General features: G+C 37.2%; 43 protein-coding genes (1 of these 43 running past the window's edge). 22 read left to right on the top strand and 21 right to left on the bottom strand.

Annotated features, from left to right (window positions below; translation table 11 throughout):
* Window positions 1-78: 78 nt before the first annotated feature.
* From NEOC84_RS04170 to NEOC84_RS04180, 3 genes are all read right to left on the bottom strand, one after another.
* Window positions 79-870 carry an ISAs1 family transposase gene (locus NEOC84_RS04170; protein WP_166155819.1) on the bottom strand — a complete coding sequence of 264 codons (792 nt, stop codon included), beginning with the start codon at window positions 868-870 and terminating at the stop codon, window positions 79-81.
* A 21-nt stretch (window positions 871-891) separates the two neighbouring features.
* Complete coding sequence (locus tag NEOC84_RS04175; RefSeq protein WP_166155606.1) at window positions 892-1,050, bottom strand: transposase family protein; 159 nt, start codon at window positions 1,048-1,050, stop codon at window positions 892-894.
* Window positions 1,051-1,272: 222 nt separating this feature from the next.
* Entirely contained in the window at window positions 1,273-1,497 is a 225-nt protein-coding gene (locus NEOC84_RS04180) for a hypothetical protein (RefSeq protein ID WP_166155609.1), read from the bottom strand.
* 613 nt (window positions 1,498-2,110) lie between these two features.
* On the opposite strand from NEOC84_RS04180, the gene NEOC84_RS04185 reads away from it, so the two are divergent.
* The gene (locus NEOC84_RS04185) at window positions 2,111-2,965 is read left to right on the top strand and encodes a bifunctional methionine sulfoxide reductase B/A protein (protein ID WP_166155612.1); all 855 of its coding nucleotides are present in this window, start codon (window positions 2,111-2,113) and stop codon (window positions 2,963-2,965) included.
* 86 nt (window positions 2,966-3,051) lie between these two features.
* Here the strand turns inward: NEOC84_RS04185 and NEOC84_RS04190 are convergent, their stop codons facing one another.
* Window positions 3,052-4,494 carry an anion permease gene (locus tag NEOC84_RS04190; protein WP_166155615.1) on the bottom strand — a complete coding sequence of 481 codons (1,443 nt, stop codon included), beginning with the start codon at window positions 4,492-4,494 and terminating at the stop codon, window positions 3,052-3,054.
* 141 nt (window positions 4,495-4,635) lie between these two features.
* Between NEOC84_RS04190 and NEOC84_RS04195 the strand changes: the two genes are divergently transcribed.
* From NEOC84_RS04195 to NEOC84_RS04205, 3 genes are all read left to right on the top strand, one after another.
* Window positions 4,636-4,947 carry a hypothetical protein gene (locus NEOC84_RS04195; protein ID WP_166155618.1) on the top strand — a complete coding sequence of 104 codons (312 nt, stop codon included), beginning with the start codon at window positions 4,636-4,638 and terminating at the stop codon, window positions 4,945-4,947.
* A gap of 455 nt (window positions 4,948-5,402) precedes the next feature.
* Window positions 5,403-6,377 (top strand): tRNA-dihydrouridine synthase family protein, encoded by a 975-nt coding sequence (locus NEOC84_RS04200; RefSeq protein WP_166155621.1) that lies wholly within the window; start codon window positions 5,403-5,405, stop codon window positions 6,375-6,377.
* A gap of 252 nt (window positions 6,378-6,629) precedes the next feature.
* Complete coding sequence (locus tag NEOC84_RS04205; RefSeq protein ID WP_166155624.1) at window positions 6,630-10,145, top strand: tetratricopeptide repeat protein; 3,516 nt, start codon at window positions 6,630-6,632, stop codon at window positions 10,143-10,145.
* Window positions 10,146-10,766: 621 nt separating this feature from the next.
* Here NEOC84_RS04205 and NEOC84_RS04210 read toward each other — a convergent pair.
* From NEOC84_RS04210 to NEOC84_RS04220, 3 genes are all read right to left on the bottom strand, one after another.
* Window positions 10,767-12,035 carry an NAD(P)/FAD-dependent oxidoreductase gene (locus NEOC84_RS04210; RefSeq protein ID WP_166155627.1) on the bottom strand — a complete coding sequence of 423 codons (1,269 nt, stop codon included), beginning with the start codon at window positions 12,033-12,035 and terminating at the stop codon, window positions 10,767-10,769.
* Between the two features lie 112 nt (window positions 12,036-12,147).
* Complete coding sequence (locus NEOC84_RS04215; RefSeq protein WP_166155630.1) at window positions 12,148-13,209, bottom strand: cytochrome c peroxidase; 1,062 nt, start codon at window positions 13,207-13,209, stop codon at window positions 12,148-12,150.
* Between the two features lie 792 nt (window positions 13,210-14,001).
* Window positions 14,002-15,081, bottom strand: a complete 1,080-nt coding sequence (locus NEOC84_RS04220) for a class I fructose-bisphosphate aldolase (RefSeq protein ID WP_166155633.1) — start codon at window positions 15,079-15,081, stop codon at window positions 14,002-14,004.
* 231 nt (window positions 15,082-15,312) lie between these two features.
* Here NEOC84_RS04220 and NEOC84_RS04225 point away from each other — a divergent pair, with 231 nt between their 5' ends.
* Window positions 15,313-17,028 carry a protein phosphatase 2C domain-containing protein gene (locus tag NEOC84_RS04225; RefSeq protein WP_166155636.1) on the top strand — a complete coding sequence of 572 codons (1,716 nt, stop codon included), beginning with the start codon at window positions 15,313-15,315 and terminating at the stop codon, window positions 17,026-17,028.
* 720 nt (window positions 17,029-17,748) lie between these two features.
* Here NEOC84_RS04225 and NEOC84_RS04230 read toward each other — a convergent pair.
* The 6 genes from NEOC84_RS04230 to NEOC84_RS04255 all read right to left on the bottom strand — a co-directional run bounded on the left by NEOC84_RS04230 (window position 17,749) and on the right by NEOC84_RS04255 (window position 26,724).
* Complete coding sequence (locus tag NEOC84_RS04230) at window positions 17,749-20,853, bottom strand: efflux RND transporter permease subunit (protein WP_166155639.1); 3,105 nt, start codon at window positions 20,851-20,853, stop codon at window positions 17,749-17,751.
* 17 nt (window positions 20,854-20,870) lie between these two features.
* Window positions 20,871-21,683 carry an efflux RND transporter periplasmic adaptor subunit gene (locus NEOC84_RS04235; RefSeq protein WP_166155642.1) on the bottom strand — a complete coding sequence of 271 codons (813 nt, stop codon included), beginning with the start codon at window positions 21,681-21,683 and terminating at the stop codon, window positions 20,871-20,873.
* 14 nt (window positions 21,684-21,697) lie between these two features.
* On the bottom strand, window positions 21,698-22,951 hold the full coding sequence (locus NEOC84_RS04240; RefSeq protein WP_166155645.1) for a TolC family protein: 1,254 nt from the start codon (window positions 22,949-22,951) through the stop codon (window positions 21,698-21,700).
* Between the two features lie 378 nt (window positions 22,952-23,329).
* Complete coding sequence (locus NEOC84_RS04245; RefSeq protein WP_166155648.1) at window positions 23,330-23,947, bottom strand: C39 family peptidase; 618 nt, start codon at window positions 23,945-23,947, stop codon at window positions 23,330-23,332.
* Window positions 23,920-24,315, bottom strand: coding sequence for a hypothetical protein (locus NEOC84_RS04250; RefSeq protein WP_166155651.1), 396 nt, complete (start codon window positions 24,313-24,315; stop codon window positions 23,920-23,922). The genes NEOC84_RS04245 and NEOC84_RS04250 overlap by 28 nt, the downstream gene beginning before the upstream one ends.
* 1,191 nt (window positions 24,316-25,506) lie before the next feature.
* On the bottom strand, window positions 25,507-26,724 hold the full coding sequence (locus NEOC84_RS04255) for a DEAD/DEAH box helicase (protein WP_166155654.1): 1,218 nt from the start codon (window positions 26,722-26,724) through the stop codon (window positions 25,507-25,509).
* A gap of 1,295 nt (window positions 26,725-28,019) precedes the next feature.
* Here NEOC84_RS04255 and NEOC84_RS04260 point away from each other — a divergent pair.
* On the top strand, window positions 28,020-28,607 hold the full coding sequence (locus NEOC84_RS04260) for a hypothetical protein (protein ID WP_166155657.1): 588 nt from the start codon (window positions 28,020-28,022) through the stop codon (window positions 28,605-28,607).
* 123 nt (window positions 28,608-28,730) lie between these two features.
* Window positions 28,731-29,318 carry an NAD(P)H-dependent oxidoreductase gene (locus tag NEOC84_RS04265; protein WP_166155660.1) on the top strand — a complete coding sequence of 196 codons (588 nt, stop codon included), beginning with the start codon at window positions 28,731-28,733 and terminating at the stop codon, window positions 29,316-29,318.
* 563 nt (window positions 29,319-29,881) lie between these two features.
* Here the strand turns inward: NEOC84_RS04265 and NEOC84_RS04270 are convergent.
* Complete coding sequence (locus tag NEOC84_RS04270) at window positions 29,882-30,088, bottom strand: DUF2892 domain-containing protein (protein WP_166155663.1); 207 nt, start codon at window positions 30,086-30,088, stop codon at window positions 29,882-29,884.
* Between the two features lie 395 nt (window positions 30,089-30,483).
* On the opposite strand from NEOC84_RS04270, the gene NEOC84_RS04275 reads away from it, so the two are divergent.
* The 4 genes from NEOC84_RS04275 (at window position 30,484) to NEOC84_RS04290 (ending at window position 33,527) form a co-directional block, all read left to right on the top strand.
* Complete coding sequence (locus NEOC84_RS04275) at window positions 30,484-31,101, top strand: outer membrane beta-barrel protein (protein ID WP_166155666.1); 618 nt, start codon at window positions 30,484-30,486, stop codon at window positions 31,099-31,101.
* A gap of 646 nt (window positions 31,102-31,747) precedes the next feature.
* Window positions 31,748-31,894, top strand: coding sequence for a hypothetical protein (locus tag NEOC84_RS04280; RefSeq protein ID WP_166155669.1), 147 nt, complete (start codon window positions 31,748-31,750; stop codon window positions 31,892-31,894).
* Window positions 31,895-32,405: 511 nt separating this feature from the next.
* The gene (locus NEOC84_RS04285; protein ID WP_166155672.1) at window positions 32,406-32,585 is read left to right on the top strand and encodes an F-box-like domain-containing protein; all 180 of its coding nucleotides are present in this window, start codon (window positions 32,406-32,408) and stop codon (window positions 32,583-32,585) included.
* A 24-nt stretch (window positions 32,586-32,609) separates the two neighbouring features.
* Window positions 32,610-33,527, top strand: a complete 918-nt coding sequence (locus NEOC84_RS04290; RefSeq protein WP_166155675.1) for a leucine-rich repeat domain-containing protein — start codon at window positions 32,610-32,612, stop codon at window positions 33,525-33,527.
* 495 nt (window positions 33,528-34,022) lie between these two features.
* On the opposite strand, the gene NEOC84_RS04295 is transcribed toward NEOC84_RS04290, so the two are convergent.
* The gene (locus NEOC84_RS04295; RefSeq protein WP_166155678.1) at window positions 34,023-34,568 is read right to left on the bottom strand and encodes a biotin transporter BioY; all 546 of its coding nucleotides are present in this window, start codon (window positions 34,566-34,568) and stop codon (window positions 34,023-34,025) included.
* A gap of 495 nt (window positions 34,569-35,063) precedes the next feature.
* On the opposite strand from NEOC84_RS04295, the gene NEOC84_RS04300 reads away from it, so the two are divergent.
* From NEOC84_RS04300 to NEOC84_RS04320, 4 genes are all read left to right on the top strand, one after another.
* Window positions 35,064-37,796, top strand: coding sequence for an AMP-binding protein (locus NEOC84_RS04300; RefSeq protein ID WP_242678190.1), 2,733 nt, complete (start codon window positions 35,064-35,066; stop codon window positions 37,794-37,796).
* 93 nt (window positions 37,797-37,889) lie between these two features.
* The gene (gene cysS, locus NEOC84_RS04305) at window positions 37,890-39,335 is read left to right on the top strand and encodes a cysteine--tRNA ligase (RefSeq protein WP_347566644.1); all 1,446 of its coding nucleotides are present in this window, start codon (window positions 37,890-37,892) and stop codon (window positions 39,333-39,335) included.
* A gap of 7 nt (window positions 39,336-39,342) precedes the next feature.
* The gene (locus NEOC84_RS04310; protein WP_166155684.1) at window positions 39,343-39,594 is read left to right on the top strand and encodes a hypothetical protein; all 252 of its coding nucleotides are present in this window, start codon (window positions 39,343-39,345) and stop codon (window positions 39,592-39,594) included.
* A gap of 927 nt (window positions 39,595-40,521) precedes the next feature.
* Window positions 40,522-41,348 (top strand): IS5 family transposase gene (locus tag NEOC84_RS04320; protein WP_242678191.1). Its coding sequence is split into 2 segments (ribosomal slippage): window positions 40,522-40,909 and window positions 40,909-41,348, totalling 828 coding nucleotides; the frame shifts between segments, so codons are not numbered across the junction.
* Window positions 41,349-41,662: 314 nt separating this feature from the next.
* Here the strand turns inward: NEOC84_RS04320 and lysS are convergent.
* On the bottom strand, window positions 41,663-43,282 hold the full coding sequence (gene lysS, locus NEOC84_RS04325) for a lysine--tRNA ligase (RefSeq protein WP_166155687.1): 1,620 nt from the start codon (window positions 43,280-43,282) through the stop codon (window positions 41,663-41,665).
* Between the two features lie 583 nt (window positions 43,283-43,865).
* On the bottom strand, window positions 43,866-45,356 hold the full coding sequence (gene rimO, locus NEOC84_RS04330; protein ID WP_242678192.1) for a 30S ribosomal protein S12 methylthiotransferase RimO: 1,491 nt from the start codon (window positions 45,354-45,356) through the stop codon (window positions 43,866-43,868).
* Window positions 45,357-45,730: 374 nt separating this feature from the next.
* Here rimO and NEOC84_RS04335 point away from each other — a divergent pair, with 374 nt between their 5' ends.
* Entirely contained in the window at window positions 45,731-47,272 is a 1,542-nt protein-coding gene (locus NEOC84_RS04335; protein WP_166155690.1) for a hypothetical protein, read from the top strand.
* A gap of 89 nt (window positions 47,273-47,361) precedes the next feature.
* Here the strand turns inward: NEOC84_RS04335 and priA are convergent, their stop codons facing one another.
* Genes priA through NEOC84_RS04350 form a run of 3 tightly spaced genes read right to left on the bottom strand, consistent with a single transcriptional unit; the run spans window position 47,362 to window position 51,064 of the window.
* Window positions 47,362-49,590 (bottom strand): primosomal protein N', encoded by a 2,229-nt coding sequence (gene priA, locus NEOC84_RS04340; RefSeq protein WP_166155693.1) that lies wholly within the window; start codon window positions 49,588-49,590, stop codon window positions 47,362-47,364.
* 6 nt (window positions 49,591-49,596) lie between these two features.
* The gene (locus tag NEOC84_RS04345; RefSeq protein ID WP_166155696.1) at window positions 49,597-50,382 is read right to left on the bottom strand and encodes a hypothetical protein; all 786 of its coding nucleotides are present in this window, start codon (window positions 50,380-50,382) and stop codon (window positions 49,597-49,599) included.
* 1 nt (window position 50,383) lies between these two features.
* Entirely contained in the window at window positions 50,384-51,064 is a 681-nt protein-coding gene (locus NEOC84_RS04350; protein ID WP_166155699.1) for a hypothetical protein, read from the bottom strand.
* Between the two features lie 122 nt (window positions 51,065-51,186).
* Here NEOC84_RS04350 and NEOC84_RS04355 point away from each other — a divergent pair, with 122 nt between their 5' ends.
* From NEOC84_RS04355 to NEOC84_RS04370, 4 genes are all read left to right on the top strand, one after another.
* Window positions 51,187-51,726, top strand: a complete 540-nt coding sequence (locus NEOC84_RS04355; RefSeq protein ID WP_166155702.1) for a flagellar biosynthetic protein FliO — start codon at window positions 51,187-51,189, stop codon at window positions 51,724-51,726.
* A 461-nt stretch (window positions 51,727-52,187) separates the two neighbouring features.
* Window positions 52,188-52,658: a YbjN domain-containing protein gene (locus tag NEOC84_RS04360; protein ID WP_166155705.1), complete on the top strand. Its 471-nt coding sequence runs from the start codon at window positions 52,188-52,190 to the stop codon at window positions 52,656-52,658.
* A gap of 281 nt (window positions 52,659-52,939) precedes the next feature.
* Window positions 52,940-53,632, top strand: coding sequence for a DUF3820 family protein (locus tag NEOC84_RS04365; protein ID WP_166155708.1), 693 nt, complete (start codon window positions 52,940-52,942; stop codon window positions 53,630-53,632).
* Window positions 53,633-53,646: 14 nt separating this feature from the next.
* Window positions 53,647-54,468: an SDR family oxidoreductase gene (locus NEOC84_RS04370; protein WP_166155711.1), complete on the top strand. Its 822-nt coding sequence runs from the start codon at window positions 53,647-53,649 to the stop codon at window positions 54,466-54,468.
* 106 nt (window positions 54,469-54,574) lie between these two features.
* Here the strand turns inward: NEOC84_RS04370 and NEOC84_RS04375 are convergent, their stop codons facing one another.
* The gene (locus NEOC84_RS04375; RefSeq protein WP_166155714.1) at window positions 54,575-56,503 is read right to left on the bottom strand and encodes a hypothetical protein; all 1,929 of its coding nucleotides are present in this window, start codon (window positions 56,501-56,503) and stop codon (window positions 54,575-54,577) included.
* Between the two features lie 749 nt (window positions 56,504-57,252).
* On the opposite strand from NEOC84_RS04375, the gene NEOC84_RS04380 reads away from it, so the two are divergent.
* Together NEOC84_RS04380 and NEOC84_RS04385 are read left to right on the top strand one after the other, a co-directional pair.
* Window positions 57,253-57,474, top strand: coding sequence for a hypothetical protein (locus NEOC84_RS04380; RefSeq protein WP_166155718.1), 222 nt, complete (start codon window positions 57,253-57,255; stop codon window positions 57,472-57,474).
* Window positions 57,471-57,671, top strand: partial view of a hypothetical protein gene (locus NEOC84_RS04385; protein ID WP_166155721.1) — the 5' portion only. 354 nt of this gene lie beyond the right edge of the window; 201 of the gene's 555 nt are visible here — the first part of the coding sequence; the start codon lies at window positions 57,471-57,473; the stop codon falls past the right edge of the window. The genes NEOC84_RS04380 and NEOC84_RS04385 overlap by 4 nt, the downstream gene beginning before the upstream one ends.

Raw genomic sequence — 57,671 nt, forward strand, 5'->3', positions numbered from 1 at the left:
AATAACAGCAGCTTAAGGTGGTTTGAAGCCCGTTCCTGAAAACCGACTTCGGAGGGCCTTCTCCATCATTTGTACAGCTTAAGCACAAAGTTTTAGTTCTTCCTGAACTTCTTTGTGCGCCTGCGGCGCACTTTCGATACCCCAATGCAAGCGTATGCCTAGTCCATGCTTTTCAGCGCTAGCTTTTTCACTAGCAATATAGTATCTAGCCTCTATAGATGTCTTATCTTTAATGCGCCTAGTGCTTCTCATGCAGACTAGCGCATTCAGATCTACCCATTCTTCTTTCTGGGGCAGCCAATCTAATTCATGCGTACACCAAACTTCTCGCTTCTCAAAACGATCTCTGCTCTTTTCTTCAATCGAGTAATAATCGCAACTCGCTTCTTTAGGTGTTACCTGTATAGCTTGATCAAAAAAGTTTTTGGTTTCTGCATGTAGATTCCCTTGATTACCTTTCAGTGCGAGTAAGTAATGGCCTCCTTGATGGCGAATCTGTTTAGCTATCTCTTTTTGACATCCAGCTGCATCTATGGTAACTGTAGCTCCTTTGATATCAAGCATATTTAATAACAAGGGAATGGCAGTTATTTCGTTTGATTTTGTGTCCGTAGCAAGCTGGCCAAGTATTAGCTTATTCTCTGCTGCAAAGGCACTAACCATGTGAATTGCTTTTCCTTCAAGAGCTGCATCACACGACCCTCTTAAGGTTTTGCCATCTATAGCGATCACTCCTTTAATGGCTCCAGCAATATTCTGGGTCCATTGCACAAAACATCTTTCAAAATTCGATGCAGATACATAGCGGAAAAATCTTCCTAAAGTATCATGTGATGGCACGCCTGCTAAGCAAATTCCACGCTCTTGCAGCCAAGGTAAATTGCAAGATGCCTATAAATGGATTGTTGCCCAATCATCTGCACCGCATAAAACCGCCAAAATGCTAATTGTAACAATATCAAACAAACTATAGATTTGGTTTCTTTGCTTCCTTGGATCTTCCCGACCCTTAAATACAGCAAAAACACTATGGGGCTTATGAGTATTCATTCATTCCTCCTTTTTAAGGAAAAGAATGATAATTATCCCCCTTGCTTTGTCAACTTAAATCTTCATGCAGTTTCCCTGCAAAATGAATGGATAGAGCCTCTTACATTAAAAATTGTAAAGCTCCTTAAATAGGTAAACAGCCTTGAGAGGACCAAAAAATAAACAGCATTATAAAGAATTAGGAGTTCTCAATGAATGATGCCTAGCATCTTAAAGGGTACCTTAAAGACCCATAGGACGTGGTAAAGGCTTATCTTCCTCACTATCCTTTTCATTTTTATCTTTTTTGCCTTCTCGATTTTTTTTTAAATCTTTTTTTGCTTTTTCTGCTCGCTCGGTAGCATTTATATCAAAAGGTTTGGGAGTAGAGGCAAAAGGATTATTACTAACGATGAGATTGCCATCTTCATAAAGATCTCGGAAACTATTATTGATAGGAGCACCCATAATTTTCCCTCCTGATTAATTTTACTATATAATATTAAAATAATTAATATCAATATAGGTGCAAAAAAATTAAGGGACATAAGGCCACCTAGCAGGAAATTATGGCTAGCCTTGGTAAAACATTTGGGTGGTTTATGTCTTGCCAGTGGATCGAAAACTTTCATGTATGCTGCTTTTTGCTTTAAATGCCTTTCGTTAATCCAGCTTTTCTAATTGCAAGGCCCCCTTTGTCTATCAAAGTGCTTAAGGAAAAAGGTAGATGAGTGAAAAATGTAGTAAGCATCTTAAATAAAAGCATAAGGATGAAGCGGGGTCTAACAGTTTAATGATAGAATGATTGTAAACTTAAATGGATGATGACTTGAGGCTTTTTGCTCTTAAATATTATAATGATCTCTTGCATAGATAGGAGAAAGGGAAGAATAACAAGAGAGGTTTTTTTTGAGGAGAACTTAAATAGATAAGCAAATAGTAGTAAGAATTTTCCCCATATTTTTTGATTAATGCTGCATAAGGAAAGAAAGCTGTATAGATCTAACCTCACTCAGAAAAACACCTGAAATACTATTTAATTCTGTCTCTGAGCTATTAACATTCTTACATTAGGGTTTATATGGAAAGATATCATGCCTTAGATCCTTACGAGGAATCTATCATTTTAAAAAAAGGGACTGAAAAGCCTGGCACGGGTAAATACTACCACTTTGCTGAAGGAGGCATTTATCTATGCCGTTATTGTGATGCTCCTTTATATATGTCCTCCGATAAATTTCCTTCTCAATGCGGATGGCCTAGTTTTGATGATGAAATTAAGGGTGCTGTGGAGCGCAAGCTCGACGCAGATGGGGAGCGTATAGAAATTCTTTGTCGACGCTGCGGTGGGCATCTAGGACATCTTTTTATTGGAGAAAGGCTGACCAGAAAGAATCAGCGCCATTGTGTAAATTCAACATCGCTAACATTTAACCCTGCATTTACTCAAGAGGGCCATGCCAGAGCTGTTTTTGCTGCCGGTTGTTTCTGGGGTGTTGAGCATCTATTTAAAAAAGTTGAAGGGGTAATTAGTACAACCGTAGGTTACATAGGAGGCTCAACAGTGCATCCAACCTATCAAGAGGTCTGTACGGGAATGAGTGGCCACGCAGAAAGCGTGGAAATCATATTTGATCCTGAAATTGTGGCTTATGAAACATTGGCTAAATTATTTTTCGAAATTCATGATCCCTCACAGCACAATCGTCAGGGACCTGATAAGGGTGAACAATATCGCTCGGCAATCTTTTATCTCTCGGAGGCTCAAAAGAAGATAGCCGAAAATTTGGTGATAAAATTGGAACAGAAGGGGATTAAAGTAGCTACCCGCCTTTTGCCAGCAAGCTTTTTTTATCCTGCAGAAGAATATCATCAAGATTACTATGATAAAGCGGGTAAAGAGCCTTATTGCCATGTGCGTGTCGAACGTTTTTAAGTAGGCCTTTTCTTGCAATTACCAATCACTATGCTTCCCGCCTTAACAAATAAGGAGGAAGCAAAGTAAGGTGAATGTAAGTGTGCCTACCATAGATGAAGAATTTTCCACCACAAAGATCCTATTCCTATCCAAATGAACAAAAAGATAAAGCTCGTTACAAATCCCATTTTCCACCAAGTTTTAAGATTTACATATTCAGATCCAAATAAAATAGGTGCTGAGCCCGTTCCATAATGGGTAAGGCAGGCGAACAAGCTGCTTGAGAAGGCAAGTGAAAGAGCTATAAGATAAGGGGGAATATGTAGATGAAGGCCGACAGTCAGAAAAGCCGCATACATAGAGCTAACGTGAGCGGTATTGCTAGCAAAAAGATAATGACTATAAAAATAGGAGAGCACCAAAATGGGCCAGGCTAAATACCAGGAAGTATTTGTCATCATAGCACGAAGGTGGCTACTCATCCAACCAATTAATCCGAAGTTATTTAAATAGGTGGCTATCATCACTAGTGTAGAAAACCAAATCAGTGTATCCCAAGCCTCGTGTTCCCTCTTAATGTCATCCCAAGTAAGTACACCTGTTAAAAGTAAAATGCATATTCCTAAGAAGGCCACCGTTGTACTATCTATGCTAAGATAGGCTTCTCCGCAAATCCATAAAACAATTAACAAGAAAAACACCACTAAAGTAATCCATTCATATTTTGACATAGGACCCATTTGCTGAAGATTCCTGATAGCTAAATCTTTAGCTTCAGGGGTTTCTTTAATTTCTGGAGGATATAATTTATGCACAAGATAGGGAATGGCAATTAAACTTAATACTCCTGGGAGGCTGGCGGCTAAGGCCCATTGGCCCCAGGTAATGGGGATATGATGGTTAAGCAGTACTGCTACGATGAGAGGATTTGCTGCCATGGCTGTGATAAACATGGTGCTAGTAATTAAATTGCAATAGTAGGCGGTAAGGATAAGATAGCTTCCTATGAGGCGTTGAGAATGACGCTCAGGTGAGCTTCCAAAGCTAACAGCTAACGCTCTGACGATAGGAAAAATAATGCCTCCAGCCCGTGCTGTATTACTAGGAATAGCAGGAGCCAAGATAAGTTCGGTAAAAGCTACCCCATATCCTAACCCTAAAGTTTTTTTTCCTAAAAAAGCCACCAATAGATAGGCTAAACGCATGCCCAGTTTTGTTTTAATAAAACTTTTGGAGATAAGGAAGGCAGCAACAACCAGCCAAATGATAGGATGGGAAAAACCGCTTAAAGCTTCCTTCAAGGTTAGAGTTTGAGTGACGATAAGAGTAGTCAGAGCTAATAAAGAAATGGCTCCCATGGGCAGTGCTTTTCCTATTAATCCTACAATCAGAGCGGAAAAAATGGCTAACAGCTGCCAAGCCTTAGGCTCAACTCCTACAGGCGAGGGAGCAAATCCTATGCATGCACCCACTGTGCAAGCAATAAGAAGAGGTAGGAAATTGGCACCTTTAAAAACTACTTTGCTAGAGTGCTGAGGATGTGACATAAGATGTCTCCAAAAATATTTATAAGGAACCTATATTACTAGGAGAAGGAATTTCTTTTAAGATGAAAATCTTGCTTGCGTAGATGAAGCCGATACTGTCATAATGTTATTCTACCCCTTAACCCAAAAGGATTAAAAATTATGATTACAGATATAGAATCTTTAAATTTGTTGGATTTAGACCAATTTTCAGCTGATTTAGAAGAACTCAAGCAGGAGATAATTACTGAAGAAGCTGGAGAAGATGAGGATGATGTTATCCTAGAGGTCATTAAAGTGATCCAGGAAGAAATCGTTAAACGTAAGAGTAATCCAGAGAAAAAAGATCTTGCTAGCAATGTAAAATTTTTGGCTTATATCAATTTATTTAATTCTTTATTCGGAGAAGCAGACTTTGAGGAATTAGATGAGGATGAATTAGAAGATATTGAAGAGGATGAAGAAGAAAAATAATTGATGAATAGAAGAGCGGCATCATGCCGTTCTTCAGCAAGCAAGATCTCTTTTTTACTCTTAAATTTTTTTCATTAGAGCACTAAACTTTGGGTTTAATTAAGGAGAAATATTCATAAAGTTTACGTGTTGGTAGGAATAAATCTTACCTGCTTTTCATAGCTAGGCATCTTTCTTGTAAATTCTCTAGAAATTTTACTACCAAATGTGCATTTTTAATCCCTACTTTTAATTCTAGGTAGCAGGTTTATTTGCCTGTGATTACGAGAATCTTTTTTATTGCTTTTGGCCTTGTTCCTTGAAAATTAGGTTGCAGTCACTCGTTTAATGCTTAGAAAAATTATTAAATATAAGAAAAAATCTTACTAACTATAGATAAATAAGCCTAACGCTTAAGCTTTGATATCTAAAAAATATAGACTCTGCAATTAAGCAAGCTAAAGGCATCAACCATCATGCATTTACTCTCCAAAGACGCCTTTGGGTGTCCTTATCTTTTTCTTGCTCCCATGGAAGGAGTAGGAGACCGCTGCTTTCGTAAAGCAATGGCGACCATAGGGGGATTCGATGAGGGTGTTACCGAATTTATTCGGGTGCCGAGCAATGCTCATACGCCAAGCTTAGCTAAAGTTTATGACTCTCATGAAATCTCTCCTATTCCTTTAGCAGCTCAATTGATGGGATCAGAGCCTAACTTAATGGCAGAAATGGCGCTAGAGATAGCTCGCAGGGGAGCACCTCGCATAGATTTAAACTGTGGGTGCCCTTCTAATAAAGTGACAGGCAGAGGTGCAGGTTCAAGTCTACTAAAAGAACCTCGGCATCTTTATGAAGTTGCAAGGGCTTTAGTAAAAGCTGTAAAGGTTCCCGTGACGGTTAAAATGCGTTCAGGATATGAAGACACTTCTCTTTTTAAAGAAAATTTACTTGCCGCACAAGAAAGTGGGGCGTGTTTTATTACTTTACATCCTCGCACTAAAGTAGAGGGATATGGACCTCCTGCGCGGTGGGATTTGATCGCAGAAGCCAAATCTATTTTGAAAATTCCTGTGGTGGGTAATGGAGATATTTTGTGTGTAGAAGATGCTGTGCGTATGTTGAAAGCAACCCACTGTGATGCCCTCATGGTGGGGCGGGGAAGCGTAATTAACCCCTTTATCTTTCATCAAATAAGGGCTTATTTTTCAGGAAAGGCTTTTCTACCCACATGGAATTCTTTAGATACTTATCTCAGAACTTACTTATCGGAAATACCTTTAACAAGTCCCGTTCGCAATAAAATTAACAAGATGAAGCAATTACTAAGTTTTCTATACAAAGCCAACCCGCAGCTATCAAGCTATCGCCAACAAATGTTAACTTCGCAATTTAACCATTTAGATGCTTTTATGGAGGATGCAATGCATCATCTTAAAAATTTTTATATATAATTTTTTTCCATGTTCTCTAAAAATCCCATGAAAATTTTTATTTTCTGGTTAGTCCCAAGCTCTAGCTTATTCAATGAAAGGCATAATGTTTTATAAATTCTAAAGATTTATAGAATACAAGAATAAATTTTTTTTCTTTTAATTAATTTTTAGCCCATTAAGCTCTCAAGAGCTGGAAATTTTGTATTCCTATTTGCAAGTTTCGTGTTATACCAGGATGCACCTTCAAAATTAGCTAAAAAGGATGAATTTATGAGTTCAGAAATTTCTCTTGGATACCCTTATATTTTTCCTACATTTGAACAGATAGAAGATAAAGCACCTAATCATATAGGAATAAGTTCAGTCTATGCGGAAATTGCCTTAAAGATATTCAAAGAATTAGAACTACTAGATTTGTGCCAAGCCAAGTTAGTATGTAAAGAATGGAAACAGCAAATTAAAGGCAGTTTCTTAGATGAGGAAGAAGCTTACACGCAAGCTTTAAAACGCGCTATTCAAAAGGAAGAACTTATAAAAGTAGCTTCTTTTATAGAAAAATTAGGCGATATTTATGCTGCAAAAAGAACGTCAGAGACATTTCTTCAAGCTGCGGGTCTTTACAATTACGCTTTACAACTATTTTCAGAAGATAGACAGGAAATAATTAAAAAAAAGCTTTTTAATGTTCAAAGCCTACTTACTGAACTATGCAATGGAAAACCTATAAGCCTTGAGCAAATGAGGAAGCAATTTGAAGCTAATCGCCAAGTATTAAAAAAGCTTAGAGAGGAAATAGGGAAAAAAATTCAAGCTCTTGGCTCAAATCCCTCATCTGAGGAAGTAAGAGATCTTTACAAGAAAATTGCTCAAGGGATGAAAGATTTCTTTAAAATTTTGGTCGAACAGAGTATTGATACTTTAGGAGCTGCTCCCTGCGAATATGCTATGATAGGCTTTGGTTCCCTGGCTAGAGAAGAAATGACTCCTTATTCCGATTTAGAATTTGGTATTCTTATCCAGGAGGATAGTGAAGACAATAGAGAGTACTTTAAGCGCCTGACCAATCTAATTCACCTGAGGGTTATTAACTTAGGAGAGACGATTCTTCCTGCTTTGAATATTCCCTGTATGATAAAGGCTGGCTTTTTTGATAGTGTCACTCCTAGAGGTTTTGCTTTTGATGGTGAAGGAGCGAAAGGAAAAGGTTGTAAAACTCCCTTTGGCAATCGCCAAACATTTAAGCTTATTCAAACTCCTGAGAAGATGGCTCAATATATCGCGCAGGATGAACAGGGTAAATGGTGGCATGACAAAGAGCCTCATCTTCCCATGGAGCTTCTGAACTTTACACATCTGTTAGGCAATCTTGAATTAACTGCTCAATATAAGCAAAAAATTCAAGAAAAGCTCAATGCGCCTTACCAACAAGGCCGTAATCTTCGTCAATACTTAGCTAAGGTTCATTTAGTTAAAGAGGATATGATATCTTTTGACCCAGGTATGGGCCATTTAGAAAAACAAGGCATGCTTTTTAAAGTTAAAAATGATTTGTATCGGTTTCCTCATCTAGCCTTGGACCGACTAGCTCTTCTTAAAAAAATAGTAGCCTCTGATACTTTTGGTAGGATCGAACAGCTAAACAAGCAAGGGATTATAACGGATAGCGCAGCTGAAAAGTTAAAGGATTGGATGAGTATCGCGCTATTTATGCGACTTAAAACTTACTCTCATTATCAAGCCCAGCAAGAGATGATGAATCCTCTCATTAAATCTTGTGGCTTCGATAAACCAGAGCTTATTCAAAAGCAATTTGCTTTAGATTCTCATGCATTAGAAGACCTAAAAAAAATTTATCGCGTTTTCATTCCTTTTTATCAAGCTATGCATGAATTTTTAGCTGGTAGGGAAGAAGAGCTTAAATCTTCCACATTAGATGATAACTCATCTCAGACCCAAGGAAATATAGCTTTAAGGTTTTTTCAGTATAAGGAAGCCTTAAAGTGGTATAATAAAGCAATACAAGAAGATCCGGAAAATCCTCAAGCATTAAATGCGTTAGGAACCCTTTACTATGAGCAAGGCAATTTAGAGAAGGCGGCTGCATACGTTAGCCAAGCAATCGAAATTAATCATGATTGTTTGAATAAAAATTGTCTTAACTTAACGGATTACTATTATCACACTGCTAATCTAGTAAGAAGCTATTACAATCTAGGATTAATCCACCATGAAAAAGGTAATTTAAAGGAAGCTGCGGAGTATACTTATAAGGGAATTGATATTTGCCTTAAGTTATTTGGTGAGAATCATTTTAGTGTGGCCGGGGGTTACAACAACCTAGGAATGATCTTGCAAGATCAAGGAAAATTAGAGGAAGCAGCGGAGTATGCTAAGAAAGCGCTAGCAATTGACCTTAAACGTTTTGGTGAGAATCATCCAAGCGTGGCAAGGGATTATACTAATCTGGGAATGGCCTACCAAGAACAAGGTAATTTGGAAGAGGCTACTCACCTAATCAAAAAGGCGTTAGAAATAGATATCAAGCTGTATGGAGAAAATCACCCGCAAGTAGCAATCGAATACGAAAATTTAGGAATGATCTGCCATGAGCAAAAAGATCTTGAGACAGCAATCAAGCTAGTGAAAAAAGCTTTAGAAATTAACTTTAAGCTATATGGAGAAATTCATCCGTCTGTGGCAATGAATTATAATAATCTAGGAAAGATTTGGCAGGAGCAAGAAAATTTAGGACAAGCAGCTGAGCACTACATGAAAGCTTTAGTGCTCCATCGTAAGCTAAATGGAGAAGATCATCCTAACGTAGCTTTAGGCTATAATAACCTAGCAACAATCTACAAAGAACAAGAAAACTTAAAGCAAGCTGTTAAGTATTGTAAAAAAGCTCTTAAAATTGATAAACACATCTCGGGCGATAATAATCCAAATGTTGAAAGAGATTACTATCATTTGGGCCTCTATTTTGAATTACAGAAGAATTTAGTACAAGCAGCTGAATACCTTGGAAATGGCCTTGAGGTCCACTACAACCTACATGGTGAATTTCAACCTAGTGCAAGAACTTATTACGAAAGTTTAGTAATAATTTATAAAGAGTTAATAAAGACCTACCAAGAACAAGAAAATTTAGAGCAAGCCGCTACATATGCTGAAAAAGACCTTAAAATTAAACTTAGGTATTATGGAGAGAAGCATCGTGAAATTGCTATTTCTTATGATAATTTAGCCCAAATCCTCCAAGATCAAGGGCTTTTAGAGCAGGCAGCTGAGCATGCTGAAGAAGCCTGTAAGATTAATGAAGAGCTGTTTGGTGAAAACTATGATGAGAATGTAGCGAACTGCTACGGCAACCTGGGAACGATCTATAGGCAGCTAGAAAAGTTAGAACTAGCAGCAGAGTATGCAAAGAAAGCGCTTAGAATTGATTTGGAACTATATGGTGAAAATCATAACGCTGTAGCAATCGATTACAATAACCTAGGAACGATCTACCAACAGCAAGGAAATTTTCAGTTAGCGGCAGAGTGTGCAGAGAAAGCACTTAAGATTGATCTTGAGATAGAGGGTGAAAATCATCCAAATGTGATAAGTGATTACAATAATCTAAGAATGCTTTATCTAGTCCTCGGAAACATAAATAAAGTTTTTGAATATACAAAAGAAGCACTACGTAGCAGTATTGTGACATATGGTCTTCAGCATCCTACAACCATTGAAATTAATACCGATCTCAAAGATCTTAAATTGCTTGTTATGAAAACAAGCTGATTCTCTTAGAATAGCTGGGTAGCAGAAGGAAAAGGCAAATGATTGAGCTAATTTAAATATGAGATCTTAGCTCTACTTCTTAAGAGCTTCTTAGATATTCTAAGGAATAGGCATGCTGGTTTTTATTAAGTTGTGGCTTATAAAATGCCAGCTTGCCCTTGTATCATGTAGCTCTTGGGCCGACATGCCACCTTAGAAAAAATGAGTAGAGCTTGGCAGGTATTTTTTAGTTAACTGAAGAATGCTGTGAGGCCGTGAAAGAAGGAATACATGAATGTTGAAATTAAGTTTTTAGCGCAGCTGACATTCCCATATGATGTCTTTTTGCTAGTTCTAACTTTTTTTCTCTTCACCATGCTTTTAGTCAGACGAGAGGAAGCTTTATAGTTTTGTATATAAAAGCTCTTAAAATATGAAGTTTTTGATAGGCAGCTTTTGCAAAAAGCTAGCCGCATACCGAAATGCATCCTAGGGCATAAAGCAGCTGTAGAATTACTGCTTAAGAAAGCTTTTTAGTAGGCCTGTAGGATAGCAAAACTTTCCTGGCACCATTGTTTTTAAAACAAAGATAAATGCGCTTCTATTTATTCCTGCAGTTTTATTTAAAATTTAAAGTTTCTATCAACGGATCGGTTCATCTTTATCAGTTAGGGGACGAGTAATAAGCCGTATGCACCGCTGATTACGGCAATATAGATAAAACCAGTTGAGCATGACCACTAATCGATTGGCGAAGCTGATAAGGAAATGGATATGGATAAAGCACCATGCTAGCCAGGCAATAAAGCCTGTGATTTTTAATTTTCCTACTACGGCTACGGCTTTTGCTTTTCCAATGGTTGCCATCATGCCTTTGTCGAAGTACTTGAAAGGTTTTCTCTGTTTGCCGCAAATATTCTTTCTTATTAGCTTAGCCACGTAATGACTTTGTTGAATGGCAACAGGAGCTATACCCGGCAAGGGAAGACCTGCTGTATCTAAGAGAAGAGCAGCATCGCCAATCACAAATATCTCGGGATAACCAGGAACGGATAAATCATTGGCGACATGTATTCGTCCGGTATGATCTTGCATGACTTCTAATGTATCCAATAAAGGAGAAGTTTGATTACCAGCCGCCCAAATGGCATTACGGCTGTCGATAAACTTATCTCCTATTCTTACTCCTTCAGAAGTTATTTCAGTTACTCTGGTTTTTAAAATTATTTCTACTCCCAGCTTTCTTAAATCTATAGCTGCTTTTTCGGCTAAATCTTTAGGGAAGCTAGAGAGTATTTGCTCAGAGCCTTCAATCAAATAAACACGTGCATGCTCAGGGTTAATATGACGAAAATTATGGATTAAAGAGGTATGAGCAATTTCAGCAATAGCTCCTGCCATTTCTACCCCTGTAGGACCTGCACCTACAATTACGAATTGTAAAAATTTTAAGGTTTCCTCAGGTTTGGTGCATCGTTCGGCTCTTTCAAAGCTTAAAAGAATGCGTTCTCTAATTCTTATGGCATCTTGCAAAGTTTTTAAGCCAGGGGCAAATGCTTCCCATTCTGCATGTCCAAAATAGGTGTGCTGAGAGCCTGGAGCAAGGATTAAATAATCATAATTGTAAGTTTCCCCATTCTCTGCTATTACTATTTTTTTTTCTTTATCTACGGCGGTAATGTTGGCTAAAAGCACTGTTACATTCTCTTGTTTAGAGAAGATGGTACGAATAGGTGAAGCAATATTAGCTGGCGATAATGCAGCACTGGCCACTTGGTATAAAAGGGGTTGGAAAAGGTGGTGATTAGTTTTATCAAGTAGTAAGACATCTACTGCTGCTTTTTTTAAAGCTTTAGCAGCATTAAGGCCACCAAATCCTCCTCCCACAATTACAACTTTTGGCTTGCTCATGCTTATAACCTTTTTAATCATTTTTTATTATTAGAGGACCGAATAAATCAACTAAATTTCTTCAATATTTTTGCCTTACTGAACTTCTCAAAGCAGGCTCCTAGAAACATTACTATTCAGGAAAAGTCGAAGGCGCTTGAATGTGTTGCCAACCTTCACCATCGAGGGCTTTTAAGAAACTAAGGAGAGCTTTCTTTTCTTCTTCTTTAAGCTGCAAAGGCTTCATCAAAGGATGCAGATTAGGATTAGGCGTGCCTCCTTTATCATAATACTCAATCACTTCCTCTAGGGTCTTAAGGCTTCCATCGTGCATATAAGGATGATTACTAACTATTTCTCTGAGGATAGGCACTTTAAAAGCTCCCCAATCTTTATCTTTTTTTGTTATTTCATACCGTCCTAAGTCTGGCTTAGAAGAAGCCATCCCTATCCCAATATTAGCAAAATCTCCGCTGCTAAAATTAACCCCATGATGACAATCAATGCATCCTTTTGATAAAAATACTTGATAACCATGTGCTTGCTCAGCACTCATAGCTGATTTGTCGCCTTTAATGTAGCGATCATAAGGCGAATTCCCCGATAAGAGGGTTCGTTCAAATGTTGAGAGGGCTTTGGCAATATCATCTATTGTACACTCTTCATTGTTGAAAACTTCTTTAAACAGAAGTCGATAGCCTGCAATGTTTTTTACACGTTCTTGACATTGCCAATGGGCCTCATGAGGGTTATCTGCTAAAGTCATTTCTTTAGGATTGGCAATAGGCCCTTTACTTTGTTCTTCAAGCGTTTTAGCTCTACCGTCCCAAAATAGTAAAGGTTGATAGGCTGAATTGATAATGGTCATGGAGTGGCGGCTGCCGTACCGTCCTTTAATTCCTATGGATACAGGTCTGCGGTCTGAAAAACCTTCAGAGGGCGCATGGCAGCTTGCACAGGAAACAGTTCCATCTGAAGAGAGCCTAGTATCAAAATATAAAAGCCGTCCTAACTCTGCTTTTTTTGCATGGTATGGATTATCTTTAGGCCAAGGAATTTCAGGTAACCCATAAGGAAGGGTAAGTTTTTGAGGCTCGGCCAAAAAATTCATCTTCGATGCATCGCTGACATTCACTTCACTCCATACTACACCCATCCAGAAAAAAGCTATCCATGCTATCTGCGCAAGCTTCATACCCTCTCCATTCTCTCCATAAAACTGCATTTTGCATTTTAAAGTTCAATTGTGCAAGATTAAATACTTAAGCTCTTAATGCGTAAAAACTTAATGATTATAAAAGTAGATAAATTAGATCGAGAAGTTGCGTTAATAGGCATTTAATCACATATTCTAACTCTAAATTCTTTTACTCTTTGAAGGCAATTCACTAATAATTTTATTAGGCTACAGCTCTTCTTGCTAATGAGCTCAAGCATCGAGGGTCGATAAAACTAGATATAGATCCAACCTTTAAGCTTTTGAGAGAAATGTAGTTTTTTAAGCTTTTGGCTAGTTTTTTATGCGTGATGGATTTTAAAAACTAGATTGCAAAGTAAAGAGGAGATGAGTAAGGAGATCAAAAGGGTGGGCATAATTTTTTTACCGCACCAGACTATATAATAAAGGCTTTTTTCCTCTTAAAAGCTCTTTATTTATCATGTAGATTTACTTAAAGAGCGGATAAAAAGCTGAAAAAACTCAGACATTTGTAATCAAATTAGGTTCTACTAATCTACTTGCCTATCAGAAAATGTTGGAGAAGTCCATGCATAAAAAGCAATAGACTTCCAGCAATAAGTAGTGTTTATTGAAAGCCAAATCGCTGAAAAATTTTTCCTAGCGCAAATTTAGCTCATACAATCTTTTTCTAATCTTCTTTGGTGCTTATCTCCTTAAAGTTTATGAGGGTGCAAACTATTGAATATCTTTTTATCTTTTAGTCTTTTTGATAACTTAAATTTTTTATGATCTTTTTTAAACTTTTTGCTAGGCAATAGTAATAGCTTCGTTTAGATAGACATCTTGTATGGCATGGAAGATTTTTATGCCTTCGTCAAGAGGGCATTGAAAAGTTTTACGTCCACTGATTAGGCCCATCCCTCCGGCTCTTTTGTTAATGACAGCTGTACGAACCGCCTCTTCCAAGTTTTTTTGCCCTAGAGAAGCTCCTCCTGAATTGATAAGCCCCACGCGACCACTATAGCCATTTAATACTTGATAACGGCAAAGATCGATAGGGTGGTCAGTACAAAGGTCTGTATACATAGCTTCAGCATATTTACCGTAGCTGCCTTTCTTATCTTTATTTAGAGCTTTATAGCCACCATTATTAAGAGGTAGTTTTTGTTTTACAATATCTGCTCCAATGGTTGCTCCTAGATGATTGGCCTGGCCTGTGAGGTCAGCACTCTCATGGTAATCTACACCATCAACTTTAAAAGCTGGGTTACGTAGATAACACCAAAGAATGGTAGCCATTCCTAGCTCATGCGCCTGTGAAAAAGCCTCGCTAATTTCCTTAATCTGACGATGACTTTCTGGGGCACCAAAATAAATGGTGGCACCTACAGCCATTGCTCCCATATTCCAGGCTTGCTTAACATTTCCGAAAAGAATTTGGTCATATCGGTTAGGATAGCTAAGAAGCTCATTATGATTGATTTTTGCTATAAAAGGAAGGCGATGTGCATATTTTCGTGCGACAAGCCCTAATGTTTCTAAGGTGGAGGCTACTGCATTACAGCCACTTTCTAAAGCTAATTTCATAATATTTTGCGGGTCAAAATAGATAGGGTTAGGAGCAAAAGTAGCGCCTGCTGAATGTTCGATACCCTGATCAACAGGAAGGATAGAAAGATATCCTGTCCCCCCTAAGCGCCCATGATTAAAGAGCGCTTGAAGGCTAGCAAGCACGCGTATGGGACGATCACTAACACCATGAATTTTACTTAGCCACTCTGGCCCAGGCAAATGAAGTGCCTCTTTGGAAACTTTTTTACATTGGTAGTGGAGTAAAGAATCAGCTTCAGCTCCAAGAAATCTTTCAATATCAGCTATTTCAAGCACAGCAAACCTCGCAAGTATTAGTTATAAAATTCATCCTAAATAATCAGACAAAAATATGCTAGTAAACTTCCTTCAAATAATAAAAAAATGAAATCAGAAGATTTTTACCAGGCTTTTCTACTTAAGCTTCTTCCTGGTTAATAGAATTATTAAGGGATGGCATGGTTATTGCATAATTATTAAAAAATTTTATTTATAAGATGATTAAGTGATAGCATTTAGGAGGAGAATATGAATATCTTCAATAAAGAAAAATCCCCTATCCATAATAATTGGCAAACCAATCGTCTCTATAATCAACAAGAGGTTCAGAAAAGCTCCTCTTCTAATCCTCAAGCAATTCCCGGCACTTCTCTTACCCATCCTCAAGTGATAGTAAGAACTAGTCAGTTGCAAAAAAATATAGAAGTAACACCAAAAGCTACGGATCAAAGAAGTCCTATTAACACGGCAGCAATCCGAACAATAGTATCAGAACAACACCCTAATCGTGAAAAGCTTAGAGAAGTTCTTAATCGAGCTAATCTTTCTATCCGTACCGAAGATAAAGAGAAGCATCCAAAAATTTTAGCTGATTTAAAGACAGCGATTGAGCAGCATCGCCAAGAAATCAAAAAAGGAGGAATTCTAAGACAGATCCAACATCTTTTTAGTAAAACTTTTGGATTTTCTATAACCGTTAAAGCTGAACAGGCGTATGAAAATTTTTTCAATAGCCTGAGTGCAAAAGATCAAGAATACACACAAGACATTTATTTTAAAAAAATAGGAACAAATGAGGATAACGGCTCGCAAGGGTTAAAGCTATCCTCAGGTAAGTCACGGGCGATGTATCATGAGAGTACAGTTCCTGCTAATGAATATAAGATTAAAGGCTCCCCAACTGAACAAATTTTTAGAAACATGGATAGAGGGGCTGCAGGGCAGGTGGATGGAAAAAATTACGGGATAGTTTGTGATGGTTCTTCCTCAGGTGAATATGTAATGAAAGCGGCCCAAGCTTTTACTAAAAGCATGGAAGCATTCATAAGAAAGGGCAGCTTTAACAAAAACCTTGAGCCAACTGCATTAGAAGAGCTAACGAAAGAAGTTTTTGTAAACGCCTCAAAATCTGTCAAGGTAGATGATAATACTTATGCAAAGGCAGCTACAGCTGTATTTGCAACTTTTTCGGATATTCCTGATCGTAGGGATATTTATCTAGTCAATGGAGGGGCCATTGGGGACACAATAGCTGTTAGTGTCAATCGTGCTCAAGGCACCGCAAAGCAGCTCAACACGATTACTAAACAGAATCCTATGGATCATGCAGATTCGGGAGGGGCCCTTCAAGTAGGGGAAATGCAAAAAAGTGATTTAGAGAAAATTTCAACTTTTTCGGCAGAAGTAAATCATGATGATGTCGTTATCTTAGCCAGCGATGGCCTTGCAGATAATATTTATGCAGGAAACCTAGAAGGGCTTTCTCCTGAAGAGGGGGCAGCAGAGGTAAAAAGGCAACTAGAAGTGATTCTCCCTCTCATTATCTTCAGTTCGAAATTTGACCAATCTTTAGAAGAGTTAAAAAGTGAGGGGCAGCCCTGGCTAGATAAAGATCCTCCTACTTTGCCAACAGCAGAGGATTTAAAGGAATTTACAAAAGATGAGGTAATAGACACCTCTGTCGATAACGAAAAAATTGCCCAGCGTCTAAATAATTATATTAAGTTTATCACAGACCCTCAACATCAAGTGGTTACACAAGCAAGAGATTTACAGCAGCAGATAATAGAAATTCACAATAAGATAAACAGTTCTTCAGAGGAAGAAAACGCTAATGCTTGGAAAGCCCAGCTAAAAGAGCTAGAGGAAAAATTAGAAATGGTAAAGCAGCAAATTAGGGATCCTAAAAACGTAGCAAAAACCGATGATAGCCTGCTGGTCATATTATCTCCTACAGGGGAATAAACAGGTCCTTAGAGTGAAAAGGTAGGGGGGATGTGCAAGATACAAGGTTTAAATCGGATAGGTAATAAAGCCTATAGCCGACCATAAGATGATCAATAGAAAGCTTGTTTATCATGAGGGCCATCCCCACAAGCAGCTTTTACACTCTTTGGCAGCTTTGGTATCATTAGAAGAGCGTGAAATGGATAAATCATAAGCAGCTTTAATTATCCATGCGCATAAGCTAGCTTCAAGGGGGGGATTTTGAAAGTCCCTTCTTTCCTGTACTTTTATTTTCTCTCCCATCCTTTAATAGCTACATCCGGCATGAATTTATACCTCCTTTTTTGCTTTAAAATTTTGTTATAATCGGGCCGATTATGTATGTGGTAAGCAAGCTTTTTTTGATGGTTGAGTATAATTTTGTTTTTGCAAACTATATTTTGTAGCTCATATGTATTAAAGAGTACTCATATTGCATACGCTTCTTAACATTTATGCCACAACGTCACTACTATACTTAAAAATTTTTTCGAAAAAACATTTTTAAAATCATGAGACAACCTTTTTTTTAGCTATTTCCTTATCCGCTAACTCACGTTGTTCTAGACATCAATCCATGGCGGTTTTTTTAAAGCATACACCAGCTTATCAATCTTTCTGCAGAGATAAGATATGGGAGTAAGGTAGATTTTATTTTCCTAAGTAGTATTAAAGGAGTAAGTATACATAGATCCTTGTTTAAGAGCTTTTTGCTGAGCGAGTTTTGCGTTTACAAAGTTTCTTAAAAAGCTGGCTTGTCTTTTCAGGTAGATCCTCGGCAATCAAATAAGCGATGGGCACTATAATCAGGGTGAGTAGCATAGAGGTTGAAAGGCCGCCGATGATAGCCATCGCCATAGGAGCTTGAGATTCAGAGCCAGGCCCATGGCCAAAAGCAATAGGTAGCATTCCAAAAATCATGGCCAAGGTTGTCATTAGAATAGGGCGTAAACGAGTAGGACCCGCTAGCATTATAGCTTCTCTTCTATCCATACCATCGCGTGTTCTTAAAGTGTTGATATAGTCAACAAGTAAAATGGCATTTTTTGTTACCAATCCTAGCAACATGATAATGCCTATAATTGTAAAGATGCTTAGGGTCATATCCGTTATGAGCAGTATTCCTAAGGCTCCTATGATAGAGAAGGGAAGCGATAGCATGATAACTAAGGGTTGTACAAAACTCTCAAATTGGGAAGCGAGAACCATATAGGTAATGACTACGGCCAGCAGCAAAGCCAAAATTAAATGCTGAAAAGATTCTTTCATCGATTCTGCAGCGCCTGAAAAACTTGTACGGTAGCCTAAAGGCATTTTTATCTGGGATATAAAACTATTTATTTCGTTAATGGCCTCACCAAGAACTTTTTTTCCTTCTTGTAGGTTACTAAAAACCGAAATAAATCTTGCCCGATTATAACGATTAATCTGGACAGGCCCGCGCTTTTCTTTAATATTGACTAGGCTGCTTAGTTTGATTAAATTTCCTTTACTATTTTTTACAGAAAGCTGGAGGATATCTTGAGGCTTGCTACGGAATTCTTCATTTAGCCGCAAGCTGATATTATAACGCTCTCCATTGCTACGGAATTTGCTGACCTCTAAGCCGCCAACGAGAGCTTTAATTTCCTGGGCGATAAAGATAGGTAGGACCCCTAGAGCAGTTGCTTCATCACGCTTAATAGAAATTTCGATCTCAGGTTTGCCTTTTTCATAGGATGTGTCTACATCTACATAACCAGGAGTTTCTTCTAAATGATTTTTGATCTGATTAGCAATCTGGTCAATCTTTTCAAGGTTTGCCCCTTTGATATCTAGTTGAATGGCAGCATTTCTTCGACCACCCCCCGCTATAGCGGGAACAGGTTCTATACTTGTTATAATATGAGGTAAAGAAGACAATTTCTCACGAGCAAACTTCATCGCTTCTGCTTGGCTTAAAGAGCGGCTCTCTTTATCGGTCATTTTGACATATACAGTGCCTTCATTTACTCTATTGAAACTATCGCTTCCTATAGTAGTGAAAGTATATTTAACCCATGGTTGCGGAGAAATATCTTGAAGGATTTTTCTTATGGCCTCATCCGTCACGGCTAATGAGGAACCTAAAGGAACGTTGACTTTTATAAAAAACTCACTGCGATCTTCTAAAGGAATAAATTCAGAGCGAAGGTATTTTCCTAAAAATAGAGTGCCTATAAGTAAGCTAATGGCTAGCAGGAGAGTGGTCTTACTGTACTTGAGAGCTTTCGATAAAAGGTTTGTATAAACTCTGTCTAAGCTATCAAGTGCTCTTTCTATCCCTAATGCTAGCTTGCCTGTAGATATGTGTAGGGTAAGAAAACGAGAAGCAAGCATGGGGGTGAGCGTGAAGGCAACAAAAAGGCTAATTAAAACAGCAAAGGTTACGGTGATACCAAATTGGTAGAAAAAGCGGCCAATAATGCCTTTCATAAAGGCCACAGGCAAAAATACAGCAACGATAGACATTGTAATAGCAAAAGCAGCTAATCCAATCTCTTGAGTACCTATCGCTGCAGCTTCTTTAGCAGATTTCCCCCTTTTTAAATGGCGATAGATATTTTCTACGACTACGATAGCATCATCTATTAAAATTCCAATCGATAAAGACAGAGCTAGCATGGTCATATTGTTTAGTGTAAAGCCTACCATACGTAAAAGAATAAAAGTTGAAATAACGCTGATGGGAATTGCTAAAGCGCTAATCATTGTAATCTTTAAGTCTCTTAGGAATAAGAAAACGATGATGACTGCTAATAGGCCTCCAAATATTAGGTGAAAATTAATATCTTCCATAGAATGTTCAATAAAGATGGACAGATCTTGCGCAATCTCTACATTAATGCCTTGGGGTCTTAGCTCTTGCCGGATCTCTTCAATAGTTTTTTTAAGAGCTTGGGCTACATTCACTGTATTTGTGCCAGATTGCCTTGTAATAAGAAGAGCAATAGCTTGTTGATGATTTAATCTAGCTAAAGTTCTTGGCTCTTCCCACCCATCTTCAATATGTCCTATATCAGCTAGTGTCACAGGATAACCATGGCGGTAAGCAACAACAATATCCTTCAAATTTTTTATCTCTTCCCACTCAGCCTTTGTTTTAACAGCCAATTCGTGCGAAGAAGAAGATATACGCCCGCCTGGCAGCTCAATATGTTGGGCTTTAAGGGCATTAGAAATATCTTGCACGGTGACAGAAAATCCTTCCATTTTATAAGGGTCCAAGGAGATCCAAATGGTACGTTCTTGTTTACCAATAAGTTTAATTTGACCTACTCCGGAAACTTGTTGAAGCCTATCTTTTATGCTCTTATCTGCAAGGTAAGATAATTGCTGAATAGGTAAATCTCCAGAAACAAGGAGAGCCATAATAGGAGCGGAATCAATATCAAATTTTCCTATCACTATCTCTTGAAGATCGCTTGGTAGCTCTTTTCTAATTGCCCCTAACTTAGCTTGTATTTCTTGATAGGCAATATCAATATTTTTTTCTAAATCGAATTCTACCACTATCTGGGATACCCCTTCAGCGCTAGTTGAACGAAGATGCTTAATAGAGTTAAGGGTAGCGACGCCTTCTTCGATAACCTCGGTTACTGTTTTTTCTATGCTTTCAGGGTCGGCACCGGGAAGAGATGAGATAATGGTGATGATGGGAAAGTCGATTTTAGGATAAAGATCCACGCCCAGCTCTTTATAGGCAAGTAACCCAAAAATTACTAAGCCAAAGGTAATCATAGAAATAAAAGTGGGTCGCTTGATCGATAGGTCAGACAAAATCACGGTGTGTTTTCCTCAAATTAAAGGTTATTTGCTACTTGACCTGCTTTAATGATTACTCGGGCAAGAGATCCGGGACGAATTTTATAATCGCGGTTATCAAGGATGGCGCGACATCGCAATGAATGTGTAGTTTCGTCTAGGTTTGGATAAAAAAGGTCTATTTGAGCATGAGGGTAATCTAGATGGGTTCCATCAATTTCAAAGCTAACGGGAGTACCCACGCTTAGGGTGGATGCATACACTTGCGGAATAGAAAATTCAAGATAAAGAGGATTTAAAGCTTGGATTTCAACCATGCTGGTGACGGGTTGCACGGTAATGTATTCCCCTACATCTACAAGTTTTTTTGTAATAATTCCTTCAAAAGGGGCCTTAATAGTAGTTTCTTCCCAATATAACTGAGTACGCTTTAAGTCTTCTTGAAATTGTTTTACATGGATAAGAGAATGATCGTATTTGCTTTTGGCTTCTTCATATTTTTTTAAAGAGATAGAAGGTAATTGTCCATCTGGTCTTTCCCATAGCTTTTGCATGCGGAGAAAATTTTTCTCGGCATCAGAAAGCTCCACTTTAGCGCCTTCTAATGCCGCTGTTTTTAGCGCTAATTCTATCTCGTAATAATTTCTATCTAGTTGAACTAGAGGCTGGTTTTTTACTACTTTGTCTCCCACTTCGACTAAAACTTTTTCCACTCTTCCTGATACCTGGGCTCCTATTAAGCTTTTAGAAGAAGGCTGTATATGTCCTATTGCGCAGATTTCTTCTCCTCTTAAGGCACCTTGAATTATTAATGTCACAAAAAGAAAATGAACAAATTTATTTCTCATCATGCTTACTTCCTTGCTTATAAAAAATTGAGGCCGACAGCATAAGCCAGATCGGCTTTAGCTTTATAATACTGGCAGAGCGTTTGATAATAATTATGGCGTGCGTGTAGCAGTTTTTCTTCATCTATCATAAGATCTTCATTGGTGATAAGGCCTTCAGCAAAGTGGTTCTTTACCAGATTTAGATTGTATTCAGCAACCTGGATAGCTTTCATAGCAAGAGGAATCTTTTGAATGGCATTCTCAACGCTAAAAAAAGCTGTACGTATGTATAATTCCATATCTTTTTCTGCAGCGATATATTGCTGTTCCAGTTCAAGCATCTCTTTTCTTAAGCGTCTAAGCTTTGCCCATGTAGCTCCCCCATCATAGAGAGATAAGTGGATACCTATGCCCGCATCTAAACCATGCCTATAGGGGAGAGCATAGTTATCGGAGGTGCTATAATTCGTATAGCCATAAATGGAAGGGTAGAGCTTTCCTTTCTCGGCTGTAAGGATAGAGCGAGCGGCTTTAATATCTGCTTGTAGAGCTTTTAAATGAGGATGATTGCTGCGTGCTTCTTCTAACAGCTGGTTAAGGTTTGCATAGTAAGGCATCGGCTCAAGTAGATCTATAACTACGGCTTGCCGATCTAAAGGGTATCCAATTAAGCGATTTAGTTGGGTAGCTGCTATTGATACGTTACTCTGAGCTTGTAATAAATCTTGCTGCCTGAGAGCTAATTCTAATTCTACTATTAAAATTTCATTTTCATGAATAAGACCTTGTTCTGCAAAATCTTTGCTGATCCGTAATTGGCCTTTTAAAGATCGGATGGATTCTTTAATGATTAAGATAATTTTTTGTGCTTCTGCTAAAGTAAAATAGGCATGATTGGTAGCGTGTAAAATCTTTTGGCGAGCTGTAGTCATCTTAATAAAAGATGACTCTTCTCTACTTTTCTGAGCATTAATAGTGTGGGTTGAATGCCCAAAGCTGTAGAGAGGAATAACAAGAGAAACTCGAGCATTTTTCGTGCGTTCTTGATGCCGCACCCTCTTCAAATTTCCCTTTGTAAGAAAGTCTATTTGTGCGGTCATCTGGGGAAGGTGTAGGCCGTAAGCTTCGCGGGTACGGTCTTTCTCAATCAGAGCTTTAAGCTCGGCAACCGTTAGCGTCTCGCTATGGTTTAGGGCTAGATCACAACATTCTTCAAGCGTTAAAGTACCATATATAGAAGAAAATGTTACGAGTAAATAGCATACAAGCACCTTGAAGATAAGCATCATAATATTCCATGCAATTAGAAATGACCTTAAAATATTAGGAAATATTAGAAATAAACTTACATTATTCACAAGAAAAATAATTGAAAATAAAATCATTGAGCGGACGAACGTAGGCGCGATTTTCCATGAAAATGCGTGAATGAGCTTTTAATGTATGTTTGAAAGGTTAAGGGTTTTATCGAATTTATACGCTTTTCATCTACTCTTTATGCACTTACATACTTTATAAAGCCCTTTTTGCTAAGCATAGGGGGATCTTTCAGAAGGTGAGGCATGCAGGCTAAGTTTTTTTAAAGCCTATTATTATTTTTCTGAGAATGTTTGAATGAGTAGATAAGGTGATTGATTTTAGAAGAAGTGGCTTATTAGATCGCTTGTTTATCTATAAAATAAATAAGCTATTCCTTTTCTTCTGTTCCAGGCTACTAGAAAATCTTTGAGATTATAGCTTACCAGGGTGCTTTGATCAGTAGGAAAAGCTGGGTCCATGCATAGTACTTGCTGCTTTTCTGCTTCATAACCTTTGACCACAATTAAATGGCCCGAGCTATAGGGGGAGGCACTACCCATTAAAGGGCCTTTTATACTCACTACCACGGGAAAGCCTCTGCTAAGATTCTCCATAATTTGATTAAAATTATTTAGCCTGGCGACATAGCTATGCCATGAGGGGCCGAGAAGATTAGATGCCTCAGCAGTATTCAAGAGCCAATTTCCATAAATATCAAACGCTGAGTCTTTAACATGATCGGCAAAAGTTAGAGCGGATAGATGGAGACCTGGTGACAAATAATTAATTACAGCTGTTGTTGAGGTAGGCGAACAAAGTCTCATATGGCGTTCATCAGGCAATGTAACTTGAGACAATCCCTTAACATTTAGATTAATAGAATGATGTGCGGCTAAATCAAAACTAACCTTATGCTCTTGAATATTAGTGAAGCTGGCATGTAGCGTACGCATGTTTTTCAGTAGAGAGCTTTCGCTGCAATCCACTCTAATTTAAAGCCTGTAGCTTTTTTCTTACCTAATGGCTCAGCCACATCCTGATAAGTTTTACATGAAGAATTTCTAGGATGACAGTTAAAGGTGTATTGGTGAGAGGATCCCCAATAAGCATAGTTGAGCCAGGGGGACCATTTATTTTCTGTTAATAAGCTAACCTTAATTAAATAATAGCCATATTTAGGTCGTTGAGCGTCCCAGGAGACGATGAGTTCATTAAAGGGAGTAAGGCCTGTTTGTTCCCATTCAATGTTTCTACCCTGCCATTCTTTTAGATCAATCTCCTTATGGAGAGTTTGACTCGCTTGCAAAGGCAAAGACAGCAAACTTCCAATCAATAATAAAAGCATGGTAACCATAATAAAAACTAATAAGGTTTTAAAGAAATTTAATAAATAATAAGTTTATACGATCTTAAAAAATTATTTGCAAGTAATTCTTAATTGGGGTGGTTTTATTTAAATAAAAAGGGGCGTGGCAGCTTAAATGATAAAAAGCGTAGGCAAGAATTGCTTTTCAACCTTTAAGAGCTATAAAGCTTAGGCTGCTAAAAAGCACTTAAGAGGCATAGCTCTTGTGATTCCTATAGCGTAAAGACTGATGGCAAAGGAAAGTAGAAAGTGCGGTAGCATAGCAATGGCAATCGAAGAACTTGGAGAGGGGTTCACCTAGCCCACAAGGGGATTAGGGAGTTAGTAAAAAGCCTAAAACCCAATGTTTTTAGCTGCTAGCTGGATGATTTTTTAAGCTACTAAAAAGTGTAAGAGCTGCTTATGAGGATGGCATGCAGAACAGACGAGTTTTCAACGGGTCGTTAGGTGCAAGCTAGAGCTTTTGCAAAGCCTCCTAGGAGAGAACAAAAGCTAAAGCAAGGACAGAGACAAGCTTTACACGAAACAGTAAAAGAATGCTTCAAAAGTTATTCAAGACTTTTGAGAGAATGATGAAGGTAGGCAGCTTTAAAAGAAGTATGGCGGCTATTGCATAAGATGGCCTGCCGAAAGGTGAGGTATCACTTTAAAAGAAGCTTAAGAAGAGGTTGTTGCTTTAGGAAGCTAATTTATATAAGTAAGTAGAATTATAGGCTAAATTGTAGGCTTTGAAGTGGAGAAAAAACAGGGAATGGCCCAAGCATGATGGGCGCTAACCAAGATAATAAAACTTAGCATAGCTTTTCCCTTAAAAGGCATGTTACTAGATTGTTAACGCCACAAAGGCAAAGAAAACTACATTCTTAAACTTATGAAATGGCCAAGGGTTTAAAACAATCTTTGCGTAGTTAGCTATTAATAATACGCTTTTGAGCTACTCCTATCTACTCCTATACTTCATAAAATCCCTTTTGTTAAACAGAGAAACATCTTTCAGAAGATGGAGTAGGCAGGCGAAGTTATTTCTAAAGCGTATAATTTCTTTAATTTTAGGCTTGTATAAAAAGATATTTATTGCTTGATAGAGCCTAGGTTAGCAATAAAGTAGGATGAACTATAGAGAGGAAAAGCTTTTTAAAAAGGAAGGGTTACGCTAGGAAACCCTCACTTCTAGCTTCTTTAATAGCGCTGAGCACGCTTAAAATGCGGTTTGAATGGCCTTTTTTGCTTAAACGATGAAGAAGGCTTGCTAGGCTTTGATTTAGGCTCCATGCCAGCTATCACTGAAGGCGTAATTGTATAACCAGTAAATTGCTCAATTTGGCGAACAAGACGCATGTCTTTAGAAGCTGCAAATGAAAGTGCAATACCTTTGGCCCCTGCTCTTCCTGTCCTCCCTATACGGTGCACATAATCTTCTGCATTAGTAGGAAGGTCAAAATTAATGACATGGCTAATTGTTTGTACATCGATACCGCGTGCTGCTACATCGGTAGCAACCAACACTCTTATCTCGCCATCACGCAAACGCATGATTGTCTTTGAACGCTGCCTTTGATTCATGTCTCCATGCAGGGCTGCAGCAGGGTGTCCATTTTCATAGAGAATATCAACAAGCTGGTCTGCAAAACGCTTGGTTGCCGTAAAAATGATAGCTTGGTTAACGGATGGATCATTTAATAAGTGATCCAAAAGGCGGCTTTTATGATGCATATCGTCGACGAAATGAAGTCTTTGTTCAATGTTTTCATGGCGAGAATTTTCAGAAATCACGCTAATTTCTATAGGATTATTCATTAAACGATTGGAAAGATTTAATACATTTCCTTTAAGAGTAGCAGAGAAAAGAAGGGTTTGCCTTTGTTTAGGAATAGCTGCCGCTATTTTCTCCACAGGTTCGATAAATCCCATATCAAGCATACGATCTGCCTCATCAAGAACAAGCATTTCGATCCGATTAAAATTAATACGACCACGGCTCATATGGTCAATAAGTCTTCCAGGCGTTGCCACTAAAATTTCATAAGGACGCGAAAGCTCACGGTTTTGTAGAGGATAAGGAGCTCCTCCGTAAATGCATACTGTTTTTACTCTTGATAAATTTGCACTAAAGCGTCTAGCTTCTTCGGCCACTTGCATGGCTAGCTCGCGCGTAGGCACTAAAATTAATATGCGTGGTCCTTGCCCAGCAAGCGCAGAGGGGGTAGTTAAGCGGTTTAGAGCAGGTAAAAGGAAAGCGGCGGTTTTGCCGGTACCCGTTTGAGCGGATGCGCGCAAGTCGTAGCCGGCTAATACTTTCGGGATAGCTTTTAATTGGATAGGGGTGGGAGTTGTAAGCCCTTCATTTTCAAGAGTTTTTAAAATCCCAGCATGTAAATTTAATTCGCTAAATGTCATGTACTTCAACTTTTGGTTAGGTTTAAGCAGTTATCATAGCAGAAGCCTTAAATAATTGATATCTATTTTAACAAAATTTTTAGAAAATTTTTATGTATTTTGATTAATTGCATTTTTTTATTTTAGAAATATATTTAAGCTGAAATTCAATTATTTGCAGCTTATAGGAGATTAACGGAGAGGATAAAAAGAGCCCCAGCCATTTAGGCATTGATGGCCTGGATAGTAATCGTTAACTTGGCTCATGAGAAAAAAATGAATGCAGCCTACCGGAATAAAATGGATTGAAATAATAATTTTAAAATTGAAAAACTTTTTTTTAAAAATTTCGAAATGGGAAACACGAGAATCTCGTTAGATAGGGTGATTAGCTGCATGATTGCCTACTCACAAAGTACTATTTAATTCAAGCGATTAAAGGCTAGATCATCTTAACTCTTTGCTCCTATCCTAATAAAAATGGGTCTCTTTCCTTTAGATGATCTGCTTGACTAGAGCTTTACCTTCAAATTATTAAGGCTTATAAGGTTTTTCTTGAGTGTTATTAATAATTTGAGAATCAAAAATTTAGCTAATCACCCCAAGATATCAGGGTAAATTGCCTATCGGGAATGATGTTACCAATTCTATTAAATTCTGCTCCGTGAATAGCCTGCTTAAGCTGCCTATTAAGGTTTTCTCAAGTGCTAGGTCTCTTACTTCCAATGTTCCGATAGGCTCTTAATTTTTAAAAGATAGAAGGAGTAATGATAAAAAAGCTGCTAATTTTCTCCCGATCAAAACCAATCATTCAGTAGAGAATGTCCAAGTTAAGGGCTTTTAAACTCGCCAGCAGCTCTTAATTAGCTGTTACTCGCTTTAGAGGTCCTTCTTATGCAGCTCCGTAATTTATGAAATTCCATTTGTTAAGCAGAGAGGCATATTTCAGAGCGTTAGGTAGGCAGACTAAGCTTTTTAAAGCGTATTACTACTAAATTATCCAATCCTTTCCCTGTATGGCTGAAGTTATATCTATAGTCTAAAAAAGTTAATTCTATCCTAATCTCTTAACAAGGGGATGGCTGTGGAATCAACTGTTTTCTTCAAACGATATAAAAGCAATCACATAAATAATATTTTTTAAATTGTTAAAAAAATTATTTACACAAAACTTAAAAAAATTGAAAGTGAGGTTTGATAAAACTTTAGCCGCGAAAAGCTGCGAAGTGCAGCCCAAGCGAAAAGATTATTATTCGTTCACAGAAAGGATAAATTCTGTAGACGTAAACATTCAAAAATGTTTGGAGGATTATAATATGAAGAAATTTTTGCTCACAGGTTTGGCAATGTGTGGTCTCTTTGTTGCTTCACATAGCTATGCACAAGAGACGTCCGGAGCTGCTTCTGCTGGCGCAGCCTTTGCTCAGAGCCAAGCTTCTAGCTCTCAAAAAGGTCAAGAATGGAATCAGAACAATCAGAATACTACCGAAGAGCATTATTGGAGCCATGATGGCCGTCGTTGGCATCCAGGCGCCTGCTCTATTGAGGGAGAAGATCATCCTTGCGCAGATAGAGCAGCAGATGCTCCTACTGGCGAATGCTGGTGTAAATATGTTCATTATGAGCCTTGTTATTATTATACCAAACGTTGTGTAACGGAGAATAAATATCGTACAAAAAAATGCACTCGCCAAGTACCAAAATACTACGAAGTTCAGAAATGTAGAATGGTTCCCCAGTATTATACCGAGACTGTTTGCAAATATGAAACCGAATGCTATGATGTTCAAGAATGCATACCAAGCAAAAAATGGGTTTCAGATCGTCATGTTAAATATGTGCCCAAATATTACTACAAGCATATATGCGGAAAATCAGGTTGCCCCACTCCCTGTCCGCGTTAATTAAGTTTGCTGTTTGATTCTTTTCATAGCTGTCATTAGATTAATCTGATGACAGCTTTTTAAACATTCTATATGTTAATCGACTAAGCATGATGCTAATGAAAATTATAAAAGGTGATAGTCATGTCTAAAAAACCTAAAATTTTAGCTTTCGCGGGCAGTTTACGCAAAGACTCTCTAAATAAGAAACTGATTAAAATTGCAGCAACTGGCGCTCAGCAGGCTGAAGCCGAAGTGACTCTTATAGATTTAAAAGATTATCCCTTACCTCTTTATGATCAGGATATTGAAGATGTACAGGGTTTGCCAGAAAATGCTTTAAAACTTAAAAACCTAATGGTTCAGCATGATGGCTTCCTTATTGCTTCACCTGAATATAATAGCTCAATACCTGCGGTTTTGAAAAATGTCATCGATTGGACTTCTAGAAAAGCGGAGAAAAACGAGGCTTTCCTATCTTGTTTTTTTGAAAAGCCAGTTGCTCTTTTGAGTGCCTCGCCCGGACACCTTGGTGGTATGCGGGGACTTGTGCATGTACGTTCCATGTTTAGCAATATTTTTTGTTATATAATCCCTCAACAGAAATCCATCTCACAAGCACATACAGCATTTAATGAAGAAGGAAATTTAAAAAACACCCAAGATCAAGAGGATGTACTAAATGTAGGCAGAAAATTAGCACAATTCATTATCAAATTTAATGCAAAATAAGCTCTAAGGCAGCTCTTCTTGCTTATTAAAAACAACTTTAAAATTTTTAAATTAAGCTATCCCTAATCTTTCATAAAAATTTTTAAATCGTATAGCTGAAATTCCTAAAAGAGCATACATACCAAAAAGTCTCTTTATAAGCTAAATTTGAGAGCTTACTGATTTTATAATAATTTTTACATGACAAAAATCTATGGTCAAATTGAGAAAAATCAAAGCTTGTTTTGATTATATGCAGCATGGAAGATAAAAATTGTTACCATGGCAGGAATTGCATTATAAAGTTTTATGCTTCCTACAACTCAAGAAAAGCCTTTGAAACCTTATTGTTAAGTCGCTTTTTATCTTAAGTCGTTAATTCAAATGGCTTTTTTCTTAAAAATACTTAGGGCAAAAATTTCTCATTTCTCGCTTTTATTTGTCATATAAAGTGATCGTCATGCTAAAGCGAGATCTGTATGGTGTCAGAATATGAACTTTTAACATGTCTAAAATAAAAAAGCTTTCTAATTTTAAATATCCCCATAATGCTTTTTAAAGGTGCCCCAAAATAGCAAGAGGGTTTATTTGCTTTCAGGTTTTGTAGGCAGAAAGCAACTGTTTTTTCCTATCAAATGATAGAGTAGGCACCAACTTGCTAATGCTTCATAAAGGGTAAACAGTGCCATGACGCCTAAAAGCCAGCTTTTAAATTGAAAGGCTAATCCGCCCAATAGAAATGCTAAGGTAAATCTTATAATTCGATCAGCAGTGCCTATGTTCTTTTGCATAATTCCTTTTAAAACTTAAGCCAATGAATTTAGCTTGCACTTTAGAGGCTAACTTAGATCTTAAGGATCTCGATTCAATCCCTATCTTATACCCTCAATTTTATTGATAGCTATAGAAAGTTTCATCAGTAATAAAGTTTTATCTTCGCCAAGAAAAAATCTTATGAAGAGAAGGTAGCAAGATAAAAATATTTTATCTCTTTGATTGTTAATAAGATTTAAGCCTTCTAAAAAAAATTAAATGACATTTTCTTTATAAAAAAATAGAATTTTTTTAAGAAAAGATTGTACTTCAGGAAAAAAAACTAATTTTCTCTATTGAAAAATTTAATAACATAGGGTATGTTCACCAGTTGTTGAGACATCCTTAAAACAACGTAACCAAGGAACTCGTTATGAAAAAATTTGTTCTATTAACAATATTGTTTGCCGCGTTTCTCGTGCCGCAGTGCGTGAAAGCAGTAGACATGGAAGGCTTTTATGTAGGTGCAACTGGAGCAGCAAACTTTCTCCAAAATGCTAAAAAACATAGAGGCAAATTTGATACAGGCTATTTCGGCACTGTAGATCTGGGATACCGCTGGTGCAATCGCTTCCATTTAGAAGCTGAAGTTGCATACAGATATAACAAAGGTAAAAAACGCCACCATCATCACAATGGTGACCTAGTAACTAGCCATCGTCATCGTGGACACCGCGATACTTGGGCAGCAATGGTTAATGTCCTATACGATTTCGACATGCACTGGACTATGGCTCCTTATGTTGGTATTGGTATTGGTTATGCTCACATTAAAAATGAGCGTCATTATAACTATGCTGGTAATGCACACCATAGATACCATAAAAACGATAATCAGTTTGCATGGCAAGCAGTTGCTGGCGTTGCATACCCAATCTACTACAATGTGGATTTAGCTGTTGAATATCGTTTCTTTGATACGACAACTCGTCGTCATGAAAGAAGCAATTACAACCACGACGTTGGTGTAAACTTAAAATATTACTTCTAAGCTTAAACATCTTAGAGTATTGTTTCTTTAATGTGTCTTAGGTTTTAACCTAAGACACATTTTTTTTATTCCTTAATTAATTTTTATTTTGTTATAAACTAAAGTATGCTGGCAGATAATGTGCTCTCTTCACCTCCTAGAGAGGCATAAGAGAGCTATTCTTAATAAAATTTACATTTAAGCGGCCAACGGCAGTTGATCTACATCCTCTTTATTACAGGTAATCTTAGCTAATCTTTTTCTCTCTGCATTCGGCCAAAAAAAATGTCCTCTTTTCATATCAGTTGTTCATTCCTAAGCTCATTGGCGGATTGCTTCAAATTGCCCTTTAGATCCTATTATTCTATTTCTTTAGGAAAGACAAACTATCTCTTACCCTGTTAATACCAATCGCTCGTGATCTTAAGCTTTTTGCAGTGCACTTTGTTAACTCTAATTATTATACCCCACTTTTTTGGACTAGCATCCCCATCTTTTTCAAGAGTTTCTTTTTAAGATCCATCTGCTTATCAGATCTTTATTGAAGGTTCCTGCCTAATCGTTAATTTTCAATTCTTTACATCTAAAAATTTAAGGAAGATACTAGGATTCTTTTAAATTTAAATAGTTATTAATTACTTTGTTGTTTTTTTAGCTAGGAGGGTTAATGAATAATATATTTCCAAACTACAGCGTAGATCGAGAGCCTACGAGATATGGCGGAGATCGAGAAGATTATCAGCTTAAAAGCAAAGAGATAATTCGCGAAGGAATAAAAAAAAATCAAAATTTCTCCCAAAGAACTCATATCTGAAGCGTCTTACGCCAAAACTGTAGAGATAGTAGAAGGCTATCGGGCTTTTAAGACTACCTCTTGCCATGCAGGCCTTGAACAAAGATGGGTAGTCATCTTTAGCCAAGCGGCCTATCAAAGAGAATACCCTACTTTATCTAAACATGACTTAAGGGCAATGCAAAAGAAGCCAAAGCCTTTATTAAGCTCATGCAATAAAAGTTTTTATGTTCAAACGATGCTAAACGTCAATTAGATAAGCTTGTAAAAAAACTTAAATATATACAGATTATCGAACCTCCAATTATAACAACTCAAAAGTATACTACATCTGGTCGGCCCAAAGCTGAGCAAAAACCTTCTATCTCTAGCTATCGCCTATAAGGCATAGTAGCTTGCTCTTTGCTTAACAAGTTAGCCAATACCCCCTTGGTGATAAGGATACAAATTGCTTTGACTTGCTTTTTTAATTTTTTTATATTGCCTTTAATAAATAAAATGCTGAAAAGTCATCACTATCCAGGGAAATAAAATGCATCCTATCTCTTCTGTATCTATTGAAAGCTTGCCCAATGAATTGCTGCTTCCTATCTTAGAGGCTTGCGCAGGTCCTTCCTTATTTAGCGTCTGTAAAAGATGGCATCATCTGCTGGCTTCTGAAGTGATGCCTTCTCTTTATAAAAAAATAGCCCAGCTTCATTTTCCCAGGTGAGATGCCACTACCCCGCGAACTCTTATGTTAGCTAGAGTTTATCAACTCAATCCTGTACTTACCTCTACTGAAAAAGTTTATCAAGTTTTTAAACAAGTTTTTGCCTTAGCTAAATCTATTTCTCCTTTAGAGTTTAAAGAGAAAACAGAAGAAAAAAGAGGCTTAACGCTGGCTAATTACTCTTCTTATCCCTTAAATATTAATCGCCTTTTACTTTGGAAAAAACTTCCTGGTGGGGAAGAATACTTGAGCCGAGAAGAAATTAAACATTTACCTTTAGAAAAACAAGGAAAGTTACTTAGAGATTGGATTGAAGAAAATTGTAAAAATACCACGGCTTTAAATTTATCTGGAGTAGGCTTGACTTATTTACCCCCAGAAATATGCCAGTTATCTAAGCTGCAAAGGCTTGACTTAAATCAAAACCAACTCACCAACCTTCCTACAGAAATCGGGCAATTGTCTCAGCTGCAAGAGCTTTACTTAGACCAAAACCAGCTCTCTAGCCTTCCTGCAGAAAGCGGACAATTGTCTCAGCTAAAATGGCTTTGCTTAGGTCAAAACCAGCTCACCAGTCTGCCTACAGAAATCGGGCAAATGCCTCAGCTACAAATACTTTACTTACATCAAAACCAGCTCACCGCTCTGCCTACAGAAATCGGGCAATTATCTCAGCTGCGAGCTCTTGGCTTAAATCAAAACCAGCTCACCAGTCTGCCTGCAGGAATTGGGCAATTGTCTCGGCTGAGGCGGCTTTACTTGAACCAAAACCAGCTCACCAGCCTGTCTGCAGAAATCGGGCAGCTGTCTCAGCTGCAAGGGCTTGAATTAAATCAAAACCAGCTCACGAGCCTGCCTGCAGAAATCGGGCAGTTGTCTCAGCTTACTGAGCTTGAATTAGCGGAAAATCCTTTGAAAGATATTGCAGAAAAAATAAAGTAGCGTTTTCCATTATAGTTTGCGAACGAATATAGCGATATGATTTGTTTGAAAGACGTTCGTGAAGATTTAAGAGAATAAATGCCTATAAGAAAAAAAAGTAGAGAAGGGTTAGCCATAAAGTATTTTCAAACCTCGCTGGGCTTAAGGGATATTCTCAAAGTCTCCGAGCTATTTTAAAGATAAGTAAAATTATTATACCTCTATAAAGGCGGAATCGCCGGTAGTTTGTATAAATTTTTTAAGGAAGGAAACCGAGTTTATACTTTGGAATGGCATATGTTAAGCTTTTTAAGCAAGGATGGGATAAGAACGGAAGTTTAATTAGTTGAAAGCTTTTCATTTTATCAGGGCGGGGGTTAAGACACAAAAGACTTTTGTGTAGAGTATTTTTAAAAGAAGCTAGGCCCATTAATTTAAAAAGGGATATCTGATACAAGCTAAATAATAATTTCTTTTCTGAGATTCTCTTCCTTAACTTTACCAAGAGATAAAATTTCATCTTTGAATTTTGCGAGAAGTTAGATAACCCATCGTGATAAATATTTTTAAAGCCTCGCTAAATAAAAAAGGATATGCTCCCATGTAAATTGCATTTTTTCCTCCTACAAAAATTGCTAAAATACTAGCCCCTAGGATTAAAACAAGTAAACATGCAAGAGCAAGAATTACTAAATTATTCCGTATGGATTGCTGGGAAGAGGCTTTGCCTGCTATATAAGCTTGCAAAGGCATAGCCAAAAGGTAGCCCGCTTTAGGGCCTATCAAAATAAGAGGTTGAGCAATTAAAGGACTAAAAACTGGCAATCCGCATGAGCCTTGTAGTAAGTAGAGAAGAGTGGCAGCAGCAGCTTGCCTAGAGCCTAAAGTTACTCCTAGAAAAAGAACGGCTAAAGTTTGACAGGTAAATGGAACGGGGGAAAAGGGGAGGGTAAGACTAACCTTAGCACCTAGCGCTATTAAAAAAGAGCCTGCTAAACTTATCAAAAGCCTGCATAGCCAGGAGTCTGTAAGTGTAAAACTAGAGGGTATTGCTAGCTGCATCGGTAATTTCTCCTTCACAAAGATAAGAATGCAGTTTATTTATACTTTTTCTCTTTTGCAAGAAAAAAATGTAGGAAATAGGTAAGATAGAGGGAATAAATTTTTTTTAACTTAACCATTTTTTATATATTGATGATGCCCTTAGGCTAAAAGTGGTCAATCAGAATGCTTCTCAATGGTTGCTTAATTTTTATGCAAATTAGCATGCAAGGGATGAAATTTACTGTTACTAATTTTTTTAGATTGCCTGTTTACTTTTTATTTATGAACTTTTTCTTGATGCCTATTGGGAAAAAAAGAAGCTTATCTCTTAATCTGAGCATATATAGGCTTTTCCTTCATATAAACTAGTCCCGTTTAATCAATAACGAAGAGTTAGGCTAGGAGAGAAGGCTGGTCTATTAATAGAGCGTGGAAAGAGCTAGAATTCTTCTTGTAAATTTTAATCCATTAAATGAAAATGCTCGGCTATAAAAGCTTATAAGGAATTTCCACATGATGAAAAAAATTTTGTTTATTATTACCTATTATTTATTGAAGTGCATGCTATGGTTTAGGTATCGCATCAAAATAGAAGGGCTCGAAAACATCAATTCCCAAACTCTTAAAAGGTCAGGAGGGGTTTTATTTCTTCCCAGCCATCCTGCCATTTTTGTTGATCCAATAGCTGTTTCTATGGCTGTAATAAAAAAATTTCCCATTCGCCCTATGATTACAGACTATATGTATTATCATCCGGCGATTAATAGATTTGCTCGTCTTGTAGACGCTTTACCAGTGCCCAATTTTCATACTACCACTAACAGCTTAAAGCGCAAGAAAAATGAAGAGGTTTTTCAGGCTGTGATAGACGGCCTTAATAACAAGCAAAATTTTCTTGTTTATCCGGCGGGTAAGACCAAGGATACTAATCTTGAGATCATTGGAGGGGCTTCAGGGGCTCATAAAATCATACAAGGAGCTCCTACTCTAAATGTCGTGCTGGTTAGAACAAAAGGATTATGGGGTAGTAGCTTTTCAAGAGCTTTTACACCAGGCTCATCTCCTCTTATGTTTCCTACGATTATAAAGGGAATCAAGCATGTCTTCAAAAATTTAATTTTATTTACCCCTCGACGAGAGATAATCATTTCTTTTGAGGTGGCACCTGAAGATTTTCCTTATAAAGGAACACGTATTGAAATAAATAAATATTTAGAAGCTTGGTATAATCAGCCAGATGGCCTTTCTAAAGAAAATAACAAAGCTCCTGGTGATACACTCGTGCTCGTTCCTTATAGTATATGGAATAATAAAATTCCTAAAATAGACGAACTAAAAGCTCTTGCTGAAGAGGTTATCCCTTTAGACTCTATTTCTACAGAAATCCAGGATCTAATCATTAATAAGTTATCAGAAGTGGCTGATATAGAGGCAAAAGAGATAAAACCTACCATGCTTTTATCCTCAGATCTAGGATTGGATTCTTTGGATATGGCTGAGTTGGTAGTTTATCTAGATGAAAAGTTTGATGTTAAGGGAGTAACCGTGGCGGATTTAACCACGGTCAATAAGCTCATGGGATATGCCGCAAAAAAAATTACTACTCCGCTTATAACAGAGACCCATGCAAAAGCTTCTGCTAAATGGGAAGTGAATGGATTTCGTACACGTTGTTACATTGCTCCCGGTCATACTATTCCAGAAGCTTTTTTTAATGTATGTTCAAAGAAGGGTAAGCAACCGGCTTGTAGCGACGACCGTACAGGCATTCTAACATATTCTCAAATGAAGCTACGTGCTATTCTCCTTGCCGAATACATTCGAAAACTGCCAGGCGATTATATTGGAATCCTTCTTCCCTCCTCTGCAGGTACTGCTATCCTTATAATGGCTGTACAGCTAGCCGGGAAAGTTCCTTTAATGATTAATTGGACAGTAGGTTCCCGTCATTTAGAGTCCGTAATTTCTCTTTCTAAGATTCAGGTGGTCCTAACTTCATGGGCCTTTTTAGATCGTTTAGAGAATGTAGAGTTGAATGGTATTGAAGAAAAACTTTTAATGCTTGAAGACGTACGCCCTCATCTAGGAATTAAGCAAAAGCTCAAGGCCTTATGGCGTTCAAAACAAAGCAATAAGAAAATATTTAAAAAATTAGGCTTTAGTAATAATCCTGAAAATGTAGCCGTTCTTCTATTTACAAGTGGTACGGAAAGTATGCCTAAAGGGGTTCCTTTAAAGCATGCCAATATTCTTTCTAATTTAAGAGCTTCTCTAAACGATGTAGAAATTTTTAGTGATGATGTATTTCTCGCCATGCTCCCTCCATTTCATTCTTTTGGATTTACTGTGAGTAGTTTATTAGGAGTTCTTTCGGGCTTTAGAACCACCTTTTATCCCAATCCGACCGATGGAAAAGGGCTTGCTTCTGCTTTTGAACGATGGGGAGCTACCCTTATTTGTGGGGCGCCTACTTTTATAAAAGGGATGCTAAAAGTGGCTAAAGCTGAAAACTTGAAGAAACTGCGTTTATGCGTAACGGGCGCAGAGAAAGCTCCCCTTGATTTGTTTCAGCAAATAGAAAAAATAGGGAAAAAGAATCACCTTCTTGAAGGTTATGGAATTACGGAGTGTTCCCCCGTATTAACTATTAATAGACCTAATCAGCCCCATAAAGGTGTAGGCCAGCCCCTAAGTAATGTAGAGCTAATGATTGTTCACCCTGAAACCCTCGAAATCCTTCCTCCAGATACCCAAGGATTAATTCTAGCACGAGGGCCCAATGTTTTTTCTGGATATCTCAATCCAGGAGTGTCTAATCCTTTTGTAATGGTAGATGGTAAAGAATGGTATAAGACGGGGGATTTAGGGTTTTTGGATGCTAACAATGCTTTAACAATTTCTGGGCGTATGAAGCGTTTTGTGAAGATAGGAGGCGAAATGATAAGCTTAGCTTCAGTTGAAAATGTGCTTTTACATGTGAAAGAGGAAAAAGGCTGGGATAGTTTAGAAGACGAGGGACCTTTACTGGCCATGTGCGCTAATGAAGTGGACGGAGAAAAAACCAAGCTTTACCTATTTACCCGTTTTGAGACTACGGTCGATGAAGTGAACAAGACTTTAAAAGAAGGAGGATTTAGCAATCTAGTCAAAGTCAATGCTGTCTATAAAATTGATTGCATTCCTATCATGGGTACAGGTAAGGTCAATTATCGGCAGCTAGAGAACCAATATTTGAATAAAGCATAAGAGGGTTAACAGTTTGTTAGGATAAAACTTGCAAAGATGATTAGAAAATAAGATTTTGAAAAATAGTTACTTAAATGAGCATAGCAAATAATGATAGAACAAGCCGAGAAAAGCAAACCTTCTCTTAAATTCTTTAATACTGAAAAACGATCCAAAGAAATATTTAAGCCTTTTAACGATCGAATGGTTCGTATGTATACATGCGGCCCGACAGTTTATAATTTTGCTCATATCGGCAATTTTAGAACCTATATTTTTGAGGACGTGCTAAGACGTACTTTAAAATTTTTCGGCTATAAAGTCATGCAGGTTATGAATCTCACCGATGTGGACGATAAAACTATCAAAGGAGCTATTGCTCATAATATAACTTTACAAGAGTACACAAAGCCTTATATTCAAGCATTTTTTGAGGACTTAAAAAGTCTTAACATTGAACCTGCTGAACACTATCCGGCGGCTACCGATTATTTGGAAGAGATGATCCAAATGATACAAACTTTATTAGATAAAGGAATTGCTTATAGAGGAGGTGATGGAAGTATTTATTATGCTATCCGCAAGTTTCCTCGCTATGGATGTTTATCCCACCTCAAATTAGAGGAATTGCAAACAGGAGCTTCGGAGCGCCTTACAGCAGATGAATATGACAAGGAAAACGCCTCAGATTTTGTTCTCTGGAAGCATTATAATGCTGAGCGAGATGGAAAAATTTTTTGGGAAAGTCCTTTTGGTCCTGGACGTCCAGGTTGGCATCTAGAGTGTTCGGCCATGGCAATAAAAATTTTAGGAGAAAGCATCGATATTCACTGTGGAGGAGTAGACAATATATTTCCTCATCATGAAAATGAAATCGCTCAATCTGAAGCTTATAGCGATAAAATGTTTGTTAAATACTGGATGCATGCAGAACATTTAGTGGTAGAAAATAAAAAGATGTCAAAAAGCTTAGGGAATTTTTATACTTTGCGGGATCTTTTAGAAAAGGGTTTCACAGGAAAGCAAGTGCGTTACATGCTATTGCAGACGCATTATAAGACTCAGCTTAATTTTTCTTTTCCTGGTTTAGAAAGTGTTAAAGCTGCTTTGCAAAGACTCAATGATTTCATTCAAAGACTTTTAACTTATAATAAGGGTAATGAAAAGGGCTTAGTCGGACCCCTTGTGCAAAAAGCTTACCACGCATTTAGCCAAGCATTAGCCGATGACTTAAATATCTCTGTAGCTTTAGCTGCTGTTTTCGAGTTGGTTAGAGAAGTAAATGCTATTAGCGATACCCAAAATATGAGCGTTACTGAAGCTCAGGAGGTCTTACAGGCTATGCGCGAATTTGACTCTGTTTTAGGGGTGCTTAACTTCGAAAAAGTTGAGGAAGATATTCCAGATGAGCTACAACAGGCTCTGCTTAATCGCACAAAAGCTCGAGAAAATAAAGCCTGGGCACAAGCAGATACTCTAAGGGATTTTATTGTAAGCAAAGGTTATCTTATTGAAGATACTCCAGAGGGTGCCCGTTTAAAAAAAATTGAAAATAGATGAGGAATACATGACACGTAAAGCTCATACAGCGGATGAACGATTTATCATATGCGCCTATCAAGCTCTTGAAGGCCTAAATGATAAAGAGGCCCCTTTAAATTTCTATAAAGTGGGGGAAAAAGCAGGAATTACGCATAAAGGAGTTAAAGCTATCTGCAAATTGCTTATACAAGCAAATTTTATAAAAAAAATTTCGGATGAAGAAATTTATCTTACCCAAAATGGAGAACAGCTTGCTCTGCGGTTGTTAGAAGAATGATCCTTTGATGGCCTATATGCCACTTGCACTAGGCAAACCCTATCTACTGTGATTTAAAGAACCTTTATATTCTGTAACCACTTACTTACGCTCATTTATTCAACAGTATCCTTGCCGCTTGCATTAAAATTTTTTAATCAAATAGTTGCTTTTAAAAGATTTTCCCATACCTAGGAGCCTCATTTAGTACTAATCTGTTAAGTGCCTTTCTGGCACCCATAGAGATAAGGTTTATTAATTAAGGAGAGATAGGGGGATCTAAGATAATTAAACTTTATTCGAGAGCAACTTAATGAATAGATCAATGTTTTCAAAGCCACCCTAGGAAGATCAGGAAGGATCCGCGGCTGCAAATTATACCCCTCAGGATTATAAGAGAGGGATAAAGAAAATCTAACGAACCTATGGCACAAAGGCTTCCTGGAGGAAATGAACAAGCTCTCCAACAATTTGTCAATCCGAGTCATATGAGATTATGCAGTACTGCAAAAATAATTGGCAGATCAATAATTGTCTTTCATCGGGAGATAAGGATATCCTTGGTAATTCTACCTAGGTGTCCAAAATATGAAGGCATTCTCCGGTTTTAGCATCCTAAAGTTGAACGTTGTGGGTGGTGGAGATTGCAATCCATTGGCTGCTTAGAGAAAAATACGTCTGGAAGATACTTTAGGGTCCTTCAAAGCTTTTTAGACATTCACCTGTTTGGGTATCCCAAAGGCGGACGCCTTGGCTGTTAGTGGTAACTATCCGCTTGCTATCTGGTGAAATTGGCGTCCCACAAGCGAGTAGCTTGGTCGCCACTGATTTAAGCTTTTAAATGAGTTTTCGCTGTCTCGTCAAGAAAATATTTATTAGACCTCTTTCGAAACTGGAATAAAATGTAAATTTTAGTAAAATAGTGACTCAACATTTAAAGGAGGCACTATGAAATTCGATAAGATAGAGAAACTAGATGATGAACGCTTTCGCAGATTGACAGGGGTAAAGCGTAATACCTTTGATAAGATGGTGCAAATTTTACAGCAAGCCGATGCGGCCAAGAAGAGTAAAGGCGGGCGTAAATATAAACTACGTTTAGAAGACATGCTATTAATGACCTTGGAATATATGCGAGAATATAGAACCTATTTCCATATTAGCCAAAGTTATGGAATCAGTGAAAGCTCAGCTTATAAAGCGGTGAAATGGATTGAAGATACGTTAATCAAGCATCCAGATTTTGCTTTACCGGGACGTAAAGAGCTATTGAAAAGCGATACAGAATATGAGGTTATTTTGGTTGATGCTACAGAAACGCCTATTGAGCGCCCTAAAAAAAACAAAAGCGCTATTATTCAGGGAAAAAGAAAAAACATACCCTAAAGACCCAAGTAGTAGTCGATAAGAAGAGTAAAAAAGTAATTTGTACCTCATATGGCAATGGCAAAAAGCATGATTTTAGGCTATTCAAAGAATCTCAAGTTAAAATCAATCCACAAATAAGAGTGTTAACCGATTCAGGGTATCAAGGATTAAGAAAGCTGCATGCCCACACCCAGATGCCCAAGAAAAAAAGTAAGAAGAAGCCTTTAACTAAAGAGGATAAAAGAACAAATCAAAGTTTATCCAGAGAAAGAGTTGCCAATGAAAACGTCATTGGCCTCCTTAAGCGATTTAAAATTATAGCAGATCGCTACAGAAATAGACGTAAAAGATTTGCCCTTCGCTTCAACTTAATTGCAGCAATCTATAACTGGGAATTAAATACGTGAGTTTCGAAAGAGGTCTATTTTTCTAAAATTATAGCAAAGTTTATTATTTGCTTGATTAACATGCATTTTCAGAAGCTTAAAGAAGAAAGATTTTTACTTTTCTTAATCAAACATTGTGCTGGCTTTAAGGGGAATAGGCAAGGGGAGGTCGGTTTAGAAGGTAGGACTTCTTCTTCCTTTACTTACAAATAGGGAGGCAGAGGTTTAGTAGGCAGAAGTGTAAACAAATATTTAGAGGAATATTAATATTCTAATGAATTACGAGAAGTGAGGCTACAATCTATTAAGTAGCTCACTTCTAAAAAGCAAAGAAATTATTCTTGTGGTTTCATCCAAGGGAAAAATAACACATCTCTTATAGAATGAGAGTGGGTCATCAACATAACAAGCCGATCTATGCCAATGCCTACACCCCCTGTAGGAGGCATTCCTTGGCAAATAGCTTCAATGAATTCTTCATCTAAAGGAGAAGCTTCTTCATCACCAGCCTCACGACGCTGGGACTGCTGTTCAAGCAAGCTTCTTTGTAACTCTGGATCATTAAGTTCGCTGTAAGCATTGCAGATCTCTTGCCCCAGCACAAAACTTTCAAAACGTTCCACCATACCATTTGCGCGTTCTGCAGCCTCACGATGTAATTTACATAAGGGGGTGGTTTCAATAGGGTGGTCGATGATGTGATGGGGCTGGATCAGATGAGGTTCAACATGTACAGCAAATAGCGCGGCGATAAGTAAACCTTTAGACATATTAGCAAGTTTTTTTGGATCTACGTGTCCACTCTCAAGTAGCATGCTCCTCATTTCCTTCTCTGAGAGCTTTTCAACATCTATGTGGGCATAATGAGAAAGACTTTCTTTCATTTTCATTCTTGGCCAGGGGGCTTTAAAATCAATGGTTATCTGTTCTTTTGAATCTGGCAGAGTAGCTACAACTTTTGTTGTTCCATGCAATTCTATAGCTAGCTTTTCAAATAGGTTCTCAACGAGGCTCATCATATCTTTATAGTCCCAATAAGCCGCATAAGCTTCTAGTAAAGTAAATTCAGGGTTGTGATTGCGATCGATCCCTTCATTGCGGAAAACCTTTCCTATTTCAAATACACGATCCATTCCCCCAATGATCAGTTTCTTAAGAGGGATTTCCAATGAGATGCGTAAAAACATCTCCTGCTCTAGGGCATTTAAAGTAGTAGTAAAGGGACGCGCTTCTGCCCCACCATATATACTTTGCAATACAGGGGTTTCAACTTCCATAAATTTATGACTTTCAAGATAGTTGCGAATAAAACGTAAAATCTTGCTGCGTATGCGAAAGGTTTCTTGCACTTCCATGTTGCTGATCAAATCCAGCCACCGTTTGCGATAGCGAAGCTCTTTGTCGGCAAGCCCTGCATATTTATCAGCTAAGGGTAAAAGTGTTTTACAAAGTAAAGTTGCTTTATGGACAAAGATAGTCAATTCACCTTTATTCGTATGGAAAAGAAATCCTTCAATGCCGAGGATATCACCCAAATCTATTTTTTTCTCAATAAGTTTATAGGCAGAAAGATGTTCAGCGCCATCTTCACTTAGTTCAGGATGATAGCCGGACAATTCAGTAAGGTCTCGATTAAACATGACTTGCAGACGTCCAGTTTCGTCTTGAATATGGGCAAAGGCATTTTTTCCCATTGCACGAAAAAGTACCAATCTTCCTGCTATACGCACAGAAGGTGTCTTAGCTGCCATGGCATCTTCACTATGTCCAATATTTGCATGCTGATATTGTTCAATAACAGCCTGAGTTGAGTGAGTTGGTGCATAATGATGAGGGTAGGGATCGATTCCAAGGCTTCTTAGCTCAGCGAGCTTACGCGAACGATTTTTAAACTCTTCGTGATGCTGATAAGTTGGAAGAGAAGAGGTTGTTATGTTATCTTGAGTAGGATTCATATTTTTTCAACGTTAGTTTATATTTTTATTGCTTAGTTATAAAAAAAGAAAGCTTGGCTTTTTATTTCATGGCTTTTTCTTTAAAGAGGGACTCGTGCATTTGGGACTGACAAGTAGGCAATATATCTATTACCCAATTAAAGATAAAGAGGCGAGTAAGATAAGCTGGTTTAAGTGTCTTTGCAGGCTGTAAGGGTTAATTATTGAACGCTTTTTTCTTCTCTTGCACTTTAGCTTTATTCATTCGCTTGCTTAAATAGTTTTTTGCTACAATTTTGTATTTATCTGGCAGTGAATGCATAGCTTTAGGCTTTGAAAGAATCTTAAGAGATTTCCCTTTAGCTTAACGATAGCAAGGTTATTTTCTTGCTATCGGCTCTAACACCTATAATAATAGGTCAGACCAGCTTTAGCTGAATAAGGAAAAGTCTTAATCACTTTTCCTAGGATTGTTTAAAGCTTTTCCTAATCATGCTTGCTTAATCTTTATCTTTTGAGTTCTTTTTAATCGACTGTCTTATCGTACTTGACACCGGCTAAAATTTATAATGCTAGCCTTAATAGCTTAATAGCTTGTAAATACCTATAGTACGCTTCCTATTAGATCATAGCCGGCAACTTCCGTGATCTCAACTAAATATAATTCTCCAAATGCTTTAACTTTGCGGCTATCATTGATAATAATTTGGCCATCAATTTCAGGACATTGACCATAGAAGCGACCCACCATTAACAAATTGGTTTCGGGATGATATCCTTCGACGATGACCTTCAACTTTTTTCCCACATACTTGCTATTAGCTTTTTTTAGTACTTTTTGCTGAATTTTCATTAATTTACGATAACGTCTTTCTTTTACCTCTTCCTCTATCTGATTAGGTAGATCAAAAGAGTAAGATCCTGGTTCGCGGGAATATTTGAAAATCCCAATATTATCGAGAGGATAATCTTGGATAAACTGAGCTAGCTCTTCAAATTGGTCTGCTGTTTCTCCCGGAAAGCCTACAATTAAGCTTGTACGGATGACGATATGAGGGATTTCATTACGCAGCTTGGTAATCGTTTTAATAATGTCTTCTTTTGAAGTTGCGCGGTGCATAGATTTTAACACCACATTATTGATATGCTGGATTGGCATGTCTAAATAAGGGCAGATGCGAGCATCACTTTTGATAAGAGCAATCAATTCATCGGTGATTTCATCGGGATAAAGGTAAAGTAAACGTAGCCAGAACTTTTTATCTATGGCTAGCATGGATTGTAATAAGTCGATTAAGGCTGCTTGATTTCTCGAACCCATATCTTTGCCATAATCTCCAAGATCTTGGGCAATAAGAATAATCTCATGCACCCCTTCATTAAGCAAAAAATTAAACTCTTTTAAAATCTGCTCTTTGCTTTTACTCTTGAGAGGTCCTTTGATGGTAGGAATGACACAATAAGCACAACGCTTTCGGCAGCCCTCCGCAATTTTAAGATAAGCGTAATGTTTAGGAGTGGATAATTGGCGAGGAATCTCCCCATTCTCCAAAAAGCTGCGTCCCTTGGAGACAAGTTTACCTTTTTGAGTAGCCTGGACAGCTTGCAATATACCTTGTACGTCCCCTGATCCTAGAAGATAATCGATCCCTGGGAATTGTTTTTCCATTTCCTCGTGATGAGTTTGTACCATGCAACCTGTGACCACTAGCTTGGCACTTTTTTTGCGCTGTTGTAAGGTATGCTTAACTGTATCCATGGATTCTTTACGAGAAACTTCCAAAAAGCCGCAAGTATTGATGACCAAATAATCTGCTTGGGATAATTCCTGGGTAACTTCATAGCCTGCTTTCAACAAAATACCTAGCATTACTTCACTATCGACCAAATTACGAGGACATCCAAGGCTAATAAAATGAATTTTATTTCCATCGTAGTCAAAATGAAAAGTTCCTTCCTGAGAGGCTAAATTATCAAATTTATCATTAGCTAAGAGGCTGTCAGGGGAAGAAGGGGTTGCACAACATGCTGCTGCATCGGAACAACACGATTTAAGAGCTAATGGTTTTTTGTCTTTGGGGATCATAGGTAGCATGAATAAAATTCTCCAGGAATAAATAAGGTTATAAAAACTATAAAGGTTAATTGAATATATTTAAATCCAAATTTGATACATGTAAAAATTATCTTTAAAATGATAGAGGATTAGGTAAGCTAAATAATAAGCCGAAGCCTTATTTATTTATTCCCTCAATTGAAACTAAAGATTGCTTTTTTAATTTATTTTCTATTATATTGCGACTAAGCACTTACTAGGATCAGATCGCTCTATCTGCCTTAATTATAAACATTTAATCTGCAAACTTCTATTTACCTGACATAAAAAAATGGGGCGTTTGATGGCAATACGAATGGATAAGCCACTTAAAATAGGCTATCTGGCTTATTTTATCCGGGAGTAAAATTTTTATGGATATATTTACTGTAGCCACCGCAGAAGATCATTACTCGATTAGCCGCCTTCATTTCACTCCTTTAAGCAGTAAGACGCATCGACTTAGTCAAAAGTTAATGAATTTTTATCTAGAGTCTCGCAGCATAAATCTTATTGCTTTAGGATCAATTACTTGTAGTGTGGCAACTAGCCTTTTAGCTTTAGCTGAAACTGTAGCCGCTTTGGCCTATACTATTTTTCTTACCTCTTTAAATTTCTTATCATTTTGCCGCCCTGAACTGTTGCAAAATCATACCGTGCAGGCATGGGGATTTTGTATCCAGAGTTTTTTAATGATTCAAAGTCCTTGTTTACTAATTTCTCAACTTGATAATTTAAGCAAATATGATAGGATAAGGCATGAGCATTTCCAAAAAATTAAGAGTGCCCAGATAGCTCAATCACTAAGAGCAGCTTTTGATTTTATGAGTGATGATTTCAAAATGATCGAAGATTTTTTACCTTCCGAAGCTTATAGTTTTGCAGTAGCTGTAGAAGCTTTACCAGACTTAATCAATAAGACTAAGAAATATATGCCTATTCTCCGCGATGTCGCGCGAAATGAATTTGATCCTCAAAAGCTTGCTGATATAGATCGCTTTGAATTTATAGAATTTTTGGAAGACAAGAATGGACTTATAAACCCGCAGCAGCATTTAAAACTGCTGGCTAACATACCGGAAGATAAGAATGAGCAAAAAGAACTCTTAGAATTAATTACCCTACAGCTGTGCAAGCATCAGCAATATGCTTCATTTTTATTTGCTAATCCTATCTTTACACTAGAACAAATGCTAGAGCTAAATTTCCGCCTTCCTATTCGATTAAAAGAAGGAGAGAATTTTTTAAAACATAAAAATTTAAAAAAAACAAACTATAACCTTGCTTATCAAACGCAGTTCCAGGAAGAGACTAATGATGAAATCTATCAAATTTTTAATTTTAATGAGATCCCTTCACCTTCTATAGAGAAAAGCGAAGCAGCTTACGAAAAAAACCTGGAAGTATATATAAAACATTCTATTAAATATGTCCTGTCTTTTGAAAGATATATTAACATTTTTGGTGTCGAGCAGGAGGGTAGCTATTCTAAAAAAGAAATAGTTAAGGCCTGCATTCAAGATTTAGAGGCGGTTATTCAAATTAATTTACTAGCTATATTGCTAGAGTTGATAGCTTTACAAAAATATAGATATAAATGCCCTAGCCAAGAGCGCCAGCAAATAATTGAGCGGGCATTAATAGACTATGAGGCCATTAAAGATAATAATAAGGCCAAAAATTTATTAATACGCATGATTCTGCAAGATAAGGAATTTGAGATCGAGAAAGATTCATTTGTCGATAAGTGTACGGGTATTCAATATGAAATCGATAGTATCACTAGGCAGCAAGTACAAAAAGTTTTTCGCAACATTACAGTACTTGCTGATCATCTCCATTATAGAAAAGATTTAAATGAGATTACGTTAAAAGCCTTAGCAGAGGTGGAAGGTTGTGGGAAAACTCAAGCCTAAAGGGAATGTTTTTTATCATCCGAATGCCTAGCTCTTTTCTTCTAAAGAACGCTATTTCTAAAAACTTTTTTAATATAGCTACTAAGGTTTTAAAAGAATGTAGAGATAGGATTTACATCTACTCGCATTTTTACTGCCTGCAGAGAGGGATGGGTATGACGGAAATTTTCTAAGACTCGATTTAAAGCATAAACATTCGTGCAACAAATAAGAAATTGATAACGATAATGCCCTTTAACTTTTGCATATCCGGCAGGAATAATTTCATGCCATTTACAAATTTCATTTGAATGATCCATAAGCCATGAGCGTGTATAATGAGCATAATCAAAGGCTTTTTTTTGGTCAGGGCCAGAAAAGGTAATTTTAATTAGATTAGAAAAAGGGGGGTAGTTAAAAGCTTGCCTTGCATTTAGTTCTTCTTCAAAAAATTTTTCATAATCGTTAGCTGCCGCTAAACTAATCGTTGAATTATCGGGTAAGCTTGTTTGTAGAATCACTTCACCTGCTATTTGACCTCGCCCTGCTCGCCCAGAAACTTGTGTAATTAATTGGAAAACTGTCTCTGAAGCACGAAAATCGGGGAGATTAAGGGTAGAATCACAATTTAATATTCCTACAAGGGTAACGGAAGGAAAGTGAAGACCTTTAGCTATCATTTGGGTGCCGATCAATACGTCCGCTTTGCCACTGCTAAAAGTTTTTAAAAGCTTCTGATGGCTACCTTTATGCTTGGTAGTATCTGCATCCATGCGTACTGTACGAATGCCAGGGAATAAAGCATGTAAATTTTTTTCAATCAGTTCAGTCCCTACCCCTTTATATTTCATGGGATGATCATGATGGCAATTAGGGCACTGCTTGGGAGGAGGAGTGAGTGTATAGCCACATAGATGGCAAGCTAAAGCGTTGTCACCTAAATGAAAAGTCATGGTGACATCGCAATGTTCACATTTGACTGCTTGCCGGCATTGTTGGCAGAGTAGGGTAGTATGGTAACCACGGCGGTTAAGAAATAAGATGGTTTGCTCGCCTTGTTCAAAGCGCTGCTTTATTCCCCCGATGAGCTTTTCTGAAAAATTTGTATATCCTTTAGCTTTTTCAAATTCTTTTGCCATGTCAACAATATGCATGCGAGGCATATTTGCTGTAGCAGCCCGTGTGGTAAGTTTGCTTAAAGTATATTTGCTAATCGAGGCATTATAGTAGCTTTCTAAGCTTGGCGTTGCACTCCCCAGAATGACTGTGCTATTACTCATTTTTCCTCGCATGACCGCTACATCGCGGGCATTGTAGCAAGGTTGTTCCTCAGATTGCTTATAGGATTGCTCATGTTCTTCATCTACGATAATAAGTCCTAAATTAGGAACTGGACTAAAGATGGCTGAGCGAGCTCCAATCACAATAGAGGATTCGCCCCGGCGAATTTTGTGCCATTCATCAAAGCGTTCTCCTTGGCTTAATTGATGATGAAGAATGGCAATTTTGTGATCAAAACGACTGCGAAAGCGTTCGATAGTTTGGGCTGTTAAAGAGATTTCCGGAACTAACATGATTGTTCCTTTGTTCTGCATTAAAGCTTGCTCTATCGCCTGTAAATAAATTTCAGTTTTACCACTTCCTGTGACCCCGAAAATTAGGTGGGTTTCAAATTGATTTTTGCTAAGGCTGTGCTTTACTTTTTCAAAAGCTTGAGATTGTTCTGCATTAAGCTGTTTAGCTTTGGTCTTAAAATATTCTTCATCGATAAGGGGCGAACGATCAATCCGCACAATATCCATCTGTAAATAATTTTTATTAATAAGCGTATCTACAGAGCTACGAGAACATTTTGATATTTCCAGCAGTTCACTGAGTAAAATTCCTTTTTTTACTTGAAGCATTATATCAATGACTTCAGCTTGCGCGGGAAATCTTTTACGTATTTTTTCGCAATAAATTTTTAATTCCTCACGCGTTTTTTTACGTAGGACATAAAATTGCTGCTTATGCTGGATATCCTTGCGTACACTGGAAGGAAGCAAGATTTTGAAAACTTGGTGGAGAGGGGTGCAATAATATTTGGCTAGCCATAAAGCAAGTTCAAATAAAGGGGGAGTGATAAGCTCTCCGTCAGATAAAATTTTAGCTATGGGCTTTACGGAAGGAAAAGTGGCCTGGCTTTGTACCTTTAGGATATATCCTTTTTGAAATTGGCGGCGTAAGGGTACTTCAACACGTACACCTGGTTTAGCGTGCAAAGTAAACTCAGGGGGAATGCTATATTCCAAAGGCTTGTCAAGGGCACTATCGAGGATAACCGAGGCATATTGCGACATTCTAACCTACTTGGAAAGTTGCAAAGAAATAGAATTCCAGAGCTCGACTTTGCGGTGAGGCTCTTGAAGATATATATCTAAAGGGGCAAGCTCAATTATACAAGTTTTTTGGCTGGAGTCTAAGCAATTTTTCTCTATAATTTTTACAGCAACACCATAAACTATCTGAATAGCTTTACGTAGGTTAGCTAAGAATAAGACGTGGCGAGGCTCGGAAGATGCGTTTTTTAAAACTAATAATAGACAAGCTTGCGGGCCGTTTTTCCACATTTGTCTAACATTTTTCGCAGCTTCATCGTTTGGAATCTCCGTTAAAATCATTTGCTCGGGAAAGCGCTCGGCAAAAATTTTATGAAAATCTGAAAAATCTGAAGGGGGGAGAGCAGGTGCTAAAAATTCCAAATTAATAGCTTTAGGCACAAATCCTGCGCTGTCTGGCGAGGAGGAAGAAAGAGCTTGCTCGCTTGCCAAGTTGCTTTTACTATTGGCAGATAACACTTCAAGCGTATCTTTTGGATGTTTTTCATGGGTAACTACTGTAGAAGCATGGGTAACTACTGTAGAAGAGAGAGGAGCTGCAACTACAGATGAATCTTCCACCTTAGATGCTTCCGAAAATTGAGGCGGTAATACCTTTTTAATGGTTTGAGGTAAGCAAGAAGCTGCAAATAGGCGATAATCCATATAGCTAGAGCGGCTAACTTCTAAGAATGTCTTCGAAGGAAATTCTTGGATAAGGTAGCTTTGCATTTGCGCTATTAGGGCTAAATATTCACTTTTTAAAGACGCCATTTTATTTTTTTTGTTGAAGTTCTTTCGCAGCTTCTAAAACTTGAGGCAGAAGATGATAATAGCCTCGCTTACTGTACTGTTTAATTATATATTTTTCTGCTGTTTTTAACCCTTGTGGAAACATTTTTGCAAAAACTCTTTTCACAAACGGTGCTTTGTAGACTTCATCCACAATTTGATGATTCTCTAATAGAAAAAACAGTATGGTTTCATCATCTTCAAATTGCAAGAATAATTTAGCAATTAAGCGTCCTATCTTATTAAAAATAGTTTGAATTTTTGGAATGAAGGGAGATACCAGTTCAGATAAGGGAGAGGCTGGTGATAAAGGCTTGTTTTCAACAATTTTCCAAACTTGATAGCAGAGTGAATAAGCTTTTTGGGCATGTAAATTTAATGTTTGCGCGGGATGCTTTTTGTCCTCATCATTAAGGTTAAAAGTTTGGCAACTACTCTGCAGCTGCTGGAGTAGGCCTTTATCCGCATAGCCAAAAAAGGAGGGAAAAAGATTTTTATCCTGATAGCCTAGTAGCCTAATGAGTGCTATGTTAGCGGCCTCATAGTTGTTGTTCTGAACTGCCATCTCAAAGCCTTTAAATGCTTGACAAGCTGCTAGGTATTCACTAACCATGAATTGAAATACAAGGCTATTGTTGTTTTGAAGGTGATAAGGGGATCGCATACCTGACTTGCTCTTTAAAGATCTGAGCTTATCAAAAAACTCACAAAAGGCAATAAGAAAATGCGCAAAAATATATTGAAATGCTAGAATTGCGCTTATTAATTTCTAACCCATCAGATCTTATGAAAAAAAATTTTCTTTGTTTTGTCATTGTTTGCATGACCTACATGCTTTGTAAGCAAGGGTATAGTGAGCAAGCTCTTGATCATCAAAAACCTCTCACCCACTTTTCTCCTGCCCTTGAAGAAGGTCTCTCGGAAGGTTTTCAAGCTCCTACTCATTCTACCCATCCTACTTCAAAAATTGAATTTCCTCCACAAATGGACGATAATGAAGGAGCTCGATTTTTTCATGAGCTTGTCAATATGTTAACCACGTTGGGATTAATTGTGGCAGTAGTTTTAATAGCTTCCTGGATCGTTAAAAAGCTGCTCAGAGGGAAAATTCATCAATTGAACGCTAGCAGTTTAATTAAAGTAATCGACTATCGCTCGTTAAGCCCGAAAACAGCCATTTATCTTTTAAAAATAAAAGGAAAAGAAATTATCTTAGCTGAATCTGTTAATGGAGTTACCCATGTAGGGGGATTTGAAAGTAATGAATTGGAGGAAAGTCTACCTTTATCATTTAAAGAGAAGATAGAGAGCAAAAATATTTTATGATGAGTCACACAAGCTTTAGCTTAATTTGTTTCCTTGGAAAAAGACCAAAAAACAAGAAATAAAAACTTACTTTTTTAATTTCAACTACTTTACTGTGTCTTGATGTCATTGAAAACTTATTTTCTCCCACTCTAACAATTAAGTTTATATTTTACTGCCGAGAAAGAGGTTTACACAAAAGGCAGAGGTAAAATGCAAAAAATAAGGCTTTCGATTTCCTAAATATTAGCGAATAGGATAGTATTGTTGAATTTACAAATGACTGAAGAAGGGGAGATATGCAAAACAGACAAATTTTTATTTTCTCAATGTTCTATCTAATTTGTACTTGCTTTCTTTGTGCTTGTTATCGCTTGCCAAGAGAAGATGAATACTCTGTTGTTCCTTCTACTAATAATCCTGAGATTATTAGAGAAAAGCAACCAAATAATTTTACGCCCAATGTAGGTTTTTAAAAGTTTATGATTCCCCTCACTATTGATAGTCTTTACGAATACCTAATTAATAAATCTGTAGATGTAAAACATCAGCCAGAGACCAAGCAAATATATACTCTTTTTAAAGTGCAAAATGAAGCTTTTCCTCTTTTTATCGGCTTATTAAATGATGAGGAACTTCTTCAATTATTCGCTCCTATTCCTATCGCTCTTGAGAGTCAAACGATTAGTGAAGTTGCACGTGTTTTACATTTATTCAATAAAGAAATCGATGTTCCTGGTTTCGGTTTAGATGAACGAGCTAAAATCGTTTTTTACCGGACCATCTTACCGGCTAGCGATAAAAAGGTAGCAGGGGAAATCCTTAGTAATTATATTCATACTATTCCTCTTGTGATAGAAACATTTTTTCCTATAATCGCCGCTGTGGTCGCTGGTAAAGCTCGCTTTATAGATGTAGTCAAACAAGGGGAAGCTGCTAAAATAAGAAAATAAAAAATGTATAAAAGTATTTAAAGGTGGATATAAGTACTTGTTCTCAACCGAAGTAAACTCTTAGCTTCAACTGCTCTAATCTTTTTATTTAAGTGGTGCTAAGCTCGGTATTTTTTTAAAAAGAGCCGAAGGCTCTATTTTCCTTCTCTTAAAACATGTTAAGCTAATTACCATGATCAGTTGATATAATATCTTTAAATTTTTCAAAATGGAAAGTAGTTAAGAAAAATATAGAAAGATTTTAAGGTAAAATAATAACGTTAAAAGGATACTGCCTCATTATGCCAAGACGTGCTATTTTTTATGACACTGAAACGACAGGTATTAAAGCTGATAGGGATCGTATTATCGAGATTGCAGCTTTTGATCCTGTAAATAATATTTCTTTTGAGAAGCTGATTAATCCAGGATGCCCTATTCCTGCTGAAGCTACTGCAGTTCACAATATTACGGATGAGATGGTTGCCGAATGCGCCAGCTTTGCACAGGTGGGGCAAGAGTTTATAGACTTTTGTGAAGGCGATGTCATTTTGATTGCCCATAATAATGATGCTTTTGATCTTCATTTTCTTCGTCAAGAGTTTGGGCGTCATCAAATTCATATGCCCGCATGGTCATTTCTAGATTCTTTAAAATGGGCAAGACGTTATCGTCCCGATCTTCCTAAACATACTTTACAATTTTTAAGAGAAATTTATCAAATAGAAGCAAACAAAGCCCACCGAGCCCTTGATGATGTTATTGTCTTGCATCAAGTCTTCTCTTTAATGACGGATGATTTAGATATGGAAACCATCTTTAAATTAATTAATAAACCTCGCGAACTTCATCATATGCCTTTCGGTAAGCATCAAGGGGTTCCATTGAAAGATGTACCGCGTGATTATATTAAATGGCTTGCTAGCTCAGGAGCTTTTGATAAAGCCGAAAATACAGAATTAAAAAATTGCTTTGAAAAACTTGGCTACCTTTAACCATTTGTATATGTATGAAGATTTGTATCATAGGATGTGGCTATGTAGGAAGATCGGCAGCTATAAAATGGAAAAAGGAGGGACATGAGATTACCGTAACCACACGTTGCTTAAAAAAAGCGTCGGAATTAAGAAAGTGGATAGATCATGTTTATATTTTGGATGGGGATTGGCAAAAATTGCTAGAAAAACAAGATGTTGTTATCTTGGCTGTAGCTCCTGATAGCCCTGCAGATTATAAGTTAACTTATCTATGTACAGCTGAGAAGCTAGTGAAGGCTCTTAAAAATACGCATGTCTCTCATGTGATCTATACAGGCAGCTCTTCGGTTTATGGTGAGCAAGGAGGGTTATGGGTAGATGAAGAGACTAAACCTCAACCTACTCAAACAAATAGCAAAATTTTATTGTCTACCGAAGAAATACTATTTCAAGCCACTACTTCCTACCGCCAAATATGTGTATTCCGTTTAGGAGAGATTTATGGGCCAGGACGTTCAATCGTAGAGCGCGTTAAACGTATGTTAGGCACTGCTTGCGCAGGTACAGGGGATAATTTTACTAATCTTATCTATCTTGATGAGATTGTTTCCGCTATGACTTATGCCAAGCAAAATAAGCTAGCAGGAATCTATAACCTTTGCGATGATTTTCATATTCCTCGTAAAGAGCTGTATAAGAAGATTAGTAAATTCTATGGCTGGCCTGATATACAATGGAATCCTTCATTGCAAAGTTCTTTCCATGGGAATAAAAGAGTTTCTAATAGAAAGATAAAGGCGGCAGGCTGGCAAATCAACAAGGAAAATAGTGGTTTGCGCAGCATTCTTCTTTAAAAGTGTGTTTTTGAGCGCTTAACGATAAATGAGGAGAAAGGAGAGAAAGCCAAACAAAAGTAAGGAGGCGTTTTTAGAGCTGAAAGTAAGCGTATTAAAATTCTTATTAATCAATGATATCAGCGTCTACCATTTTCTGAATAAGTTCTTTAACTTCTTTTTCTGTATAAATACCATTAGCACATTTTTGTCCTACTATTTTCATCCCTCTTAATAAAGCTTGTTCGAAGTTGTGGACGTTGTAATAACGATTAAATTTTTTATCTTTGAAAATCTTATGATGCTTAGGCCCTTCAGGCTTGTTCCAAACTTTATCTATCTTTATTCCATGATCTTTAGCATATTCCCTGGCTTGTAAATCTTCAAAGATTTCAACAAGCTTTTCAATATTTTTTTCCTTACTGAGATGTGGATTAATTTTCATTATTTCTGCCAGCGGTTCTTTCCCTATGCATTCGCTTTGTGATTCCGAGGCTACCCAATTATCGCACAGATATGTATAGCGAGCTTCTAAGCAATAATTATAGGAGGAGAATGCTTGGTTGAAGAATTCCTTTAAACGATCATTAGCCTTGGCTTTTTGATAAGTGGTGAAAAATAGTTTTGCAGAAGTTTTAATTAAAAACTTTATGGTCTCTTTAGACTGTTCGGTATGTAAGTAGACGCCTGTTAGATCGTAGATATAGGTTCCAGAATCATAAAAAGAATGTTTAAGATAATAATCCCACAGCTGGAAGCGTTTAGAGTAGATCTTGAAGAATCCGTGAATGGTTTGTTTGATATGATCATAAGCTCTTAGGTTGCCGGTATCATGAATGTGATCGAGGTCTTTTAGCATTTCTAGATAGAGGGCATTTAGCTTATTTGATACCAGGATCTTTTCCTGGGGAGGGGGAGCAATTGCTGTAGGTTTATTATTAGCAATTATAGGTAAAAAATTAAGAGGTTTAGCAATCGGATTAAAGAAGTTAATATGATTAAAATTAGGCCTGTTTAAAAGAGGTTTAAGAGGAATATTGGGGTTTACTTGCCCTTCCCAAATATTTAATAAGCCGGCTAAATATTTTTCCAATTTTATCATTTTTTCGTAAGTCATTTTCTTTTTTATATTATTCTTGCCATATTTTTTGCCTATAAACTGTTCTCTCCTTAAATAATCGTTAAATTTTGCGCGGCTGGCAAAATCCACGTAAAAATTATTTTCCTTACGATTGCTTGTGGTATGCATTTCCACTTCTTTAATAAACTTTTCAAATGTTTTCCATATAAGCTCCTCTTTTCCCCTTAATTTTTTTTCTTTCTTCGCTTTAAAAGCATGAAGACGGTTCAATTTTGTTTGAAAATTTTTATCTTTTTCGTTAAATGCTTTTTTAAAGAAAAGATCAGTTATTCCCTTCCGGTGAGCATAACAATATTTTTTATAAAGAATCTGGGGAGCCTTTGAGATGGCTTCAATTGTCTTAGCATTGAGAGGTTGTTTATCAAGCTTAAGGCCCGTTTTATCATAGATCAAACGGCGTATTGTATGTGGGGGTTCTCCTTGCAAAAATATCTTATTAATAGGGGAAAAACAGGCAGATAGTAAGCAAAAAGATTCGATGCTTTTTAAAATTTTATAAGTTTGCAATTCATTTTCATTAGCGTCTAATTCAGCTTTTATGTGGATAAACTTCTCTAACAAATTGGGTTCAATTTTCATATAGGTATAAAAAGTGTCTTCCAGTGTGTTTTCTAATCTACTAAGACTTATTCTCAGATGACACAGATTAGCAATCTTTTTTAAAAGGATGTAAAACCACCTACATAAAGGATGCATGGTATCACAAGGCTTAGTAGGAAGAGCATCTAAACGTTTAAGTAAATATTTAAGCTGATGGCTTTGTTGAAGGGTAAGTGTGCCTTTCGTAGGGTTTTGCAAGGTAGCACAACATATTAAAAGTAGCTTGCGTTCTTGCTGAGTTAAGCTTTTTTTTTGATTATGATCGCAATAGTTTCTTGCTTTATAAACAGCTCTGTAAGCTTCATTAATTTTCATTGTTTACTCCCTTTTTTAAGGGTAATTGTTCTCTTAATTTAAATAAATATTAATAAATTTTAGGAGAGCATCTCTGTAAATTTAGGATTACAAAATAGATGGCAAAATTTTTATCGCCTATTTATTTATAAACTAATTATTTTAATAAATTTAAAAGTTTATAAAATTTATTCAAAAAATTGAACCTTTTTTTTATGATTTTAAGGGGGACAATAGATAAAAGCTATATATAAATGCGAGGAATAATAAAATAAGTTCCAAAAAGTCTACCCATGCAGATTACCTTCCCAAACATCCTTTAACCTATGCAAAATTTGGCTATCTAACAAGTTTAAACCTAATCAAGAGAAGTTTCAGATTTTAAGAGTTTAATTAAAAATGCGCTTTTTTTGAACTTAGCTGGAGTCATTTAAAAGCATGGTAAATAGGTGTGTCCAATAGAGGAAGAATAGGATTGTTAATTTAAAAACATCTAGAAGCTAACGAGGATTATAAGGGTATTTGATAAGCAAGGTAAACAATAATCCTACTATAAAACATCCTTTTTCCTCATTAAAGAGTGCAAATTTCGCCCTTTTTTGCTTTCCCTTCTATTTTCTCAAGCTGCTTGCTGCCTCATCCAAAAAGCATGCTGCCGAATAAAAGTCAGTATGGCCGTATTTAAATTAATACGGCCATACTTCTTGAAAAATGGCCGTATTTAATTTAACATCCTTCTAAGTTACGAAAACAGGGCAAAGTTAAAGACAATGAAAAACACTCAAGATAAAAAGCTGGCCCTACTCCAGCAGTTAAGCCAAGAGGTAGAACCTATTAGCTTACCTCTTTTGCTTGAAAAACTAGGCAGCGGTTATGCCGAGCGAAGTGTACGAAGATGGTTGGCGGAGATGATAAGTGAAGGGCTGCTGGAACGAATTGGGCAAAAACGAGGAACAAAATACTATGCTATACAGCTTGCTAAACGAGAATGAGCAAAGCAAGTAGTTGCTTTGGAACAGCTAGCACAAAAGCCATTCAACAAGTGAGACGTCCTCTTTATGAACGCACACCGCTGGCCTACAATGATCAATGGTTTGAGGCTTATCAGCCAAATATTACTTTTTACCTTTCCTTAGATGATAGAAGGCAATTACAAAAAGCAGGACAACGCTCTAAACAGGAAGACCCG

The organism is Neochlamydia sp. AcF84, from assembly GCF_011087585.1.
In the GTDB taxonomy this organism is placed as follows: domain Bacteria; phylum Chlamydiota; class Chlamydiia; order Chlamydiales; family Parachlamydiaceae; genus Neochlamydia.

Bases quoted from the DNA above. Each gene is read 5' to 3' on its own strand.
- NEOC84_RS04265 (WP_166155660.1), top strand. From the start codon at position 28,731: ATGTCTAAAAAACCTAAAATTTTAGCTTTCGCGGGCAGTTTACGCAAA.
- NEOC84_RS04255 (WP_166155654.1), bottom strand. From the start codon at position 26,724: ATGACATTTAGCGAATTAAATTTACATGCTGGGATTTTAAAAACTCTT.
- NEOC84_RS04175 (WP_166155606.1), bottom strand. From the start codon at position 1,050: ATGAATACTCATAAGCCCCATAGTGTTTTTGCTGTATTTAAGGGTCGG.
- NEOC84_RS04225 (WP_166155636.1), top strand. From the start codon at position 15,313: ATGAATATCTTCAATAAAGAAAAATCCCCTATCCATAATAATTGGCAA.
- NEOC84_RS04240 (WP_166155645.1), bottom strand. From the start codon at position 22,951: ATGATGCTTATCTTCAAGGTGCTTGTATGCTATTTACTCGTAACATTT.
- NEOC84_RS04275 (WP_166155666.1), top strand. From the start codon at position 30,484: ATGAAAAAATTTGTTCTATTAACAATATTGTTTGCCGCGTTTCTCGTG.
- NEOC84_RS04345 (WP_166155696.1), bottom strand. From the start codon at position 50,382: ATGGCGTCTTTAAAAAGTGAATATTTAGCCCTAATAGCGCAAATGCAA.
- NEOC84_RS04365 (WP_166155708.1), top strand. From the start codon at position 52,940: ATGCCAAGACGTGCTATTTTTTATGACACTGAAACGACAGGTATTAAA.
- NEOC84_RS04250 (WP_166155651.1), bottom strand. From the start codon at position 24,315: ATGGTTACCATGCTTTTATTATTGATTGGAAGTTTGCTGTCTTTGCCT.
- NEOC84_RS04200 (WP_166155621.1), top strand. From the start codon at position 5,403: ATGCATTTACTCTCCAAAGACGCCTTTGGGTGTCCTTATCTTTTTCTT.
- NEOC84_RS04300 (WP_242678190.1), top strand. From the start codon at position 35,064: ATGATGAAAAAAATTTTGTTTATTATTACCTATTATTTATTGAAGTGC.
- NEOC84_RS04350 (WP_166155699.1), bottom strand. From the start codon at position 51,064: ATGCGATCCCCTTATCACCTTCAAAACAACAATAGCCTTGTATTTCAA.
- NEOC84_RS04290 (WP_166155675.1), top strand. From the start codon at position 32,610: ATGTTAGCTAGAGTTTATCAACTCAATCCTGTACTTACCTCTACTGAA.
- NEOC84_RS04370 (WP_166155711.1), top strand. From the start codon at position 53,647: ATGAAGATTTGTATCATAGGATGTGGCTATGTAGGAAGATCGGCAGCT.
- NEOC84_RS04360 (WP_166155705.1), top strand. From the start codon at position 52,188: ATGATTCCCCTCACTATTGATAGTCTTTACGAATACCTAATTAATAAA.
- NEOC84_RS04285 (WP_166155672.1), top strand. From the start codon at position 32,406: ATGCATCCTATCTCTTCTGTATCTATTGAAAGCTTGCCCAATGAATTG.
- NEOC84_RS04180 (WP_166155609.1), bottom strand. From the start codon at position 1,497: ATGGGTGCTCCTATCAATAATAGTTTCCGAGATCTTTATGAAGATGGC.
- NEOC84_RS04335 (WP_166155690.1), top strand. From the start codon at position 45,731: ATGGATATATTTACTGTAGCCACCGCAGAAGATCATTACTCGATTAGC.
- lysS (WP_166155687.1), bottom strand. From the start codon at position 43,282: ATGAATCCTACTCAAGATAACATAACAACCTCTTCTCTTCCAACTTAT.
- NEOC84_RS04270 (WP_166155663.1), bottom strand. From the start codon at position 30,088: ATGCAAAAGAACATAGGCACTGCTGATCGAATTATAAGATTTACCTTA.
- NEOC84_RS04295 (WP_166155678.1), bottom strand. From the start codon at position 34,568: ATGCAGCTAGCAATACCCTCTAGTTTTACACTTACAGACTCCTGGCTA.
- NEOC84_RS04280 (WP_166155669.1), top strand. From the start codon at position 31,748: ATGAATAATATATTTCCAAACTACAGCGTAGATCGAGAGCCTACGAGA.
- NEOC84_RS04215 (WP_166155630.1), bottom strand. From the start codon at position 13,209: ATGAAGCTTGCGCAGATAGCATGGATAGCTTTTTTCTGGATGGGTGTA.
- NEOC84_RS04355 (WP_166155702.1), top strand. From the start codon at position 51,187: ATGAAAAAAAATTTTCTTTGTTTTGTCATTGTTTGCATGACCTACATG.
- NEOC84_RS04210 (WP_166155627.1), bottom strand. From the start codon at position 12,035: ATGAGCAAGCCAAAAGTTGTAATTGTGGGAGGAGGATTTGGTGGCCTT.
- NEOC84_RS04185 (WP_166155612.1), top strand. From the start codon at position 2,111: ATGGAAAGATATCATGCCTTAGATCCTTACGAGGAATCTATCATTTTA.
- NEOC84_RS04195 (WP_166155618.1), top strand. From the start codon at position 4,636: ATGATTACAGATATAGAATCTTTAAATTTGTTGGATTTAGACCAATTT.
- rimO (WP_242678192.1), bottom strand. From the start codon at position 45,356: ATGCTACCTATGATCCCCAAAGACAAAAAACCATTAGCTCTTAAATCG.
- NEOC84_RS04380 (WP_166155718.1), top strand. From the start codon at position 57,253: ATGAAAAACACTCAAGATAAAAAGCTGGCCCTACTCCAGCAGTTAAGC.
- NEOC84_RS04260 (WP_166155657.1), top strand. From the start codon at position 28,020: ATGAAGAAATTTTTGCTCACAGGTTTGGCAATGTGTGGTCTCTTTGTT.
- NEOC84_RS04190 (WP_166155615.1), bottom strand. From the start codon at position 4,494: ATGTCACATCCTCAGCACTCTAGCAAAGTAGTTTTTAAAGGTGCCAAT.
- NEOC84_RS04310 (WP_166155684.1), top strand. From the start codon at position 39,343: ATGACACGTAAAGCTCATACAGCGGATGAACGATTTATCATATGCGCC.
- NEOC84_RS04235 (WP_166155642.1), bottom strand. From the start codon at position 21,683: ATGATGAGAAATAAATTTGTTCATTTTCTTTTTGTGACATTAATAATT.
- NEOC84_RS04375 (WP_166155714.1), bottom strand. From the start codon at position 56,503: ATGAAAATTAATGAAGCTTACAGAGCTGTTTATAAAGCAAGAAACTAT.
- priA (WP_166155693.1), bottom strand. From the start codon at position 49,590: ATGTCGCAATATGCCTCGGTTATCCTCGATAGTGCCCTTGACAAGCCT.
- NEOC84_RS04205 (WP_166155624.1), top strand. From the start codon at position 6,630: ATGAGTTCAGAAATTTCTCTTGGATACCCTTATATTTTTCCTACATTT.